Here is a 45,142-nt window from a genome sequence, read left to right on the forward strand (position 1 = left end):
CTTTTGCTTTGCGTGCGATTTCCTCCGGCGTTCTTTTTCTTCTTGGCATAGTAAAACCTCCAAACTCAGTATTTATTATATACCTGTTTGGAGGTTTACACAATCTTTGTAAAAGACTCTACCAAGTCGGGATTGGATTTCTCATATTATTATACCAACGAAGTACATCTTTTGCCTGATTTATCATTACTTCTACTTTTTCATCACCAAAAGGGATTGCCCAAGGAACAGATGAGAGTGTATTGCTGCTTATATATAAAGCGAGTAGATTCCAAAATTCCATTGGAACATTGTTGTCAAAATAACCATTTACCATACCTGTTGCAAATAATGGATCTGATTCTGCACACCATACGATACGATTAAATTCTTCCCACGGGTCGCCGAAATCATTTCGGTTAAAATCAATGATATATAGCTGCTTATCATTGCCTATCATCATATTTCCTATATGATAATCTCCGTGTTGATATGTGCGGGGGCGACCTTTAAGTAAATGTCGGTGATCATTGATGTAATCAATAAATGCTTGACCGTTTTCGTATTTAATTGGGCATTCATCATATTTTTTTATTTTATAATCTGCTTTACGATTGAAAAACATCTCCCAGTCCTCAATATCTTCAGGTGCTGGTATCGTATGAATCTTTTTTAATATCTTTCCCGATTTAAAACCATAGTCATACTGTTCTTTACTTGTGAGCAATGGAATATTTTCTTCTGCATCAACTCCATTAATCCAAGTTTGAATCGAATACACCCCTTCATCACAAGTGCCAAATTCCAATGGTTTGCACATAGGAACTTTGAGAGCCGAAACTTTACACATTAGGTCAAATTCGCTTTTCTTGCGGTCATATTGTTCTATCGGAGATACACGAAGCAGATATTTATTTCCGTCTTTATCGGCAACACAGTATTTCTTATCCCCGGACCAGCCTTTGTCAATGATATCTTTTGAAATAAAAGTTTTCATTTTTGCAGCTCCTTTTCAAAATTATATTGCCTATATGCTCTTCAAATTTTTTGCTTGCTGTTTGCTTTTGAATGCTATAATACGAATCTCAATTATGATTAATTTTATTATAAAAAGCAACAGATTGAGTGGGATTTTTGTGTCTGCACGGAAATAACTGATGTGAAGTATGCGAAAATAATGTCCGCAAGAGTAACGAGCATCGGATTTTGATACCAAAATCCAAATTTGCAAACTTTCACTTTGCAGCATAAAAAACGGTGCAACTTCTTTTCAAGGTAAAACCGTAACTTACCCTGCCACACCGCTTTTTATTGGTTCCATCCAATCAAACCTGTTTAATTATTGAAAAATTTATCATGAATCGCGGCGACTGCCTTTTCCGCATTCTTTTCGTCAATCAGAACCGACACCTTAATCTCGGAAGTCGCAATCATATGAATATTGATCTGCGCTTCATACAACGCTTCAAACATCTTTGCCGCAACCCCCGGATTGGAAGCCATACCGGCTCCCACGATCGAAACCTTGGATACATTATCCGCGTGTTTAATTTCCTTTGCTTCCAGATTTTCAATCTGCTCATTCAAAATCTGCAAAGCTTCCTCCACATGATCTCTCGGAACCGTGAAGGAAATATCCTTGGTTCCTTCCCGGCCGATAGACTGCAGAATAACGTCCACATTGATGTTATATTTCGCCATCAGATTGAACAGCATATATGCTTTTCCCGGTGTATCATTGATCCCCACCACCGATATCCGCGCTACATTGTTATCTCTGGTTACCCCTCTTACCAACATTTTCTCCACGTTGCCAACCTCCCTCACTTTGGTTCCTTCTATTTTCTCAAAGCTGGATTTAACCTCCAGCGCCACGTTATATTTTTTGGCCAGTTCAACCGAACGGTTGTGCAGAACATTTGCTCCCAGAGAAGCCAGTTCCAGCATCTCGTCATAGGAGATATCCTTCAGCTTTTTCGCATTCTTCACGATTCTGGGATCGGTGGTATAAACCCCGTCCACATCGGTATAGATCTCACACAAGTCCGCATTCAGTGCCGCTGCCAGAGCAACCGCCGTCGTGTCCGAGCCTCCCCGTCCGAGCGTTGTGATGTCATTGTATCGGTTAATGCCCTGAAAGCCTGCTACAATAACAATTTTTTTCTGATCCAGCTCGCTTTGCAGCCGCTGGGTGTCTATATGCTTGATTCTCGCATTCATGTTGTTCCGGTCGGTGTGCATGGCAACCTGCCATCCAGTCAATGAAATCACCGGATATCCCAGTTTTTCCAGAGCCATGGCCAAAAGTGAAATGGTGATCTGTTCGCCGACGGAGAGAAGCACATCCATCTCCCGCTTGGAATGATTGGGATTGATCTCGTTTGCCTTTTCAATCAGATCATCTGTCGTATCGCCCTGGGCGGATACCACGACGACCACCTGGTTCCCCGCATTGTATGCATCGGTGACTCTGCCGGCAACGTTGAAGATTTTCTCAGCGTCCGCAACCGAGCTGCCGCCGAATTTCTGAACAATTAAACCCATATTTACCTCCCTGGTTAATCAATAAACTTTATTTTTTTGATGGCAGAAACCTGTTTCATCTTTTCTTTCAAGTCAGCAACCGTCATTTCGCTGGTCATGATGCCGAACTCGCCCTCTTTGATTTGGAGGACTTCTGTCTCTCCAAACAAATTGCATATCCTATCCTTCTGCTCTTTATAGCTTCCCGCAATACGAACCAAAAATTTTGCCGTATTCTGATCATAGGGTACAACGAAGTCGGTGTCCACTTCCTCCCAGAAGTAATGGTTATTCCGATCCAGATTTCGGACGCAGTCGATCACGTCGGCCACAACCGCGCTGGCAGTCGGCAGTTTTCCGGCGCCGCGTCCGTAAAACATTACATCGCCGATGGCGTTTCCTTTGACTAAAATGCCGTTAAACACATCTTTGATCCCTGCAAGGGAATGGCTTGTTTTCAGCATTGTCGGTTCCACTGACGCAAACACTCTGTCGTTTTCTATCTTCGCCCGCCCAATCAGCTTGATCACGCTTCCATAGGCCTCTGCATACTTAACATCTGTCAGAGTGATGTCTGTGATACCATCCGTATTAATCTTTGTATAGTCCACCCGTTTTCCAAATACCAGGGACGACAGAATGGCAATCTTCCTGCACGCATCGTGCCCTTCCACATCAGCAGCGGGATTTTTTTCCGCATATCCCTTGTCCTGTGCATCCTTTAATGCAACCGAAAATTCTTTTCCGGACTCAAACATTTCCGTCAGAATATAGTTGGTAGTACCGTTTAAAATTCCTACAATCTCGGTGATTTCATTTGCGGCAAGGCAGCTGTTCAGCGGCCGGATAATCGGAATGCCGCCTCCCACGCTGGCCTCAAACATATAATTGATATCCTTTTCCCGGGCAATTTGAAGCAGTTCCGCTCCATAGGCCGCCACCAGCTCCTTGTTTGAGGTGACAACATGCTTTCCCTTTAAAAGAAGCCTTTTCGTAAAATCATAAGAAGGGTGCAGGCCACCCATGGTTTCCACAACCACGCTGACCTCTTCATCATTTAATATATCCTCAAAATTCTTTGTAAATAACTCATGATGTGGATCCTCTGAAAAATCCCGGATATCCAGGATATATTTTACCGTAATGGTATCCGAACATTTTTCCGCTATGGAAATTTTATTTGTCTCAAGAACTTCCAGCACGCCGGAACCGACTGTGCCGAAGCCCATAATTGCTATCTTCGCCATGTGTGTCTCCTTCCTTTAAACACCGTTTGATATGATGTCAATTTTGCTGACGCCCTCTACCTGCTGAAGCTTCTGAACCAGTTTCTCCACCGAGTATATCAATTCCTTTGTCTCGATCGTCACCGTGATGTTGGCAACGCCATTGACGGGAATATTCTGATTGATGGTCAGAATATTGGCTTTGGATTTGGCCATTACCTTCAGGATGTTGGACAGCACTCCGGACACGTCTTCCAACACCAGCAAAAATGTGATTTTCTTCCCAATCTGGGATTCATAAAACGGTTTAATCAGATCTTTATATTTATAGAATGCGCTTCTCGAAATGTCTGCAATCTTTACCGCTTCACTGATATTCTCCGCTTTTTCCGTCTCCAGGAGCCGTTTCGCGCGGATCGTTTTTAAAAGTACTTCCGGGAGCGCCGATTCCTCTACAAGATAGTAGGCTGACTTCTCTTTCATTCTGTCCACCTCACATATACAATTGTTTTTACCGAATCAGTGTATCACACTTATTTTATTACATCAAAAGCTGTTTTCCTGAAATAATCCTCATTTTCTTCTGTTTTCTTATAATTTCTCCGTTTTTCTTAATCCAGCATTCGTTTCGGCAAATTCATTTTTTTATGTAAATATAACAAAAAGTATCCGTACATTTATGGAATTTCGTTCAAATTAGCAATGTTCAAATTCCGTATTTGTGTTAATATAAATTGTGAGAGTGAAAAATACATTTGTCCATGTAGAAAGTATATTATTTTTTTGCAGAAAAGAGGAAAGACAATGAGATATGTAATTGTGCTGGGAGATGGTATGGCCGATCTGCCCTGTGACCGTCTTGGCGGAAAAACACCTTTGGAAGCTGCACAGAAACCGAATATTGACCGCGCCGCCAAATACGGCAAAATGGGCATGATGCGGACGGTCTATGAAGGTATGGCTCCCGGCAGCGACGTGGCCAACCTGTGCGTCATGGGTTACAATCCCAAAATCTATTATTCCGGCCGTTCCCCGCTGGAAGCCGCCAGTATCGGGGTTGCGCTGACCGACACGGATATCACCTACCGCGCCAATCTGGTTACCCTTTCCAGTGAATCTGTTTACGAAGAAAAGACCATGTTGGATTACAGCGCCGGTGAAATTACCACGCAGGAGGCCGCCGCACTGATCCAAACCCTGAAGCAGGAACTGGATTCTGAAACATTTCAGCTCTTCGCAGGGGTCAGCTACCGCCATCTGCTGATTCGCAAAGATAGGAAGAGAGCCGGCAGGCTGACGCCTCCTCATGATATCTCCGACCGTCCCGTCAAGGACTATCTGCCGGAGGACAGCGTGATTCTTTCCATCATGAAAAAAAGTCATGAAATATTAAAACAGCACCCTGTCAATCTGGACCGAATAAAAAGAGGGCTTCATCCAGCTGATTCTCTTTGGATTTGGGGCGAGGGAGTAAAACCGCGCCTGGACAGCTTTGAGGAAAAATATCACCTGACAGGCTCTGTGATCTCTGCGGTGGATCTGATCAAGGGAATCGGTGTTCTGACCGGTCTGAATGTGATTGAGGTTCCGGGAGCGACCGGTACCGTCCACACCAATTTTGACGGAAAGCGGAATGCCGCCATCAAGGCATTGCAGGACGGCGCCCAGTATCTTTATATTCATTTGGAGGCTGCCGACGAGAGCGGCCATCAGGGCAGTGCGGAAGACAAGGTTCGCTCCATCGAGCTGATTGATGAAAAAATTTACGGCCCCGTGCTCAGCTGTCTCAAAGAATTGAACGAGCCGTTCCGGCTGCTTGTTCTGCCGGATCATCCGACGCCGCTGAAGCTGAAAACACACACTGCCGACCCCGTTCCTTTCCTCCTTTTGAAGGATTCGGACAGCCAAATTCAGGATCCAGATGCCGTATATACGGAGACTTATGCGCAGAAAAGCGGCATTTTCCTGGACGAAGGGCATACTTTGCTCGAAAAAGTCATAAACAATGAATTGTAATAACGGATTAGACCTTTGAACATATTTGCAAAGAGGGTACACTATGAATTACGAAAAACATAAAAAATTTTTTACGGTATTCGCTTATGCCGTTATTTTCGGCGCCTTGGCCTATTTTATACTATTCCGGTACTTCAGTGTGATAGCGCCCTTTGTATTCGCCATTCTCTTTGCAATGATCATCAACCCGCTGGTAGACCTCTTTCATCAGCGGCTGAGAATAAACCGAAAATTTGCCGGAATTCTCGTCATTCTGCTGGTGTTTGGCGTGTTGGGTACCTTTTTAACAGCCTGCATCTCTGAAATTTACTCCCTCTGCAAAGGCTTCTTGACAGAATTTCTAAACAATCCCAACAGTTTTGACGCAACTGCCCAAGGACTCAACGTGATTTCAGAGCGGATCAGCAGGCTGCTGCATACGGACTTTGATTTGGTGGAAAGTGTGAAAAATATCATTATGCCTGCCGCACAGTGGGCAGTAAGCGCGGCAGGCAATATCGCCAAATCGGTGCCGCAGATTTTTGTGGCGGTTATCGTATTCATTTTGGCCTCCTTTTTCTTTGTGTCAGACCGAAAGCTGATTACGGATTTTTGTCTCAAATATTTAAAGCCAAAACATCTTCGCAGTATAGAAAGATTGAAAAAAATCGCGCGAGATTCCATTTTAGGCTATGTGAAGGCCCAGCTGGTACTAATGTCTATCACTTTCGTGGAGCTTCTGATCGGCTTTTCTATCATGAACCTGATGAAGATTGCTGATCTAAATTATATATTTCTGATTGCACTGGGAACGGCCGTCCTGGACGCGCTTCCGGTGTTTGGAACGGGGACTGTCCTGATCCCATGGACCGTCATAAAAGTGGTGGCGGGTGATTTCAATATGGCAATCGCTTTGCTGATTCAATATGTGGTGTGCATCTGTGTCCGGCAGTTCATGGAGCCGAAAATTGTCGGGGAAAGCCTTGGGCTTCATCCTCTGGTTACCCTATTTTCGATGTATATCGGCTTAAATGTAGTCGGCGTGGCAGGGATGATTCTATTCCCCATCATTGCGCTTTTTTTGGTTCGTTTGTATCAGACAGGCGCGTTTGACCATATTTTAAAAAGAGAAAAAAACAGCAAAATATAACTGCGGGCAAGATGTCCCCCGCATCTTAAGGCGGCGGGTTCCATATCCGCAATCAGCGGAAGTACAATCTCCCGCTGATCGCGGCACTGCTATGCAGTGCCCTTGTCCTCGTTGAATGACGGAGCAAGCCCTTATTGAACTTCTATATCCCCTGCATGCCCTGTTCGCCCGCCATTCCTTAAGCTTCGCCTTGCCGGCAAGCGGAAAGTTATTTTTGGGGTTGCTTCCAGGATATTTGGAGCGACCCTTTTTTCAAAAAAATAAACACCGTGATACAGCTTGCTCAGCAGCTGTGTCACGGTGTTTTATTTTTTATAATCTAAAATTCTTACTTTTTATTGTAAGAATAGTATCTTTTATTAAAGATAGCTGATTCTATTACTCTTTATCTCACTTTTTCTCTTGTATTAAATCACAAAATATCTTCTTTTGTCAAATTTATATATGATTATAAGATAATTTCTATACGATTAAATATGAATATAGATAGGTTCCATCGGAAAAATCAACATTATATAATTTATAATAAGGTACGATTTGGAGTGCATTATTATGAGTTATTTTGAGAATAAATATGGTCGGCGTGAAAAAGTTTATAGACGGAGCTATTATATTGACAATATACTACTTACTCAATTAGAAGATTTGAGTAAAATTTATCGTGCGAAAATTCCTGATTTCATTAATGATAGTGTAGAGGAGTTAATTAAAACAGAAAACATTGAATTATATGACAAGGCTGAAGGTGAGTTATCCATAAAATATACTTTATTAGTTCGGAAAAGCAATTTGAAAGGATTAGAGGATTTGAATAAGCGATATGGTATCAGTTTATCTAAACTTGTGAATATTGCAATACGTAATCTTTTAAATAGTCAAAAACATCTAATCACCAACTAATAACCCATAATTTTATATATTTGTGTATCTGTGTGGCATCACGCCAATAAAAACAAAGGAGAAAGAATATCCAATGAGAAAGCAAGGATCCCCCCTTATGCGCATAACCCAAAGAACACCGGACGGAAAAAAATATATCCCTGATGATCCTATAAAGTTTGATGTTGCCAAACATACAATCGACAAAATAAATCCCATCCCTTTTATACCAAATGAGACGGTCAACCAGAAGGTTATGGCCGCAGAATTTATTGTCACCGAGTTATATCTGGAGTGCCTTACCCATCTGATAAACAGCGGCAAAGTGTATGATATTGAGCAATTTCGGCAGGATTTTCTGTCATTGGTTGAAAAGGAGGGGATGAAATCCAAACTGGAAATACTTATAACAGAATTATTTTAGGCAGGGATAGGTGCGGGCATATCTTGAAAGTATCTGTGAATTTCAATTAATATCAATTTTCTTAAATGAAATATAAAAATACAGAAAATGGAGAAGAGCAATTATGGCGGCGAGCAGGAAAACCATAAAAAAATTACAAGAAGAATTAGACGCCTTGCTGGAGCATGGCGAGGACACTCTTTCGCCCGAGGTTCTGCGTATCGGTCAAAAATTAGACAAAGCTATTTTCACGTTTACGCAGTCCAGGGCAAATAAGAAAAAGAAAATGGAAATTTGAATCAAAAATGATAATTTTAGAAAAAGCGCATAAACTCTCCTGATTACGAAAATCAGAATTGCAGATAATAGCTATGGATTCTATTTCATTATCGTTTAAAACTTTGGAAAGTGAAATCCGATATGCCTCATTCCAAATCGGAAAAGACATATCGCATTCCACTCTGAAAGGGGTACTTTTAAATGAGCAGAAAAAGCAAAATGAGTGAAGCGTTAAAATATGAAATTGCAAAGGAATTGGGTGTTTTTGATACGGTTTCGCAGGATGGCGGATGGGGCAATGTCTCCTCCCGGGACTGCGGAAATATCGTGACCAAAGCCATTGAAATTGCGGAAAGAAGCCTTGGCTCTCAGCAAATGAAATAGGATCCTGCAAAACAAAAATGAGCTGTCCCGCCATTCGGTGAGACAGCTCATTGCTATATCTATCGGAAAGCTTATTTCTGATAAACGATTCTGCCTTCCACCATAGTCATTTTCACATCAATATCGGAATCAAAGAGCACCAGATCCGCATCCTTATGCATTGCGATACTGCCTTTTTTCTGATCCATTTTAATGATGCGCGCCGGCGTAAGGGTCATCATTTTGACCGCGTCGGTCAGCGGAACCTCCGCCAGATTGACCATTGTCCGGACAAGCCGGTCGGCGGTGCATACACTTCCCGCAAAAGCGCTGAAATCATTTAAGAAAGCCACGCCGTCTTTGACGGTTACCTTCTGCCCGTCTTTCAGGCTGCCGAGGATGCTTTCCCCTTCCGGCATACCGGCGCCGCGCATTGCGTCTGTGCACAATGCGGTGCGGTCGGCACCCTTGGATTTGTACACAAGCTGCAAAAGTCCTTTCGGCAAATGGCAGCCATCCGCGATAATCTCCACCGTCATCCCGTCGATCAGATAGGCGCTCTCAATCACCCCCAGAGAGCGGTAGCCGTTGTTGCGCACGATAGTGGACATGGCACAGTACATATGCGTGATATGGTTGAATCCATTCTCGTAAGCCAGAATACAATCATGCTCATTGGCGCCGGAATGCCCGATGGAAGCACAAATCCCCTTCTCCTTCAGGAAAGAACCAAATTCATCCGAGCCCGGCAGTTCCGGAGCCGCGCTCCAGCGGATGATGTTTCCCTTGGACCATTCATAGATCTCTTCATACTCTGCCCGGCTTGGGCTTTTGATATAGCGAGGATCCTGCGCGCCCGCATATTGCGGCGCAAAATACGGTCCCTCCAAATGAAGCCCCAGCATTTTGGCGCCGTCATTCTCCACATCCTTGACTTCCTCAAATACCCGAAAGGTATTCTTTAGCTCCTCATTTGTGCTGGTGAGGGTGGTTGGAAGAAGCGCGGTCGTTCCGAATTTCGCATGCATTTTTGCAGTCTGCAGATAGGCCTCTTTCGTTCCATCCATAAAATCATGGCCGCCGCCCCCGTGAACATGAATATCAATGAAGCCGGGCGCCAGATACGTTCCGCCTGCATTTATCATTTCTCCGTCAAAGCCGTCTTTGCGGAAACCGGTTCCCACCTCGGCGATTTTTCCGTTGTCCACCATCACATATCCGTTATGGAGAATACGCTCCGGCGTGATGACCTCAGCGTTATAAAATACTCTTTTCATGCGCCTTCCGCCTTTCTAATACGCAATCCCCAGTTTATCCAGCAATGCATTCCATTTGATCAGGCATTCTTCCGTCGCCTCGTAGCCGTACATGGAAAATGCCGATCCCTTCGGCAATGCCAATAATTCCTCGGAGATTTCATGCTTCGGACGGTAATGGGTTTCCATCACACAATAACCGTCATATCCCGCTTCTATCAAAGCCTTGAACTGCCCCTCAAAGTCGACCTGCCCTTCCCCAAAGGGCACGCCCTCAATGGTTCCGTCGGCTTTCTTCGCCGCGTCCTTGATGTGCATATGGACAAAATGATCTTTTATGATGTCATAGCCGTCCGGGAAGGGAATCTCGCCGTCCGGTTCATAGATATCATTTCCGGGATCCCACAGACCCTTTACCCTAGGGCTGTTGATCGCCTTGAGCACCCGTGTCAGCGTCCTGGCGTTGGTAGCAAATACGCTGGGATCGAACTCCAAAAGAATATAAATATCATTCTCCTCCGCAATCCGGATCGGTTCCTGATAGCGCTCTACAATCTTATCAATATAGTCGGAAAGCTCTCCTTTCTTCCAGAAGGTAAAACCACGGATATACTTTGTGCCGAGCTGTTTTGCGAGGTTGATACATTTGTACAGGATGTCAATGTTTGCGCGGACCTCTTCCTCGCTGTCTATATCACATTTGTAGAAAGGCGCTGATATTCCGCAGCACTCCAGTCCATACTCATTCATGGTTTCCTTGATTTTTTGAATGTCCGCTTCCTCCAGCTCATGGGGACCTTTTTCCCACACCGAACGAATTTCCAGACCAGTCAAACCGTATTTTTTCGCCAAGGATGCCGCTTCCACAATATCCTGAGAAATTTCGTCTGTGATGACACCTCTTTTAAACATTATTTTCCTCCTTTAAAGAAAGCCGCCGACTTTTGGCCGGCGGCCGATTCCTGTTCTCTTTTTATGGGTAAGCATTAGAGAGTCGAACCCTATTTCACCTCGTCCAGTGCAACCTCTTTCCCTTCATCCAATGATTTCTGGATTGCATTTAACATGTAAACCGGCTGAACCAGATCGTCAAAAGATAAAGGCATTTTCCCGGTATGCAGCATTTCAACCCATTTCTCAAAGCCCAGACGATAGATGATAGAAATGTCCAGTTCCATGGTGACGCTCTTCTCGGAACCGTAAGCGGTCAGGATGTAACTGTTGCTGTTTCCGTTGAAGTTTAAGGAAACCTGTTTGTCCGCATATTTTGCAATCACACAGATATTTTTCGGCTCAATTGCAGTGGCATAAACACTTTTTACATCATACCCAAAAACGGACAGACACATCTCGCACAGGTGGGAACCATAGAAGAACAATCCGCCGTACTCGCTTTCCAGATCGCCGGGGAAATTCATCGCGCCCCCGGTCACCTTGCCCAGGGAACCGCTCTGCACCTTGTTCTGCAGCGCCAGAATTTCATAGTTGTATTTCAGTGTGGAGCCGCCGGTGATCAACGTGTTATGCTTTTCGACTGCTGCACGGAGTTTATTGATGTCATCCACCGAGACTGCCACCGGTTTGTCAATCCAGACGGGATAGCCCGCTTCAATGAAGGGCAGAATAGCCGGCACATGGTATGCGCCTCTCCGGTAGACCACCATAACCGCGTCTACTTTTCCGATAAAATCCTCCGGTTTTTCCGCAATGAAATCAATTTTTCCCTGCTCTGCAACATCCTTTGTGTGCTGCGGAGCGTCATCGTTTCCGTATATCGCCGCAATCCTTACATCCGGATAGCGGTACTCCCCGTTCTCCATCGGCAGGTTGCACAACTTTGCAAACGCCAGTGCGTGGGAATTGTCAGAACCTAAAATACCAATACGAATCATATGTATATTCCTCCTAAAACATGATTTAAGGCCATGTGAAAAACACACAGCCCTATTTTATGTAATTTTTACAGTGTAATTTCTCTCTTCTCATCCGAAGACTGGTAAATGGCAAGAATCAGGTCAACCGCTTTTCTTGCTTCTCTCGGCGTAACAGCAGGCTTTCTGTCGTTGATGATTGCGTCCGCCATATCTCCTAATGGAACCACATGGGAAGTTCCCGGCAATTTGGTAGGATCGTCTTTCATTTTAAAGACAGGCGCTTGAATTTCGGGAGCCTGTTCGTCGCTACCTTCGATGGACCATTGCAGGATGCCCTTATCGCTGACGATCATAGAACCCTTTTCACAGTGAATTTCTATCCGGGTATCCTGTGCGGGATAAACGGACGTGGTTCCCTCAATGTTGCCCAATGCTCCGTTTTTGAATTTCAAGGATGCAATTGCAGTATCCTCCACCTCAATATCTCTGACCTGTGTTGCGCACCGTGCAAATACGCTCTCCACATCCCCAGCCATCCAGGTCAAAAGATCAATGCCGTGTACACCCTGGTTCATCAGCGCGCCGCCGCCGTCCAGTTCCCAGGTCGCACGCCAGTCGCCGCTGTTATAGTACTCCTGGCTTCTGAAATATTTTAAGTAAGCGTCCGCCAGAATCACTTTGCCAAATCTGCCGCTGTCGATGGCTTCCTTGACTGCTAAAAATTTGGGGTCGCAGCGTCTCTGGAACACACATCCCATTTTTACACCGCTCTTCTCCACAAATTCGATCACGTCATCCATTTTTTCTTTTGTGATCTCCATCGGCTTTTCACAGAGAATATGTTTCCCGGCCGCAGCCGCATCCTTACACATCTGCCCATGCATACCGGAAGGCGTACAGATGGAAACACATTCAATTTCAGGATCCTTGAGCATTTCCTTATAATCGGTATAAATCTTTTTCGCACCGTATTCTTCTGCTTTCGCCTTTGCCTTTTCCTCAATAATATCGCACACTGCATATAACTGCGCATTGTCTACAACGCCCAAAGCATCACAATGCAATTTGGAGATAACGCCGCAGCCGATAATCCCCCATTTTACTACTCTACCCACTTCATTCAACTTCCTTTCGTCTCAGTTTATTGATTAAATTCATCCAGTTTGATTTCTTTTCCTGTTCTTGCCGACTCATAAATAGCAAGAATGATATTCACACTTTTCATTGCCTCTTCGCCGGTTATCAGTGGATCGCGATCATCCAGCACAGCCCTCGCCATGTCCTCCACCTGAAGGATATGCCCCACGTTGTTGGTATTATACTGGCAATTCAGACCTCCCATGCTTCCGGAGACATCCGGCTGATCCACCTTGTTATCCTTGATCTTCCAATGGTAGAAGCCTTCGTCACCAAACATAATGCTGCCCTCAGATCCATTCACCTGAAAAATGGTGTCCAACCCGGGATAAGCCGTCGTCGCGCCTTCAATGACGCCCAACGCGCCGTTTTTAAACCGCACGCTGATAACTGCCGTGTCTTCCACCTTGATGTCCCAGACCAGTTTTTCACAGTGTGCGTAAACACTTTCAATGCCGCCCATCATCCAGTTGATCAGGTCAATACCGTGAATCCCCTGGTTCATGAGGGCACCTCCGCCGTCCAACTCCCAGGTTCCGCGCCAGTCCCCGCTGTCATAATACGCCTGATCGCGGTAATATTTTAGATAGGCGTCGCCCATTGTGACTCTGCCCAGAGTGCCGTTCTCGATGGCTTTTTTTGTCTCCTGCGCCGCCATAAAGGAACGCCGCTGAAAAATAGCCCCCAGCTTAACGCCGTTATCCTTACATGTCTGTATCATGGTTTTCATTTTTTCCTTGGTGACATCCAAAGGTTTTTCGCACAAGACATTGACCTTATGACCGGCAACCTTAATCGCTACCTCTGCATGTCTCCCGCTTGGCACCAGCACACAGCAGACATCCACCTTTTCGTTGTTCAGCATATCGTCAATATCGGTATACCATTTTTCAAGTCCTTGTTCCTCCGCAACCTTCTTCGCCTTTTCCTCGACGATATCGCAGACTGCCACCAGCTTCGCGGACGGTGCGTTCTTAATTGCGTCCAGATGGTTTACCGCTATCCTGCCGCAGCCGATTAGGGCAAACCTTGCCTGTTTCTCCATTTCTGTTTTCCCCCCGCCTTTCATTGCTTCCTGTAATCAAAACCGTTTCCGCATTTCACACGTTGTTTCCTGGTTTTGGTTCTATTATACTATAAATTTGAGAGAGTAGTTTTATTATCTTGCATTTTTTTTGGACTTTTCTATATTTTTATTTCATAAGAGCGTATAGTGCTGAGCAACTGTGCCATAATTTCATGCACAATTGCAAAGAATCTCCGGTAAAAACCATATTGTGTTCAACTCTTTAATGAGTATATCACATCTGCTGAAAAACATCAATTTCGATATTTGCATTTTCTTTTCAAAAAAATAAAATTTCATTTGTTTCGATCTTTTTTCTATCTCTCCGTTGTATGACTGATAAAAATTTGTTATAATTGAAATAATAAAGTTAATCGTTTTATTCCGGATAAAATGAATGAAGCAGGAGGGTTTTATGGCGAAAGTATTGAATTTCGGTTCCCTGAATCTGGATATTGTATACAGCCTTGACCATATCGTTCGGGAGGGGGAGACCATTTCTTCCTCCCATGTGGAGCGATACTGCGGCGGCAAGGGATTGAATCAGTCAGTGGCTCTGAAAAAAGCTGGTGCAGATCTCTATCATGCAGGTGCTATCGGAAAAGAGGATGGAATTATCCTAAAGAATACGCTGAGAGAACTGGGCGCAGATACCCGCTTTATTAAAGAATACAATCAAAAAAGCGGACATGCGGTTATCCAGGTTTCAAAGCGAGGGGAGAACTGTATCATCCTATATCCTGGCACAAATCATTCCATTCAAAGAAAGGATATGGATGAAACGCTCTCTTATTTTGAAGCGGGGGATTTTCTTGTCCTGCAAAACGAAATCAATGATATGCAATATTTGATGGAACAGGCGTATCAGAAAGGATTGCGCATGGTTCTCAATCCATCCCCCATGGATGAAAAGATTCCGACCTATCCCCTTGATTATGTTGAATTTTTTATTTTGAATGAAATTGAAGCTCGGGATATTCTGAAAAAAGAGTCTCAGTTATCCGAAGGACTGATTGCACGGTTTCCGGATTCCAAAATTGTTTTGACCTTAGGGAAAAAAGGCGTTGTTTACCGGGATAAGAACTGCTCTTACTCCAATTGTGCCTATCCGGTCGAAGCGGTGGATACGACTGCGGCAGGGGATACTTTTACCGGATATTTTATCGCGTCCATTGCCGCCGGGAAGGCTGTCCCTTCCGCCCTGAATCTTGCGTCGGTCGCAGCGTCCATCGCGGTTTCCCGAAAAGGTGCGGCTTCCTCTATCCCGTCTTTACAGGAAGTTCTGTCCTCGCCTTACCTGAAAGGAGAAAGGAGCCGCGATGAATATCTTTGATATGATCGGTCCTATTATGGTAGGCAGCTCCAGCTCCCATACGGCTGGAGCTGCACGAGCCGGCTATGTGGCCCGCATGCTGCTGGGAGAGGAGCCAGTCAAAGCGGTTGTCACTTTAAGCGGATCCTTTGCCCAAACTTATCAGGGGCACGGCACCGATCGTGCCATTATAGGCGGTATTCTTGGTTTTTCGCCAAGCGATCTCAGAATCCGGAACAGTTTTGAAGAAGCGAAAAGGAATCATCTTTCCTATACCTTTCAGATGGAAGAGTTGGAGAATACTGCCCCCAATACTGCCAAAATTGAATTGCAGGGAGTAAACGGCGCCGTGATCAGTACCATCATCTCCTCTGTGGGGGGCGGCGTCGTTCAAGTCGTCCGGATCAACGATGCAGATGTCAAATTTTCAGCAGAGTATCCAACCACCGTGGTCTTCAACGATGATAAACCGGGAATTGTTGCAAAAGTTTCAGAGTATTTTGCCTCCCATCACATCAATATCGCTTTTATGCGGCTGTTTCGCCGGGAAGAAGGCCAAGAGGCCATTATGGTGATCGAATCGGACCAAAAAGTAGGGAAAGAAATATTAGAATCATTAAGACAGAGTGAACACATCAACAAGGTCATCGCGATTGAACCGTTTTAAGGAGTAAGTATGAAAGAATTCAATTCTATCCGCGAACTGGTGACACAAGCAGAAGCCCATCATTGCCCAATCTCTCGCATTGTCATAGACAATCAAATGAACTATCTTAAAAAAACGGAGGACGAGCTTCACCTGCAAATGGATGAGCATTTGCAGGTAATGTGGGAGGCCTATCAAAACGGGTATCAGGAAATGAAATCTCCCAGCGGACTGTCCGGTGGCATGGCAAAAAAATATCATCAAAGCACTGTCAGCGGCAAGCTGTTATCTCCTCTGACCAAAGAGGCTATCACCATCGCCCTGTCCATATCGGAATACAACGCCTGTATGGGAAGGATTGTGGCGGCTCCGACTGCCGGCTCTTGCGGTATCCTTCCCGCTGTCCTTTTCTCGGTATCAAACACGTTTCAGTTGGAACGAAAAAAGACGTTAGACGCCCTGTTTCACAGTGCGGGTGTCTGTATGGTCATTGCAAAAAATGCAAGCATTTCCGGCGCGGAGGGCGGGTGTCAGGCTGAGTGCGGCAGCGCCGCTGCAGCCGCTGCTTCCGCCGCGGTTGAACTGATGGGCGGCACTCCTGAAATGAGCGCCCACGCCTGTGCCTTGGCATTAAAGTTTGTGATGGGGTTGGTCTGTGATCCGGTCGCCGGATTGGTGGAGGTGCCCTGCGTCAAACGAAACGCCTCCGGAGCTGTCAATGCACTGACGGCAGCGGAACTGGCTTTATCAGGAATCGAAAGTGCTATCCCGGTGGACGAGGTGATTGAGGCGATGAAAAACGTGGGAACAATGATGCCCTGTGCCCTAAAAGAAACAGCGCAGGGGGGCTTGGCGGCGACAAAAACCGCCAGGAAAATTTCGGAAAGAGTTCATGGAAGGTAAGCTTTTAAAAATTACATTGCAAAAGGCATGTCCATCGAAAAACCGGACGGACATGCCTTTTTCCTTTGACTATAACAAACCAAGTTTTACGGCACTTCTCATTTTATTTATTTGATTTTTTATCAATCTTCACCGAAACATAATTATATTTTAATTCTTCGACGATATCATTCAGCTCTCCGCCAAGCACAAGTAAAATTCCCACCAGATAGAGCCAGAGCATCAGCACGATAATCGCTCCCAAGGAGCCGTAAATCAGAGAGTAGCGCCCAAAATGATTGATGTAAAAGGAAAATCCCAAAGTCAGGATGATCCATCCCACCACGGAAAAGACGGTTCCCGGCAGAACATTTCTCCACTTCATTTTGCGGTTTGGAACAAAGTAGTACATAAATGCCAGCATAACAAACAAATCGAGCAGTACGATCACCCATCGCAGATTATCCAAAACGGCCAAAGGGATCAAAAGAAATTCAAAACGTGCGGACAACCAAACCATCATGTTCTTGCCGATCGTAAGCAGCAGAAGGGAAAGAATAATAGTAACCCCGATTCCAAATGTCAAAATAACCGATAGAAAAAAATCACCGATAAAGCCCCGCGGTTTATCAACACGATAAGCCTTGTTAATGGCGTAGTTTAAAGATCGGATCGCACGGGAGGCGGAAAACAGCGTGACGATAAGACCGATCGACAGCAGACTCACATGCTGATTCTCGGAAATATATTGGATATAGGTGTTAATCACACCGATGATCTCCTGCGGCAAAAAGGATGACAGTGTATCCACAATCTCGGCTTCCGAAAAATTAAATGAACCGACCAGAGCATTCAAAAAAATAGCAAACGGAAAGACGGACAGCAGGAAAAAGTAAGCCAGCTGCCCTCCGGTCTGTGAAATATTATGACAGAGAAACCGTCCGATTAGGCTTTTTATGACATATATAAGCTTATTGTCCGTTTCTTTGATCTCCAAAAAGCGCGAAAAATCCATTTACATCCCCATTTCTTCCTCATCTCCTCCTTAGGATACACCATTTTTGTGCATTTTACAAGGGAATTTGAAATTTGCAGCCTTTCCATTTATCTCACAAGAAAAAAACAAATTCCCTATGGAAAAATAGAATTCAGAGAAAGACTATTTAAAATGCAGTTTGCAATTTCGACTTTGGAGATTCCGTACAAAAAAGAAAAGCAGGACAGCTATACTGCCCTGCTTTTCTTTTTTGTACAACCAAATATGAATTCCAGCCTTAATAGAATTCTTTTGATAAGATTATTCTACCATAAAATTCTTACGCTTTTTGCATTATTAACCGCAAAAACTGTACGATTTTACAATTCTTTTTCAATAAAATACTTTGTCCGTTATCCCTTGACCGTGAGCCGTTTTTCTTCTTCTCTTTTGATTTCATCATAAAATTTTGCCAGCGCTGTCATATAGTACGGTCCCACATAGATAAGAGCCAAGCCCAAAGTGGCAACCACCAGCAGAAACCATCCAATAAAGGAAAGCTGCAGCTTAAACAGCCGAAACCGGTTTCCATTCATCAGGCGGAAGCTTTTGGATATTGCCGTCCATGGCTGCATATCCTCATCGTCCGAAAAAATAAAATTTGTCATGGCAGTGCTGTAAAAAAAGAAAATGCCGGGAATGATAAAAACCATGAGCCCAATCCCTATCATCATCGTCTTTAAAAAGAACAGAATCCAAACCCGGATAAAATTGAAAAAGCCGTCAAACAACACCGAAAAAGCTGGTCTCTGCATCCTCGCAAAAACAAGATATACTCTGTACACACCAAACAGCATCAGCGGAACAAACACAGCGTTAAAAATAGTGTATAGTACTTTGAATATATTCTGTGTCGGAGAAAGGGTCACTTCCACGCCTCTGGCGATGTCTGCCAGTGGAAGAAGGCCAACAGCAATCGCATTTACAGCCGCTGTCAGAAACAGAAATACAAGATAAGGCCATATTGCATGTCTGCCAAATGCTTTTCTTGTTTCCTTGGCATCTTTCATCAGTTCAAAGGATGTCATTTATTCAGCCTCCCGTTTTTTCTTTTTAAACGAGATTCCCTCCGTGATAGAGTACTTGATATATTTCGCCTTGGACAGCGCCAATAAGATAGGGGTTGCAACCGCAAAATCCAATGCGTGGTGAACGACCGTTCCAAAGAACACCAGCCATGTGCTGGCCTGAGCGGCTCCGCCGTTTGAAATCGTCCAATACATGAAACCGAGTGCCACGATCGACTCTGCAATGGCATGAATCAGCATCGTCGCGCCGATAACCACAAGATAATTCATCTTTTTACGAAGCATATAGGCCCCAATCAATCCAAAAATCAAATGGGTAGCCGCTCTCGCCATAACAACAGGCCCCAATGGTAAAAATCCGAAAATATTTCCGATAGTCGCCAAGACAACTGCATACGGACTGATAAACATAGCGATGAACACCGGAATATGAGCTCCCAGAGTCATGCTGAACGGCGGAATGACCACCTTGAAAGAATACATCGGAATAACAACTGCCATTGCAACCAGCAAAGCGACAATTGTATACTCCCTCACCTTCGCGCTTTTCATAAAAATTCCTCTCTTTCCTAAATAAATCGTGCTTTTTATTTCATAATTATTTGAAGTTGATATACCGCTTTTAACGATATCATCGGTCATAAATTTCGGTTGTCCGGACTTGTTCCGGATGGGAAACTTTTAAATAGCCGTATTTTATACCTTGTGCATATTATACCACAAAATAAAGGCTTGTCAATTGATTAACAATACAATTGACAAGCCTTTCCGAAGTTTTTTATAGAGATTTAATACAAATTCAGCGGAAGATATCATTCAGCAGGTTTTGAATTTCCTCCTTTTTTTTTCCTGTCTGTTCATGATCAATAAAAATCCGGACAATGTCCCCTTCCGCCACCGCAGCCGGAAGCAAAGCCAAATCCACCGTCAAAATAGTGCCATCCTCCGCCTCCAGAGAAGCCTTATTTTCTTCTATCCCGTCTACAATAAATTTTCTTTCCATTACCGAATTCCCCTCTTAAATGTTAGAAAGCTGTATATGGATTTCCTATTTTTCTGTTGCAACCGTCAGGTTTGTTCCATCCGTATGAATGATAATATCTCCGTTTTTATCTGTTCTATACACTTCAGCATTTTTCAGTGTCTCCAAGGTCTCCTGATGGGGATGTCCATACTCATTATCCTTTCCGCAGGAAATAACCGCAATGCGCGGATTCACTTTGGCGATAAACTTTTCGGAGGAGGAGGTTCTGCTTCCATGATGTCCGACCTTCAGTACATCCGAGCGGATTTCATAGTTCAGCATCTCATTTTCCGAAAGCTTTTCCGCATCTCCGGCAAACAAAAACGTTGTATTCCCATAAGCGATATGAAGTACCGCACTGTAATTATTCAGGCTTTCATACTTCTCATCCTTTTTCGGTGCGACCAGCTGTATCTTACAACGGTCGGTTTCGTGCAGGACAACACCTGACTCTGCTTTGACGGCTGGAATCTCTTTTTCTTTTATTTTTTTCAGCAAATTCTCATAGGTTTTCGATGTATGCACGACCGAGGGGAAAACCACTGTTCCGATCTCAGCGCTGTCAATAATGTCTTCCATTCCGCCGATATGATCCGCATGGGGATGCGTGGCAATCAAATAGTCAATTTTTCGGATTCCTTTTCTTTTCAGCGCCCTGATAATATTACCGCTCTGATCCTTCGTCCCCGCGTCAATAACAATATTTGTGCCGTCCTCCATGCGAATGATTTCACAGTCCGCATTTCCTACATCCAGATAGGTGATTTCCATCCCGGAAAGCGGTTCTGCCTTCTGTGTGGTAAACTGGCACCCTGTCAAAAGCAAAAGCATTGCTAGAAGCAATATAAAACATTTCTTCATTCCGCGTCTCCCTCAATTCTCAATAATAGGTTACTGTGACCCGTTTTCCTAATGCTTCCATTATAGACACCAACTCGTCCAGCAGACGAAGTTTGATGCTCAAATCCACTGGGAGATTTGGATTCTGATGGGCAGGATTGATTGCCTTTCCCACAAATAGATGTAGCATGGTGCAATCTTCAATCAGAAGCTTTGCCAAAAGCGCCGCACCGTTTTTCTGATCCAGTGTTTTCAGATATCCATAATCAATATCATGCTTCATGTATTCCTTTAATATCTCAACTGTCTTGGAGATGGTCAGCACGCCCTCCGTAACCAGATCAATTCCGTCAATATAAGCAATCGGCGGAATATCGGGGTCGACATATTCCAAACTGGTGGCAATCTGTTTGCCGGTAACCCGGCTGACGATATTGGCACTGGTTCCGCCGCATACCACTTTTTTTGCCTGTACATCCTCCAAAAAGTCACAGACGAGCCTTTGATCCTTGTCCGCTTCCTTCGGCGGGCCGGAAAAGAGGTTGACCACCTTATGTGCCAGAACCTTTGCTACCAGCACGGTGGTGTCATCCCCCGGCTGTCCCATATACAGGTTGTCACATACACTGGACAGGGATGCACAGATACGGGAAGCAGACATCTCCGGCTTTGCCTCCGCCTGCAGGAAATTAGCCGCATTCTGCCATTCCCATCCCAGATTCAGTGTTTGACCTACCCCTGCATGAATCACACCATCACTGAAAATGGCAAACACATCACCGGGAAGTACATCAAAATGGCATTCTCTCACCTGCTTGCCCCAGATTTCCTTTTCCTCTATCGGCAGCTCCAGCAGCTGCCCATCCCGGATAAATACACAAGAGGGGCTGTCGAACTCTACCAGATGCGCATGGCGCTCATTGTCGATCTCCAGAATACTGAAGGTGGAATAGGCCAGTTTGCGCACCTTGCACACCGGGAGAGTGTTGACGATGGTTTCCACTACCTCCTCCAGCTCCGCACCGTTTTTGAGCATTGTTCCGATAATCTTTGAGGTCAGAGTGGCCAAAATATTTGCCTTTACCCCACTGCCCAGCCCATCTGCCAAAACCAGAATAATGGATCGGTCGGTGCGGATAATTTCCACTTTATCCCCACATAGCTCCTCGTTTTTTTTATTTAAGCTTTTGTAATAGGCATCGACATGGATACTCATTTTTCTTCCTCTCCGTCATAAATGATGGTCTTCTTCAGTTTGGTAAGGGTTACCTTGGTTTCCGCAGTGGTTTCTCCGAGCAGGGATGCAATCTCCTGCGCCACCATCATCTGCTTGTCAATTACCTTTTGGGCCATCTCCATCGTGTCCATCTTCAGCTTGTAAGCCTTTTGCTCTCTGGCCTCCTCCTGGGTGATGTCCTGAAGAAATCCAATGATAACCTGGTGCTTCGGAACATAAATGATGTCCTGCGATGTTTTCAGTCCAAATTCCGGATAATCCGCTTTCAGATCGGTCACATCTTGTTTTGACAGCAGCACCTTTCTGAAGTTCTCATCGTCAATAATATCGGAAAGTTCCCGGTTCAGCGCATCCTTTCTGGTCAGATGAAAAGCAGATTCTGCCGCGTGATTGAACTCCACAATCTTCATGTCCTGATTCACGGCGATGATAATATTGGGCGTATAGGCCAGCACCACGTTGGAAAGGGATTGGGTCATCTCATTCATGTAGGGCATACACATGGAAAGCTGTGCCTTGTTCTGGAATACCGCTATCGCTTTATCCCGGCAGGAGGGGTACCCGCATGATCCGCAGTTCAGTTCCTGCTCCTCCGTCTCCTTTCCGATGCGCTTCAGAATGCCCCGGATCGTTGCCTCATCCGGAATCGGTTCCTTCGCTCTTCTGTCTACAAACTGTTTCTGCATGCCAACCTGATGACGAAATACCGGATATGCTGAGGTGTCAGCAGTGGAATACCTTTTAATCTTCTGCTGTGCACCGAAAAATTCATAGGGTTCCCCGTTGACAGCCGGTCCGTTGATACATCCCTCCGGGCAGGCGTTGATCTCGATGAATGTTTTGTGCAGTTTATTGTTTTTTAACGCTTCGAATACAAGCTTAACCTGTTCGATGCCGCTGATCGTTATCGTCTGGTATCCATTGAGTCCGCCTTTGCTCAGCAGGCTTTTGATAATCCCGGCAGAGATCGGATAGCGCCGCGCTACCTTCGGATCCGTACCTGAAAACGAATCCGCCTCAAGAGTTGAAGGAAAAATTCCTTTTTCCAGCATCCAGGAGGAAAGCTCCTCAAAGGTTAAAACCGCATCCACGGCATCGTCATGCCGAATATCAGCCGCCTCGGCTTTTTTTGAAATACACGGACCGATAAATACAACCTTGATTTCCCTGCCGTACTTCTCCTTTAACATCTTACCGTGGGCAATCATAGGGGAAACCACCGGCGCCATGTAGGGCAGAACCTCACAATAGTATTTTTCCGCAAGGGCATTGACAGTAGGGCAGCACGTTGTCACAATATTATCCATCTGCCCTTTAACAAGCAATTTGTAGTATTCATCGGTTACCATGACCGCGCCCTGCGCAGTCTCACAGACATCGTAAAATCCAAGCTTTTTCAGCGCGTTCACCATCTGTCCCGGCTCTTTGCATTCAAAGGAGCCCAGGAAGGACGGAGCAAGGGAAACAAAAACCTTTTTTTCCTCCCGCAAAAAGGATTTCACCAGTTCCAGATCGCTGTACAGGACCTTTGCATTCTGAGGACAGGCCTCCAGGCAGCGACCGCAGAGAATACACTCTTCCTCAATAATTTCCGCCTGCTCATTGTGTACCCGGATGGATTTCACCGGACAAACCCGGACGCATTTATAGCAATTCATGCAGTTGGCTTTCTTTAAACCAATGACGCTCATTTTTTCATTCCTCCTAAAATGTGCTCTGAAAAAAAGCGCTCCGCTTCCTCCGGCTGAAGGGAATAAAGCTGTTCGTCCAGCTTTACGCCGACACCGTTGACGCATTGTCCCATGCAGAAAGAGCCCCGGAGCTCAACCTTCCCGTCCAGAGCGTTTTCTCCGATTTTCTTTTGAAAGACATCAATGATTTGTTTTGAACCTTTCAGATGGCAGGAACTGCCCACACAAACCGTTACGACCATATCAATTCTCCTTCTTCCATCCCTCTTTTTTCTTCTTTTCAAAGATTTTTCTCTTTGGCTGCTATATTTTTATCATACAAGAAAACGCTTGAAATTTCAACTTATAAATATTGAAACAAAGCCTCTTTCGCACACAATTGAGCAAATTGGGATCAATTTTGCTTCTTTACTTTTTCCCCGATTATTAATATAATAAAATTGTCATTATCATAAAATAAGGAGGATTTCCGATGATGAAAAAAATCGTGGCTTTCACCGTGATTCTATGTCTCTGCATCTCATCTTTGACAGGAATATCAGCTGTGGCACAGAGCAACGAAAAAAACTATTTACCCCCTGTTGATCTGGGTGAATTTATCGAGACCTGCCAGCCGCTTGACTCAGTAGTGGAAGAGATAGACGGCGTGGACTATCTGTTCTCGTCCTCCACCGGTTCCCCTGCTGTCTTCAATATCTATAATCTAGATGCACAGCAGTATATCAAATCTTATGAGCTGACAGACTCCAGCTCTCCCTGGATCCATGTAAAGGATTCCAAAGGAAAAATATACATTGCGGCCGACGCCTATGTTTACAGCTACGATCCCTATTCCGATCAGTTTGAATCCCTCGGAAAATGTCTATCGACAGAATCCGCCACCTTTGTTATGACCATCGATGAAAACGACAATCTGTATATCGGCACCTATCCCAGCGCCAAGATCGTCAAATACGATTCCGTCCAAAAAGAATTTATCGATTTAGGGACTGTGGAGAAGGGAGCAAATTATGTTCGCTCTATCGCTTATCATAACGGTTACCTCTATTGCGGCACCTTCGGAAACGGCGCGCCGAAATTCATTCGTATGAATCCAAATAATCCGGAAGAAAAAAAAGAATTTCCCGTTCCGGCAAATGACAGTTACTATGACGTGAATGAGATGATATGGATTTACACCATGAACACGCTGGGAGATTACATTGTGATCTACGCATCGGCGGAAGGCATCACACCAATGCTGGTGTTTGACACAAATACGGAACGGTTCATTGATATTGATTTTGAAGAATATTACCGCGGTCTTTACACCACGCCTGAACTGAACGGCAAGGCATACTGCATCACCCTTGATAAGATGTATGAAATCGACATAACGAACGGATTCCAGATTACCGATTTTGATTTTCCCATTCCCTATAAAACCTCTTTCCGCGGAGGTGGATGGATTACCGTAGAAGACGATCCCGATTTTCCGGGCAAATCTTACTGCACCGTTGACACTGGAGACGGCAGTCCCACCATTTATAATATGCAGACAAAAAAATATAAAAAGCTTACGGATCACGGTCAAAAAGGCGGAAAAATCAACCTGCAAGCTATTGAAAAAGGTCCGGGAGACGAAATCTATCTTGGCGGATATATGGGACATCAGGGTGCGGCTTACAATGTGAAAACCGGGAGTACCGTCACTTTCCCGATCGGTCAAACTGAAGGAATGGTGGAGTATAACGGAAAAATGTATTTCGGTATCTATCCAAAGGCGTGGCTCTATGAATACGATCCGTCCCTGCCCGTGGATTCCAAAACCAATCCGAAAGCGTTGGCACAGATAGAGGAAAGCCAGGATCGCCCCTTTGCTCTGACAGCGGCCGACGGAAAAATATTTATAGGCACTGTTCCCGATTACGGACAGTTGGGAGGTGCTCTCAGCATTTATGATCTTGCTTCGGGAAAAATGACGACTGTGCGCAATCTCGTGCAAAATCAGAGCATCATAAGCCTGGCAGTGAAGGATGGCATGCTGTACGGATCCACCTCCGCATACGGCGGACTCGCCTCCACACCCAGTGAGAAGCAGGCAAAGCTGTTCGTCTATGACTATAAAACCAATGAGAAAGTGAAAGAGGTTACGGTTGACATTCCCGGCGTGTCAAATCCGCTGTGCATCGGCGGCATCTCTTTTGACGAAAGCGGTCTTTTGTGGTGCGTGTCGGGCAAAACCTTATTCGCCGTTGACCTCGACACACAAAAAGTTGTAAAAAGCAAAGTTTTTGAAGAGTTCAGCTATAATCCATCCTCACATCAATGGCGCCCAACTTATATCCGCTGGGCTTCGGACGGCCTGCTCTATACAAACATCAACGGCATAAAAGCGGTGGACACCGAAACCATGAATGCAATCGATCTGCAGTCTCTGACGGGGAATGCAGCTTTATTTACGATCGGTACCGACGGAAATCTGTATTATAATTCCGGTTCACACCTGAAAATGATTCCGGTTTCCTCTGTTGCAATGGACAACAGCAATCTGACGGAAATCCGCACTTATTTTACAGAAAATATCGGTCTGTTCGTGGATAATCCCCTGGCTATGGCGAAAGGAGAACCCCAGAGCATCGATCCGGCGAACAGTGATGTCAAACCAATTGTACAAAATGATAGAACCCTAGTTCCCGTTCGCTTTATCGCGGAGACCTTGGGCGCCGATGCAGCTTGGGATGATTCCACGCAGACAGCAACACTGACAAAGGGCGATTCTGTCGTGAATGTGACGCTAAATCAAAAGGAAATGCTGGTAAACGGCGAAAGAGTTTCTCTGGACGTTCCGGCGCAGACCGTGAACGATCGTACTCTCCTGCCACTGCGCGCTGTCTCGGATGCCTTTTCCAAGCAGGTCTACTGGGAGCCCTCCGGAAGCGGTCTAATCATTATCTCCGATGAACCGGTGACTATCGACAGAGATATGACGCAAAGAATGATCGCATACTTCCGTTTCTATATCAAATCTGACAAAAAAGAAACTGGTTTTTCGGCAAAATAATTAAATTGTTTAGCGGAAGAACACTAAAAGCACAGCAAAAATATTCCTTAACAGAAGCAATCGGTTCCGAAAGAACCTATTGTTCTGCCGGCTTAAGCAAAGAACTTTGGTTCTATGCGCAAGTATCTTGCTGAAAAAAGGAGTAAAAAATGGAATTGTCAATTCGATCATACCGAAAAGAAGATTTGAAACAGATGACAGATATCTGGAATGATATTGTGGAAGCGGCGGACAGCTTCCCGGGAGACACCCGTTTGTCCCTCAGAGAAGCGGAGGAAATGTTTGCGGCGCAGACCGCTTCCGTTTGTGCCTGTTTGGGCGAAGAAATCCTTGGTCTGTATATTCTCCATCCCAATAATATCGGTCGGTGCGCCCATGTTGCAAACGCATCCTACGGTGTCAAAAAAGGCTGCCGCGGTATGGGAGTCGGCCGTAAAATGGTGGAGCACTCCCTTGCAACAGCCAAAGAATATGGCTTCAAAGGTCTGCAGTTCAATGCGGTGGTTGCCAGCAACGAAGCTGCCATCCGGCTCTATCTGGACCTAGGCTTTCAGAAAATCGGCAGAATCCCAAATGGATACCGCTTAAAGGATGGAACCTTTATCGATATATTCATCTTTTATCATTCGATTTGACTTTTCAGGCGATAAGCAATCGTCATGGAATTTGAAACATTCCATGACGATTTTTACATTTCTTTGATCTTTAAAACGTTGTTTTTGCTTTATAAAAGTGTTTTGTTCAATAAGGCATGGACCCCAGAATGCACATCTCTGTGATGATACAATCCACCACAGAAAAATAAAGTGGAACCCGCCGCCTATGAGGCAAGGGACAGCTTCCTTTCGTTATAACCTCGCTAAGATTTTCCCCACCTTTTTCGATGTTGGGTACAGCATTATCGAAGCAAGCAGCGGGCATATATTCTCCGCTTCGCGAGATTGAAACGCCTATAAGGTAACTTTTGCAACATTTTGTTGTAAAAGTGATTTCATCTTGTTATAACTATTTCATTCTCTCTTACCCGCCAATTTTTGAAACATATCAGTAAACAGCGCATCCCTTTTTATATAATATACATATCTGAGGAATTTACCGTTTCCGGTATTTTCATATTTGCTGTCATATCCAGGCATCCTGCGCTCCTCCATTCGTGACAGCATAAATCGGTCATTCTCATTCAGCAGCCACGCGACAGCCGTCACATCCCATATCACCCTGGTCCAAGCTGTTCCGCTGGCATAGCTTTCCGCCTCACGCACCGTATGCGAGACGAGATAATCGCAAAGTTTGTTTTTCCCTTTCAGCCAATGCTCAAGCTCATGTCTTGATGTGGAAAAACTGCTAACCACCCCGTTGCAGGGCAGCAAAACCAACGGCGCGTTGCAGTTAAATACAACCCTTGCAGCCGCAATATCCTGCCGCATGTTAAACTCGTCAGTATCATGATATTCAAAGGAATGTCCGCCAAGCCAAACGATAACAATCCGTTGGGCTATTTGGGGATTGAGGAGCAGGGCAGAGGCAATGTTTGTTATTGCGCCGATCGCGACAATATAAAGAGGATTCTCAGCCGAATATTCCATGGCTGTTCTGCTGAGATTCTCGGCTGCCACAGAAAGAACAGGTGTTTTTTCATCCTTCATATAATTTATGGATCCTTTGTATACATTCGCCGTCATCTCCGTTTCCCCAGCTAGCTGAAGCAAATTTAGGATCTCCTCATAGCTTTTTTTCATTCCGTCCTCCGGAGAGAAGGCATTCTTGTTAAAAAACGGTGCAGCATATATGGCTTTCACTCTCAGCTTATCCTGTGAACAGAGCATATAGGACAGTGCGAACTGATCGTCAATTTCATTATAAGCGTCAGTATCCAATACCACGTCAAACTTTCCTTCCGGCGTACTGCATTTTCTTTTCATATTCTTTCCTTCTCCTTTTCGATTAAAAATTTTCTATGCTTCTGTATGATACAATCCGGAGAGAATTCTTTCTATATTTTATTGGTTTTTTGTATGATCTGGTTTCTTTTTTTCGATTTTCATGATAAAATGCAGGGAGTAATACCGACAAATAGGGAGGAATTTCATATGAATGATATCCGCCTCAGTTTCATATTCAAAAATAAGCATACAACGGGAAGCATTGTAAAAGATCACTCACATTCCTCTACGGAAATCGTATATTACATCAGCGGAAACGGACAGAGCATCATAAATGGCAGAAGCTTTGAAATACGTAAAAACAGTCTCGCTGTGATAAAGCCTGGAAGCATTCACAGCGAAAAGCATTGTGCCGAAAGCAGCGTGCTGTTTTTTGGATTTTACGGCGATATTCTGTTCGAGGAAATAGAGGAAGGTGTTTTTTATCCGAAACAACACACTCTTATCCTGCAAATAATTCATCAGATATTAAGCGAGGCGATTCACCGCAGCAAAAACCATACGCTTTTGATCGCCGCAAAAATCTGCGAACTTTCCGTTCTTTTATCGCGAGAATACAGCAATGCAAGTCCTGATGCAAGGAATCTGTCGTACTGTGCAAACTATCTTTGTGAAAACTGCAGTGAACCGGTGGACATGCATTTACTGGCTGAAAACTTTGGCTACAGCTATGATTATTTCCGCCATATGTTTAAAAAAGAATTTGGCATGTCTCCCCAAAACTTTGTGATAGCCCAGCGGCTTAACAATGCATATAAAATGCTCACTACACAAAATATAAGCTGTACGGAAACGGCATATTACTGTGGTTTTTCTGACAGCTCACAGTTTTCCAAAATGTTTAAGAGAAATTTTGGGATTTCTCCGAAAAAAGCCCAGTTGAAATCAAAAGAGTAATCCTGGAAATCCAGGGGTACAATTTCATCAACGCTATAAATTTTTCGTACCCCTTTGCTTGTCTCAAATCAATTTTTCGCCATTTTTTGTTATTTTATTTTTTCCATTCCTGTGAATACTAGAAAAAGATATGACATGAGGAAAGGAATGAATCAAATGAAATATTTTAAAAATACCGGAACAGTGAAACATTTTATATCAGTCTTCCTGATCATTGGTTTACTTTGCTCTCTGGCAGCATGCAGCGGGAAAAACAGTGAGGGAGATAAAAGCGGAGGGAACACTTCCGATCCAACGCAAACCGCATTGCCAAGTGTAGACGGTGCCCCAGCCTCTGTAAATGAAAACGCGGGGAATGAGGAAATTGCCGGCGCCGTGCCAGCCAATGTATACACTGCGCTGGATAATAAGGTCTGTGGTTTTGGTTTTGCCAAAGCTCCGAAAGGAAAAGTGCCTGATATCGGCTCTTACGCGAAACTAATAGACAACTCAAAAGCTCTGTATGTCGGGGACACCAGCCAGAAAAATCTCTACCTCACGTTTGACGAGGGATACGAGAATGGCTTTTCCGGACAGATATTGGATACTTTAAAAGAGAAAAAGTGTCCGGCAGCTTTCTTTGTCACAGGAGATTATCTGAAACGGGAACCGGAATTGATTGATCGAATGATCAACGAAGGACATATCGTGGGAAACCACACGTGGAGTCATCCCACCCTGCCAAAAATCGAAGATGAGACAAAGTTCAAGGAGGAGTTGACCAAGCTGGATGACTATCTTGCGGAAAAGCATGGGGTGAAAACTACTTATTTCCGATATCCCAACGGCGAATTCAGTGAACGAAGTCTCAAAATAGTGGATGACATGGGCTATAAAACGGTGTTCTGGAGCACCACCTATAAGGATTGGGAACGAGATGTATCCAGGGGAGCCGATTACGCTTATGATAATATTGTCAACCACGTTCACGACGGTGCTATCCTCCTTATGCATGCGGTCTCCAAAGATAACGCCGAAGCCTTGGGACGGATTATTGATACCCTGCGTGCGGAGGGTTATACCTTCTGCTCGCTGGATGAGCTGAATTTTGAAAAATAGGCATTTTACTGTACCTGTGTGGAGATAGCTCTTTATGTCTGCTGGATCAAACAAAAGGCTGCAGCCGGATAGTATCCGCTTGCAGCCCTTTTTTCTTTTCCATAGATTTTGATTACAGCACCAATGACGGCGCGGAATAAACCCTTGCTCCCAGTTCTGCATCCAACATATATAGTCCCTTCGCATCGCTTCCGAACAGCTGGAATTTTTTCACTAAATCGTCGGTATTTTTCTCTTCTTCTCCCTGCTCTTTGACGAACCAATCTAAAAATTGCATGGTACGAAAATCTTTGCAGTTATAAGCCGCTTCATAGACTGTGTGAATGGACTCGGTCACGAATTTTTCATGTGCAAGGGCAGCTTCCAGCGGTTCCAGGAAAGAATGGAATTCCTTGTCCGGCTCCGCGATTTCCTTCAGCACCACCTTCTCGCTGTTGTTCAGCAGATAGGTACGGATCAGCATTGCATGATCCCGTTCCTCCTGGGTCTGAATGTAGAACCAGTTTTCAAAACCATTCAACCCTTCCTCGGCATAATAGTTTGCCATTTTCAGATACAGGTATGCGGAATAAAGCTCTTTGTTCAGCTGTTCATTTAATAAATCAGAAACCCTTTTGTCCAGCATATAAATTCCTCCTATATTTTTACTTTTAAGTTTATTATAACAAGTTGAAAACGTTTTTGCAAGGCAAAAGTTGCCGTACAAGTAAGGTCATAAATCAATTTTATCCAGAATTCCAGTCATCTTTGCAAGAAAAACACCGTAATTTGTGATTGGCACCCTTTGCCGCTTTGCCTGCGTGATTCGGGACAGGACATAGCGGCGGTTGAACATACAGGCGCCGCAGTGGATAACCAGATCATAAGGGGTTAAATCCTTTGGAAAGTCAGATCCATTGACGATATCAATGGAAATGCTATCCCCGTATTTTTTTCGAAGCAGCCGCGGGATTTTCACCCTGCCGATATCCTCGTCAAGCGGTTTGTGCGTACAGGCCTCTGCAATCAAAATCCGGGAGTTTCCGCTGAGCGTTTCCACCGCACCAGATCCCCGCACATATTCCTGAATATCGCCCTTGTATCTGGCAAACAGCACAGAAAAAGAGGTCAGCATAGCCTCCGGCGGCTTTTTCTCATAGACCTCGCCAAACACCTGTGAATCCGTCACAATCAGCTTTGGCGGTCTCTTCAGACTGTCCAGCGCAAACGCAAGCTTATCGGTTGTGACACTCATCACAATACATTTATTGTCCAGTAAATCCCGAATGGTCTGCACCTGCGGCAGGATCAGCCTGCCCTTAGGCGCCTGAATATCCTGCGGCATAACCAAAAGAACAACGTCGTCCTCTTTGACCAGATGAGAGGTGATACTGCTTGCGGCGAATTCTTCCGGCATCATCCTCACCAAAGCCTCCATCAGCAGAGATATGTTTTCCCTTTTTTGGGCGCTGACGCTGATTGCCTCCATTCCAAAATTCTCTTTCACTGCGCGCTTTACGTTTTCCGCATCCGGCAGAATATCTATTTTGTTGACAACGGCAACAACCGGTATGTCTCTCTCCCGAAGCGCCGCGATCCATCCCTCCTCCTCGGTGGTTTCCGTGTCAGCGAATACCATAACGGCGATATCTGTCCTTTCAATCACCCCACGGGTTTTTTCGATTCGCAGCTTTCCCAGTTCTCCCTGATCGTCAAATCCCGCCGTGTCGATAAACACACAGGGCCCCAAAGGCAGAACCTCCATGGATTTGTAAACCGGATCGGTGGTCGTTCCCAGCACATCGGATACCAGCGCGGTCTCCTGATTGGTCACCGCGTTGATCAGGGAAGATTTCCCGCTGTTCCGTTTTCCAAAGAAGGCGATGTGCAACCGTTCTGAACGAGGCGTGTTGTTTAAATTCATCTCCACTCCTCCTTAGAACCGGAAGTCCCGTTTCCCTTCGTGTAATTCCTCCAGATGCTCCCTCACGATCTGTCTGACCTTCTCATTGGAAATATGGGGAATTTCCTTCTGAATAACCGTTTCCCCTTTCCTCCGGGTATCCTCGGAGGCATAGTCCTCCAAATACTCCTTCAATGTCATAAGCGCGTTGGGCTGACAGACATTCGCAATCTGTCCGCTCTTGACCAGCTGCATAAAGCGGTCGCCGGTTCTGCCCTCCCGATAACAAGCGGTACAGAAGCTTGGGATATAGCCCAGCTCTAACAGCCAATTCACCACCTCATCCAGGGTTCTGGTATCATTCACCTCAAACTGGGCGGAGTTTTCCTCCTCCCGCTCCGCATAACCACCTACGCTGGTGGAGGATGCGCCGCTGATCTGGGAAACCCCTAATTTCAGAACCTTTTCCCTGGTCTTCTGGGATTCCCGTGTAGAGATAATTAAGCCGGTATAGGGCACTGCAATTCGCAGGATCGCGACGATCTTTTCGAAGATTTCATCTGGAATCGCATTGGAATAGTCATTCATGTCCACATCGTCCGCCGGACGGATTCTCGGAACGCTGATGGTGTGAGGCCCCACGCCGAAGGTATCCTCCAAATGATGGGCATGCATCAGAAGCCCCACAAAATCATATTTATACAAATTCAGTCCGAACAGAACACCGATGCCCACATCGTCGATGCCGCCCTCCATCGCCCTGTCCATCGCCTCCGTATGATAACTGTAGTTATGCTTCGGTCCCGTCGGATGGAGGTACTCATAGTTTTCCTTGTGATAGGTTTCCTGGAACAGGATATAAGTGCCGATGCCCGCCTCCTTCAGCTTTCGGTAATTCTCCACCGTCGTGGCGGCTATGTTCACATTCACCCGTCGGATCGCGCCGTTTTTGTGCTTGATGCTGTAGATGGTTTTAATGCTCTCCAGCACATATTCAATGGGACATTTCTCCGGATCCTCACCGGTTTCCAATGCCAGCCGCTTATGTCCCATATCCTGCAAGGCAGTGACCTCCCGCACAATGTCCTCCTGGGACAGCTGCTTTCTGGCAATATGCTTGTTTGAGCCGTGATAGGGGCAGTAACGGCAACCGTTAATGCAGTAATTGGACAGATACAGCGGCGCGAACATGACAATCCGGTTGCCGTAAAATTTCAGCTTGATCTCCTGCGCCAGCTTTGCGATCTTCTCCATGATATCAGGGAGCTCACATTCCAGAAGCACTGCCGCTTCCTGATAACTCAGCCCTTTGCAGTCCTTCGCGCGTTCAAGAATGTCTTCAATCAGAGGACGGTTTTCCTTGTTTTTTTCGGCGTACTCCAAGGTCTTCAAGATCTCTTCATGATCGATAAATTCCGTTGCGATTTTTGATTTACTGTTATACAATGACAAAACTTCCTTTCCTAGTTACCCTTTAAACCGGAATTCTTCCCAGCCTGTGTATCATTTCTTCCAGTTCTCTGCGTTCTTTATAGATATCTGTCTCTCCCAGATCCGCAGGATATATTTCATATAATTTTTTATAGGCGTCCGGCGTGACTTTCCGCATGACAACATTTGCTCCACAGGAAAACACACTGTTTTTTTCTTCCGCATCCAACACACCCAAAGCGGTTGTTGCCGGCAGATTGATTTCCGGCATTAAAATGCGAGTCAGCGCTACCGCCCGCTTTGTCAGCTCTGTGCTGCCGTGAGGTGAATTTTTCAGCGGCGTGTCCGGATGAGGAATAAACGGGCCTATCCCTGCCATGTCACAACCGATTTCATAAATCAGCAGAATATCCGCAGCGATGGTTTCAAGGGACTGTCCGGGTAGTCCGATCATAAAACCGCTCCCCGTCTCATAACCCAGTTTTTTTAAGTTTTTCAGACAGGAAATCCGTTCCTCCAGCTGCGAATCCGGATGAAGGGCGCGGTAAATCTCCGGATCTGCCGTCTCCTGCTTCAAAAGATAGCGGTCCGCGCCGCATTCTTTTAAATAGGAATAGTCTTCAAAGGACATCTCTCCGCAGCTCAGGGTTATTTTGATGCCTGTTTTTTTGATCTCCCTGACAATCTCTCCTAAAAGCTGCGGTGTATAAAAGGGATCCTCTCCCGACTGCAGGACAACTGTCTTGTATCCCGCATCCCACGCCTGCCGGGCGGTAGATACAATTTCCTCCGGTTTCATCCGGAACCGCTTTGCTTTCCGGTTTGTGCAGTTTAGACCGCAATAGCGGCACTGCCGCCGGCAGTGGTTGGAAAATTCCAGAATCGACCGGATGTAAACCACATCAGATACATTGACTTTCCGAACCCTGTCGGCCTCCGCATAGACCGACGAAAAGTCCTCCATTTTCAAAAGGGAAGCAAGCTCCCGCCTGCCGGGCGCCCTATCCATGCTTTTGCCCCGCTTTGGAATACACTGTTTTGATGCGGATTCCCTTCAGCATTCCCAGCTTTCCCGACAGAGAGCTAATCACATCGTTGGGCGCATCCACCACCACGCTGATGATGCAGATATTTTTCTCACGGTAGGGAACCCCCATTCTTCCAATGATATAACTGCCATATTCATGAAGAATGCTATTGATTTTTTCCGTTGCCTCGGTATCCTCCACAATAATTCCGATCAGTGCAATTCTGGTTTCCATAAAGCCTCCTTTTAAGTATTAGGGAGTCGAACTCAATATGGTTTTACAGGCAAATTTTCCGCAATTCCGTGTCAAAATGCTCGCCAATCCGTCAGGATTGCCTGCACTTTTTCCTTGCCTTACGAAAAAATTTGCTCTGTAAAAACTCTGCGACCCTGCACGCAGAGAAATTTTCGTTTTTTTCGATGCGTAAGGGGGAAGCAAGGCTGGCGCCTTACAAGACCGACAATTCGAAAAGGCGGAAATTTATCAAGTGCAGGGCATATTGCGTTCGACTCTCTAATGCTTATTCAAAAAATCCCCGCGCGAAAAATGCGCAGGGATAGCGTAAACTCTCTGTATGGTCCGCCTTCCTGCTCAGGGTTTCCCTTCGCGCATCAGTGCGTTTTCTTTTCATTGCTCTTTGTCCTAGGCATACCGCCTCGGACTTAGATTTGATTCCATTGTAACATTCTTTTGAGGATTACTCAAGTATATAAACAATTTTCGAATCTTTAAAACCACTTTTTCCTTTTAAAATAGATGATAACGCCCGCGACTACCGCCGCACTTATACCGATAATTACCGGGTATCCAAACCGCCATCCGTACTCCGGCATTTGCAGATTCATGCCGTACCATCCCACAATCAAAGTGAGCGGCAAGAAGATTGCCGTGATGACAGTGAACAGTTTCATAATATTGTTCAGATTAATATCCACCTGAGCCTGATAAGCCTCACGCACCTGAGTGATATAGTCCCTCAGATTCAAAACCTCTTGATAAAGGCGATCCACCCGGCTTTGAAAGATTCTGAAAAACTTCATTGTCTTTTCGCGGATCAGCTCATTCTCGTTTTCACAGATATCTTCGGCGATATCCGAAAGCTGTTCATAATATCGTTTCAGAGCCATCAGCCGCCTTCTCAGCCCAATAATCTCTCTGATATAATTGACTTTTTTGCCGGTGATCAAAAATTCCTCCAGCCGGGAGATTTCCGACTCCATCTGCTGAAGTTTCCGGGCATCATCTTTTGTCAGCCGGTCAAAAAAATGAAATAAAACCTGTTCCAGACTCAAACTTTCTTCTGTTTCCGTCTGTATCTCCCGGCTGATTCTTTCGGCAATTTCCCTGCTGTCACAGATGAATAATAAAAGGGAACGGCAGAAATAAATGCACACCCTTGCCTTTGGCCCGCATCCCGAGGATGGACACAGCACGATAAAATCAAAGCCGTTATGGCTTTCAAATTTACAGTTTCGTTCCTCCCTGCACTCTTCATAGACCCGCTGTGGAATAAAAAATTTTTCTTTCGCTACATCCAATTCATCAAATGAGATAATGCAGAGTTGAAACGCCTCCCGATCCCACTTATCTGTTAAACCAATCTGCTCCAGCACGTCACGCACCTTCCTTTCAACCTAATGGTATCATCCCCAAAAGCGAAAAACAAGAGACAAATTATATTCTTTTCACGAATCGTGCGGTTTTCCATTGGATTTTTTTATGATTCACAAGATTTTTCTGCGGAAAATGAGGATTTTGCTTTACGCCGCCGGAAAAAAGTGATAGAATAGAAAAGGCGCAGTATGCGCAAAACGATTTCGTTAACCCACATATGATATAAGGAGGCTAATTTCCAATGGGAAGAAAAATGAAGACAATGGACGGCAACAGTGCCGCCGCTTGGGCGTCCTATGCGTTTACCGACGTTGCGGGCATCTACCCAATCACCCCTTCTTCTCCAATGGCAGAAGTTTCGGATGAATGGGCAACTGCTGGCAAAGAGAATATTTTCGGCCAGCCGGTTAAAATTGTGGAAATGCAGTCAGAAGCCGGTGCTGCCGGTACCGTACACGGTTCTTTGACCGCTGGCGCTTTGACCACAACCTACACTGCATCTCAGGGCTTACTCTTGATGATTCCGAATATGTACAAGATCGCAGGTGAACTGCTTCCGGGCGTTATCCACTGCAGTGCGCGCTGTGTCGCTACACACGCGTTAAACATTTTCGGCGATCATTCCGACGTTATGGCTTGCCGCCAGACCGGTTTTGCAATGCTGTGTTCCAACAGCGTACAGGAAGTTATGGACTTAGGCGCAGTCGCTCATCTGTCCGCTATCAAGGGAAGGGTTCCTTTCCTGCATTTCTTTGACGGTTTCCGGACCTCCCACGAAATCAACAAAATTGAAGTCTGGGATTACGAAGACTTAAAAGAAATGGTGGATATGGACGCGGTAAAAGCATTCCGCAACAATGCGCTGAATCCGGAACATCCGGTTCTCCGCGGAAGCGCGCAGAATCCTGATATCTTCTTCCAGGCGAGAGAGGCATGCAATCCCTTCTATGATAACATTCCTGCTGTTGTGGAAGAGTACATGAACAAAGTCAACGCCAAAATCGGCACCGACTACAGCCTGGTGAACTATTACGGCGCACCGGATGCGGATAAAGTTATCGTTGCAATGGGCAGCATTTGCGAAACCATTGAAGAAACCATTGATCATCTGAATGCAAACGGCGAAAAAGTCGGTATGATCAAAGTTCATCTGTATCGGCCTTTCCCGGTTGAACATTTCTTAAAAGCAGTTCCTTCCACCGTGAAGAAAATCGCTGTTCTGGACAGGACAAAAGAACCTGGCTCCATCGGCGAACCGCTGTATCTGGATGTATGTGCCTGCTATAATGATCAGGCAAGCAAGCCGGAGATCATCGGCGGAAGATTCGGTCTGGGTTCCAAAGACACGGTTCCTGCCGATATCATTGCTGTTTACCGGAATCTGGATAAGGAAACTCCTCAGCATCCGTTCACTCTGGCTATCGAGGATGATGTAACAAACCTGTCCCTGCCGAGAACGGAAAATCCGGACACCTCCGCGGAAGGCAACACCGCATGTAAATTCTGGGGTCTGGGCTCCGACGGTACCGTTGGCGCAAACAAGAACTCCATCAAAATCATCGGTGACCATACTGATTTATATGCACAGGCTTACTTTGCATATGATTCCAAAAAATCCGGCGGTATCACCGTATCGCATCTGCGGTTCGGTAAAAAGCCAATCAAATCCACTTACCTTATCAACAAGGCAAACTTTGTTGCATGTCATAACCCGTCTTATGTTGACAAATATAAGATGGTACAGGATCTGGTTCCCGGCGGCAAGTTCCTTTTGAACTGCGCTTGGGATGTGGACGAGCTGTCCGAACGGCTTCCCGCTGACATGAAAAAATATATCGCAGAGAATAACATCTCCCTGTACACCATCGATGCAATCGGTATTGCAAAAGAACTGGGGCTGGGCAATAAAACCAGCATTGTTCTGCAGTCCGCATTCTTCAAACTGGCGAACGTTATCCCGTTTGACGATGCAGTGAAATACATGAGAGAAGCTGTTGTCAAATCCTTCGGCGCCAAAGGCGAAAAGATTGTCAGCATGAACCATGCCGCAATCGTGGAAGGCGAAAAGAATATCAAAGAAATCAAAGTTCCGGAAGAATGGAAAAATGCGGTTGATGCTCCGAAACAGGAAGAGACCGAAGTTCCCGCTTTCGTGAAAGATATTCTGATTCCGTGCAATGCGCAGAGAGGCGATGAACTGCCGGTATCTACCTTTAAGGGCAGAGAAGACGGTACGCTGGATCAGGGTTCCGCTAAGTATGAAAAACGCGGTATCGCTGTCGATGTTCCGGAATGGATTCCCGAAAACTGTATCCAGTGTAATCAGTGCTCTTACGTTTGTCCGCACGCCGCTATCCGTCCTGTTGTTCTGACAGAGGAGGAAGCAAAGAATGCTCCTGCGGCTATGAAGTTAAAGAAAATGACTGGCAAGGGCTGCGAAAACTATCAGTTTGGCGTTGCAGTTACAGTGCTTGACTGTACTGGCTGCGGAAACTGTGCAAATGTCTGCCCTGCAAAAAATAAAGCTTTGGTTATGAAGCCGATCGATACACAAAGAGAACAGCAGGCTTGCTTCGATTACGGTACCAGTGTATCGGTAAAAGAGGATCTGCCGTTTGCACCGACAACCGTAAAAGGTTCTCAGTTCAAACAGCCTCTTCTCGAGTTCTCCGGCGCTTGCGCAGGATGTGGCGAAACACCTTATGCAAAACTGATTACCCAGCTGTTTGGTGATAGGATGTACATTGCCAATGCAACCGGATGTTCTTCTATCTGGGGCGGCAGCGCACCTTCCACCCCTTACACAACCAACCACAAAGGTCACGGTCCTGCATGGGCGAACTCCCTGTTCGAGGACAATGCTGAATTTGGTCTGGGTATTGCTCTGGGTTCCAGCCAGATCAGAGACAGACTGGCTGCAAAAGTCAAAGAAATTGACGATGCCGGCGTAAAGGCTGCGGCGGAAGAATGGACAGCTACTTATACGGACGGAGAGGCAAATACTCCTGCGACCGAAAAGCTGGTTGCAGCGTTGGAAGCTTGCGGTAACGCGGCTTGCAAAGAAGTGCTTGACTTCAAAGAATATCTGTCCAAGAAATCTGTCTGGATCTTCGGCGGTGACGGATGGGCCTATGATATCGGCTTCGGCGGTTTGGATCATGTGATTGCAACCGGCCAGGATGTAAACATTATGGTATTTGATACGGAAGTTTACTCCAACACCGGCGGTCAGGCCTCCAAAGCGACACAAACGGGTGCTGTTGCACAGTTCGCAGCAGGCGGCAAACCGATCAAGAAAAAAGACCTGGCTCAGATTGCAATGTCCTACGGCTATGTCTATGTTGCTCAGATTGCTCTGGGTGCTGATATGAACCAGGCTATCAAAGCAATTAAGGAAGCGGAAAGCTATCATGGTCCGTCCCTTATCATTGGTTATGCACCCTGTATCAACCATGGTATCAAAGGCGGCATGACAAATACGCAGAAAATCATTAAAAATGCGGTGGAAGCTGGTTACTGGCATACCTTCCGCTTCGATCCGAGAGCTACGGCAGAAGGCAACAATCCGTTCCATCTGGATTCCAAAGAACCTACTGGTTCTTACAGAGACTTCATCATGAACGAGGTTCGTTATACCTCTCTGGCACGTTCCTTCCCGGAAAAAGCAGAAAGACTGTTCGAAGAAGCGGAAAAGAATGCAAAAGCAAAATATCAGCATCTGCTCAACTACGGAAAACTGTTTGATTAATTGGCCAAGAGGGATTCACGGAGCTATCTTCGTGAATCCCTTATTTTTAACAGAGAAAGAAGGGAGTTCTATATGAACAAAAAAATGAAAACTTGCGCTTTTGCCGTTGCTGCTGCGCTCACTTTTTCCTGCGGTGTTTTCGCGGACGATATCGTGAAAAATATTACCGCAGAACTAAGAGGGGATGTAAAAGTGGTGGTAGATGGCAAGGTTCAATCCTTCCAGGATGCAAACGGAAAGACGGTATATCCGGTTATGTATGAAGGAACCACCTATCTGCCGGTGCGTGCCATCAGCAATCTGATGAGAAAAGCGGTCAACTGGGACGATGCGACACAAACCGTTCAGCTGGGTGCTTTGGATGCTTATACCGATGTAGTTGATATGACGGACAAAGGAACCGGATATGCCGGCAGCAAGGTCATTGATGCAAATGAGCTGACCTTTAAACACGGGGATACTCAGGAGAATAAAACGTATCGGAATGCCATCCGTCTGGTTGAAGTAAACAGCGCGAGAAAAGATTTTGCCTTGAAGCTGGACAATAACTATTCCATGATAAGCGTAACACTTCACAATCCGAAAACCAACAGCAGTCAAGTGGTCTTTGAGATTTCCGACGCGGACACTGGGATCGTGCTAGTTACAAAAAACTTGGAGCCGGGTCAGTTCTTTGACTATAAGGACGCCAACCTGAACAATGCAAAAGGCCTTACCTTTAGCGCAACAGGAAAAGCCGGAGAAAATGCAACCGCATATTTTCTGGATCCGCGGATAAGATAAAAAATTTTTGAATTTATAAGGAGAATAGCTTCAAATGAATGCTGTTCTCTTTTTTCATTTACCGTGTATGGCTTTCTGAAGCCTTCCCTCCTACAATATTTAGTATATCAACACGATATCGATATCTCATCTCAAAGAAAAATGTAGAGTATTGCTCCACAATACATAGAGAATGGGTTTAATCTATCTAATCTAATGCAAAATCAAAAGAAATCATTTTATAATAGTTTTAACGGAAAACTATCTGTTTCGGTTTACGTTGCTATTCCAATATGAGACGAGGTTGTAACATTGCTCAATGAACGAATCAAAACATTAAGAGATGCTTACCGCATAAATCAAAAAGATCTTGTGGATGCTCTTCACGTTTCAAAACAAACTGTTTCTAACTGGGAGAATGATAACGTTGTTCCATCGATTGAAATGCTGGTAAAAATGACTGAATTTTTTCATGTTTCGGCTGATTATTTACTGGGTTTAGATAATAGAATTTACTTAGAGATCACTGGTCTTTCTTTGGAAAAAACATCTCTCATCCAACAAATTGTTGACAATCTCAAAAAAGCCGGAAAATCATCTTAATATTTTACATATATATGCCCTTTTCTGTTGACTTTTTGGCCAAAATGTGTTATATTATTTTAAGCTTTGAGGGAGTAGATAGCGTCAATGACGTGGCAAGTCAACATGCTGATTATTGATAATCTGGCTTGTCTTGAATAACGAGACTCAAGTATGGCATTGCCGTACCTGTGTCTTTTTTTATTTTGTTCAGGTACTGTAATGTATCTGATTTTTTATTTTTGGGGGAAGATTATGGGAATTATCGAATTGTTTTTGATTGCCTTTGGCCTATCCATGGATGCGTTTGCCGTATCGGTCTGCAAAGGCTTATCCACGCGGAAACTGGAGCCAAAACATTACTTATTGATTGGTGTATGGTTTGGCGGATTCCAGGCTTTTATGCCCACTGTCGGCTACATACTCGGTTCTGCCTTTGAACAGTATATCACTGTCTTTGATCACTGGGCGGCATTCATCCTGCTTCTGCTGATCGGTGGAAACATGATAAAAGAAGGCTTCTCAAAAAATGATGAGCAGCCAAACGATTCCTTCAGCGCAAAAACCATGAGCATTCTAGCGATTGCTACCAGCATTGACGCGCTGGCTGTCGGTATTACTTTCGCATTATTGCCGGACGTCGATATCGGCATAGCTGTTTGCTTTATTGGAATCACTACCTTCCTTTTGTCAGGGGCCGGATTAAAAATTGGAAATATCTTTGGTCTGAAATACAAATCGAAAGCAGAGATTGCCGGCGGTGTGATTCTTATCCTGATGGGTGCGAAAATCTTACTTGAACATCTGGGTATCATCTGCCTTTAACCTTTTCAACTTTTCAAAATGGATAAAAAAATCCTCTGTCTTGAACAAAAACACAAGACAGAGGATTTTTTGTTTCATTTTTAATAGTCAATCTGAGCGTCAAATTGATCCAAACTATTGCGGATATTTGCATTTCTTGTTTCAACATCAACATACCCGTCATCTGTATATGCGCTGGTTGCTTTCAGGCAGATCTCATATGCCCAATGGGTAGTATCTTTCATGTCACTGAAATAATAAGTGTCGGCAGTTACCTGATATTCTTTTCCGTCTTTATCCAATGCTGTCAGTCCCATTTCATTGCGGCCGATAATGTTGTTGAACAGAGAACAGAACTCCGCCCTTGTCATAATTTTATCAGGTTCAAAGGTTGTATCACTGGTTCCCTTCATATAACCGTATGCCGCCATCATTTTGATATACGGAGCATACTGATTGCCTTCGATATCCGTATAGGAAGTGTCTGTGGTTCTCGACAGGTTTAACCCGCAGGCGACCAGCTTGGCGACTTCGCCTCTGGTTACCGGCCCTACGTCAACCTTCTCCGTTCCGTCAAAAGCGCCCTTGAATGCCACATAAGCCAAACCGCGGGCATACCAGGTACCCTCGTATGCAGCTATGTTGTCGGTCATGGGGTATTTCACGTTCTGCGTCTGATAAGCCTGATCGATCATTCTCATCAGCATCGCGCTGACCTGCTCTCTTGTGACAGCATCATCCATCGCCATATTCAGAATGACTTCACGGGAGACCGCATTGCCGTCCTCGTCTGTCACGGTATTGATAATCGGTTCATGACCGAAAATATAAGCGTATTTGGCACCCTTTAAATTGATTGATTCGTCCGGTTTTTCACCGTAATAAACTACAGACACGTAAAGCGTCTCGGTCGGTGACAAAGTGCCCAAAACGCCGTCGGCATCCCCGGTCGTGATCGTCCCGTTCTGATATTCCTTGCCTTTATACGTGATATTGGTCTCAATATCATCCTTCTTGATAATATCTCCTACATCACCCAGCGTAACAACCTGCGTGATAACCTTCCATTCAGATTCCGGTGTATCCTTGGTTTCCGCATACCAATAGGTTACAGTATAAGACGGCTTCGGAATGAAAATCACGCGCACGATATCCGTGTCATCATCGGTGACAATCGTCGCCGTTGCGTTGGGATCGGTCTTAGGCTGGAAATTGTCATCCACAACAAATCCGCCGTAATAGGTATCATTGGTTGCCAAGGCATGAGTAGCATCATTGATATCTATCATGATATCAGAAACTTTAACTTCGTCGCCTGCATAAACAGACTCGCCGTTTAAAGTATTTACAACCGTGGAAGCAATCAAACCGGTATCATCATTCGTTGTTCCGTCATACAAAGCGCCGTCATAATATTTTACCATATAGTTTGTGGGCTGAATGACATTCAAAGATATTTTACAGTTTGCTTTGCCGGCACCTCTTTCAAGATAAAAAATCTTCAAAGTATGATTCTCCGAAGAGAAATCAAAGCCCAAATCAGCTAAACTGGAATAGCGCTCCGTATTATCTTTATCCCCGGAATTGATTATACCGGTTGTCGTGATAACTCCCGTATGGAAATTGATCGAGCCGCTTACCGCATTGTGAATTCCGCCAAGATCAAGCGCAAGCTTTCCGTCCACGAAAATCCATACGTCATCATCCCCGGAAAATTTGAATTCCATATCACTGCCATTGTTCACGACCCCATTGTTTTTATATACGAAAGGCAGTGTCGTCTCCAGACCAAACCAGAAGTTTCCTTCCCCCAGCGGAAAGAAACCGTCCGCTGTCTTTGGTGCGTATTCCATTACCCCTGTCATGCTGTTGGCAATCAGATTGTTCTTTGCGCTGTCGTACTCATAAAGCTGTGTTTCGCTGTTGTATTTAAATGGCATCTGGTATATCCCCTTGGACTCCTCGCTCTGAAAGAGCTTCCCGCTTTTTGCACTCGGTGTCGAGCGATTTCTTGCCAGTACAACATCTTCGTTTTTATCCAGATTGTTCTCAACAAGTCCCTGCTGAATTTTGTAGTCATTTTCTTTTGTCCAATAGTTATATTCTCCGAAACGTCCTACTTCGCTGGAGGATGCCCCGGAAAAGATAAGATAGCTGTCCTTTGTTTTGTTGCTGTATTTGGGAACTACCTGTTCATAGTCAAAGACTTCCGTTTTCGCCATGATGGTGTCAGGGACCGTGCTCTCAGCCGCAAGAACCGGCATTTGAATCATCATGCAAGACAAAAGCATTGCTGTGATTACAAAAAACAAAGTACATTTTTTAACAATCTTTTTCATAATAGAAACCTCCCTATCTGTTTTTACGTTCTGTAAAGTTAAATGAAAGTTGAAAACCCGCCAGCCTTTCTGGTACAATGGTTTCACCACAAATCCAAGTACCTCCCGAAAGGAGACGAGTTTTCATGGCTAAAGTATACCAGAT

Annotated in this window: 42 protein-coding genes; 17 read left to right on the plus strand and 25 right to left on the minus strand. The window is 45.0% G+C overall.

Annotated elements, in window-relative coordinates:
• Nucleotides 1-118: 118 nt before the first annotated feature.
• The 4 genes from KQI32_RS08375 to KQI32_RS08390 all read right to left on the minus strand — a co-directional run bounded on the left by KQI32_RS08375 (nucleotide 119) and on the right by KQI32_RS08390 (nucleotide 4,211).
• Nucleotides 119-976: an aminoglycoside phosphotransferase family protein gene (locus tag KQI32_RS08375; protein WP_216424675.1), complete on the minus strand. Its 858-nt coding sequence runs from the start codon at nucleotides 974-976 to the stop codon at nucleotides 119-121.
• Between the two features lie 338 nt (nucleotides 977-1,314).
• Complete coding sequence (locus KQI32_RS08380; protein ID WP_216424676.1) at nucleotides 1,315-2,523, minus strand: aspartate kinase; 1,209 nt, start codon at nucleotides 2,521-2,523, stop codon at nucleotides 1,315-1,317.
• 14 nt (nucleotides 2,524-2,537) lie between these two features.
• Nucleotides 2,538-3,749, minus strand: coding sequence for a homoserine dehydrogenase (locus tag KQI32_RS08385; protein ID WP_216424677.1), 1,212 nt, complete (start codon nucleotides 3,747-3,749; stop codon nucleotides 2,538-2,540).
• Between the two features lie 15 nt (nucleotides 3,750-3,764).
• Entirely contained in the window at nucleotides 3,765-4,211 is a 447-nt protein-coding gene (locus tag KQI32_RS08390; RefSeq protein WP_177690205.1) for an ACT domain-containing protein, read from the minus strand.
• Between the two features lie 321 nt (nucleotides 4,212-4,532).
• On the opposite strand from KQI32_RS08390, the gene KQI32_RS08395 reads away from it, so the two are divergent.
• From KQI32_RS08395 to KQI32_RS08420, 6 genes are all read left to right on the plus strand, one after another.
• Nucleotides 4,533-5,744 (plus strand): cofactor-independent phosphoglycerate mutase, encoded by a 1,212-nt coding sequence (locus KQI32_RS08395; protein WP_216424678.1) that lies wholly within the window; start codon nucleotides 4,533-4,535, stop codon nucleotides 5,742-5,744.
• 43 nt (nucleotides 5,745-5,787) lie between these two features.
• A complete protein-coding gene (gene ytvI / locus KQI32_RS08400; protein WP_177690209.1) occupies nucleotides 5,788-6,873 on the plus strand; it encodes a sporulation integral membrane protein YtvI in 1,086 nt (361 codons plus the stop codon).
• A gap of 552 nt (nucleotides 6,874-7,425) precedes the next feature.
• Nucleotides 7,426-7,773 carry a hypothetical protein gene (locus KQI32_RS08405; protein ID WP_177690211.1) on the plus strand — a complete coding sequence of 116 codons (348 nt, stop codon included), beginning with the start codon at nucleotides 7,426-7,428 and terminating at the stop codon, nucleotides 7,771-7,773.
• A gap of 73 nt (nucleotides 7,774-7,846) precedes the next feature.
• Nucleotides 7,847-8,176, plus strand: coding sequence for a hypothetical protein (locus KQI32_RS08410; protein WP_177690214.1), 330 nt, complete (start codon nucleotides 7,847-7,849; stop codon nucleotides 8,174-8,176).
• 103 nt (nucleotides 8,177-8,279) lie between these two features.
• On the plus strand, nucleotides 8,280-8,453 hold the full coding sequence (locus KQI32_RS08415) for a Spo0E family sporulation regulatory protein-aspartic acid phosphatase (protein ID WP_177690216.1): 174 nt from the start codon (nucleotides 8,280-8,282) through the stop codon (nucleotides 8,451-8,453).
• A 182-nt stretch (nucleotides 8,454-8,635) separates the two neighbouring features.
• Entirely contained in the window at nucleotides 8,636-8,818 is a 183-nt protein-coding gene (locus KQI32_RS08420) for an alpha/beta-type small acid-soluble spore protein (protein ID WP_177690218.1), read from the plus strand.
• Nucleotides 8,819-8,889: 71 nt separating this feature from the next.
• On the opposite strand, the gene nagA is transcribed toward KQI32_RS08420, so the two are convergent.
• From nagA to KQI32_RS08445, 5 genes are all read right to left on the minus strand, one after another.
• Entirely contained in the window at nucleotides 8,890-10,074 is a 1,185-nt protein-coding gene (nagA, locus tag KQI32_RS08425; protein ID WP_216424679.1) for an N-acetylglucosamine-6-phosphate deacetylase, read from the minus strand.
• A 15-nt stretch (nucleotides 10,075-10,089) separates the two neighbouring features.
• Entirely contained in the window at nucleotides 10,090-10,965 is an 876-nt protein-coding gene (locus KQI32_RS08430) for a sugar phosphate isomerase/epimerase (RefSeq protein WP_216424680.1), read from the minus strand.
• Nucleotides 10,966-11,054: 89 nt separating this feature from the next.
• Complete coding sequence (locus tag KQI32_RS08435) at nucleotides 11,055-11,945, minus strand: Gfo/Idh/MocA family protein (protein ID WP_216424681.1); 891 nt, start codon at nucleotides 11,943-11,945, stop codon at nucleotides 11,055-11,057.
• A 68-nt stretch (nucleotides 11,946-12,013) separates the two neighbouring features.
• A complete protein-coding gene (locus KQI32_RS08440; protein ID WP_216424682.1) occupies nucleotides 12,014-13,042 on the minus strand; it encodes a Gfo/Idh/MocA family protein in 1,029 nt (342 codons plus the stop codon).
• 26 nt (nucleotides 13,043-13,068) lie between these two features.
• Nucleotides 13,069-14,109 (minus strand): Gfo/Idh/MocA family protein, encoded by a 1,041-nt coding sequence (locus tag KQI32_RS08445; RefSeq protein ID WP_216424683.1) that lies wholly within the window; start codon nucleotides 14,107-14,109, stop codon nucleotides 13,069-13,071.
• A 436-nt stretch (nucleotides 14,110-14,545) separates the two neighbouring features.
• Here KQI32_RS08445 and KQI32_RS08450 point away from each other — a divergent pair, with 436 nt between their 5' ends.
• From KQI32_RS08450 to sdaAA, 3 genes are read left to right on the plus strand one after another with little or no spacing between them, the layout of a single operon-like run.
• Nucleotides 14,546-15,463: a ribokinase gene (locus KQI32_RS08450; RefSeq protein ID WP_253291126.1), complete on the plus strand. Its 918-nt coding sequence runs from the start codon at nucleotides 14,546-14,548 to the stop codon at nucleotides 15,461-15,463.
• Nucleotides 15,450-16,109 (plus strand): L-serine ammonia-lyase, iron-sulfur-dependent subunit beta, encoded by a 660-nt coding sequence (sdaAB, locus tag KQI32_RS08455; RefSeq protein WP_216424685.1) that lies wholly within the window; start codon nucleotides 15,450-15,452, stop codon nucleotides 16,107-16,109. Before KQI32_RS08450 ends, sdaAB begins: the two co-directional genes overlap by 14 nt.
• Nucleotides 16,110-16,118: 9 nt before the next feature.
• Nucleotides 16,119-16,991 (plus strand): L-serine ammonia-lyase, iron-sulfur-dependent, subunit alpha, encoded by an 873-nt coding sequence (gene sdaAA / locus KQI32_RS08460; RefSeq protein ID WP_216424686.1) that lies wholly within the window; start codon nucleotides 16,119-16,121, stop codon nucleotides 16,989-16,991.
• Nucleotides 16,992-17,094: 103 nt separating this feature from the next.
• Here the strand turns inward: sdaAA and KQI32_RS08465 are convergent, their stop codons facing one another.
• The 8 genes from KQI32_RS08465 to KQI32_RS08500 all read right to left on the minus strand — a co-directional run bounded on the left by KQI32_RS08465 (nucleotide 17,095) and on the right by KQI32_RS08500 (nucleotide 24,110).
• A complete protein-coding gene (locus tag KQI32_RS08465) occupies nucleotides 17,095-17,985 on the minus strand; it encodes a YihY/virulence factor BrkB family protein (protein ID WP_177689941.1) in 891 nt (296 codons plus the stop codon).
• Between the two features lie 374 nt (nucleotides 17,986-18,359).
• Nucleotides 18,360-19,034, minus strand: coding sequence for a DUF975 family protein (locus KQI32_RS08470; RefSeq protein ID WP_216424687.1), 675 nt, complete (start codon nucleotides 19,032-19,034; stop codon nucleotides 18,360-18,362).
• Nucleotides 19,035-19,586, minus strand: a complete 552-nt coding sequence (locus KQI32_RS08475) for an ECF transporter S component (protein ID WP_216424688.1) — start codon at nucleotides 19,584-19,586, stop codon at nucleotides 19,035-19,037.
• A gap of 247 nt (nucleotides 19,587-19,833) precedes the next feature.
• The gene (locus tag KQI32_RS08480) at nucleotides 19,834-20,037 is read right to left on the minus strand and encodes a DUF3006 domain-containing protein (protein WP_177689935.1); all 204 of its coding nucleotides are present in this window, start codon (nucleotides 20,035-20,037) and stop codon (nucleotides 19,834-19,836) included.
• 45 nt (nucleotides 20,038-20,082) lie between these two features.
• Entirely contained in the window at nucleotides 20,083-20,919 is an 837-nt protein-coding gene (locus KQI32_RS08485; protein ID WP_216424689.1) for a ComEC/Rec2 family competence protein, read from the minus strand.
• 19 nt (nucleotides 20,920-20,938) lie between these two features.
• A complete protein-coding gene (locus tag KQI32_RS08490; RefSeq protein WP_177689931.1) occupies nucleotides 20,939-22,114 on the minus strand; it encodes a PP2C family protein-serine/threonine phosphatase in 1,176 nt (391 codons plus the stop codon).
• Nucleotides 22,111-23,826: a [Fe-Fe] hydrogenase large subunit C-terminal domain-containing protein gene (locus tag KQI32_RS08495; RefSeq protein ID WP_216424690.1), complete on the minus strand. Its 1,716-nt coding sequence runs from the start codon at nucleotides 23,824-23,826 to the stop codon at nucleotides 22,111-22,113. The genes KQI32_RS08490 and KQI32_RS08495 overlap by 4 nt, the downstream gene beginning before the upstream one ends.
• Nucleotides 23,823-24,110, minus strand: coding sequence for a (2Fe-2S) ferredoxin domain-containing protein (locus KQI32_RS08500; protein ID WP_374197068.1), 288 nt, complete (start codon nucleotides 24,108-24,110; stop codon nucleotides 23,823-23,825). Before KQI32_RS08500 ends, KQI32_RS08495 begins: the two co-directional genes overlap by 4 nt.
• A gap of 188 nt (nucleotides 24,111-24,298) precedes the next feature.
• On the opposite strand from KQI32_RS08500, the gene KQI32_RS08505 reads away from it, so the two are divergent.
• Nucleotides 24,299-26,869 (plus strand): copper amine oxidase N-terminal domain-containing protein, encoded by a 2,571-nt coding sequence (locus KQI32_RS08505; RefSeq protein ID WP_216424691.1) that lies wholly within the window; start codon nucleotides 24,299-24,301, stop codon nucleotides 26,867-26,869.
• A gap of 149 nt (nucleotides 26,870-27,018) precedes the next feature.
• Nucleotides 27,019-27,504, plus strand: coding sequence for a GNAT family N-acetyltransferase (locus KQI32_RS08510; RefSeq protein WP_177689925.1), 486 nt, complete (start codon nucleotides 27,019-27,021; stop codon nucleotides 27,502-27,504).
• A gap of 375 nt (nucleotides 27,505-27,879) precedes the next feature.
• Here the strand turns inward: KQI32_RS08510 and KQI32_RS08515 are convergent, their stop codons facing one another.
• Nucleotides 27,880-28,791 (minus strand): nucleoside hydrolase, encoded by a 912-nt coding sequence (locus tag KQI32_RS08515; RefSeq protein ID WP_216424692.1) that lies wholly within the window; start codon nucleotides 28,789-28,791, stop codon nucleotides 27,880-27,882.
• 168 nt (nucleotides 28,792-28,959) lie between these two features.
• On the opposite strand from KQI32_RS08515, the gene KQI32_RS08520 reads away from it, so the two are divergent.
• Both KQI32_RS08520 and KQI32_RS08525 read left to right on the plus strand, forming a co-directional pair.
• On the plus strand, nucleotides 28,960-29,709 hold the full coding sequence (locus KQI32_RS08520; protein ID WP_216424693.1) for an AraC family transcriptional regulator: 750 nt from the start codon (nucleotides 28,960-28,962) through the stop codon (nucleotides 29,707-29,709).
• 156 nt (nucleotides 29,710-29,865) lie between these two features.
• Nucleotides 29,866-30,807 carry a polysaccharide deacetylase family protein gene (locus KQI32_RS08525; RefSeq protein ID WP_216424694.1) on the plus strand — a complete coding sequence of 314 codons (942 nt, stop codon included), beginning with the start codon at nucleotides 29,866-29,868 and terminating at the stop codon, nucleotides 30,805-30,807.
• A 112-nt stretch (nucleotides 30,808-30,919) separates the two neighbouring features.
• Here KQI32_RS08525 and KQI32_RS08530 read toward each other — a convergent pair whose 3' ends face one another.
• The 6 genes from KQI32_RS08530 to KQI32_RS13425 form a co-directional block, all read right to left on the minus strand.
• Entirely contained in the window at nucleotides 30,920-31,432 is a 513-nt protein-coding gene (locus KQI32_RS08530) for a ferritin (RefSeq protein WP_216424695.1), read from the minus strand.
• 87 nt (nucleotides 31,433-31,519) lie between these two features.
• Nucleotides 31,520-32,710 carry a [FeFe] hydrogenase H-cluster maturation GTPase HydF gene (gene hydF / locus KQI32_RS08535; protein WP_216424696.1) on the minus strand — a complete coding sequence of 397 codons (1,191 nt, stop codon included), beginning with the start codon at nucleotides 32,708-32,710 and terminating at the stop codon, nucleotides 31,520-31,522.
• 12 nt (nucleotides 32,711-32,722) lie between these two features.
• The gene (gene hydG, locus KQI32_RS08540) at nucleotides 32,723-34,135 is read right to left on the minus strand and encodes a [FeFe] hydrogenase H-cluster radical SAM maturase HydG (protein ID WP_216424697.1); all 1,413 of its coding nucleotides are present in this window, start codon (nucleotides 34,133-34,135) and stop codon (nucleotides 32,723-32,725) included.
• 28 nt (nucleotides 34,136-34,163) lie between these two features.
• On the minus strand, nucleotides 34,164-35,129 hold the full coding sequence (hydE, locus tag KQI32_RS08545; RefSeq protein ID WP_216424698.1) for a [FeFe] hydrogenase H-cluster radical SAM maturase HydE: 966 nt from the start codon (nucleotides 35,127-35,129) through the stop codon (nucleotides 34,164-34,166).
• Nucleotides 35,122-35,382, minus strand: coding sequence for a TM1266 family iron-only hydrogenase system putative regulator (locus tag KQI32_RS08550; RefSeq protein WP_177689912.1), 261 nt, complete (start codon nucleotides 35,380-35,382; stop codon nucleotides 35,122-35,124). The genes hydE and KQI32_RS08550 overlap by 8 nt, the downstream gene beginning before the upstream one ends.
• Before the next feature lie 494 nt (nucleotides 35,383-35,876).
• Nucleotides 35,877-36,770 carry a CorA family divalent cation transporter gene (locus tag KQI32_RS13425; protein WP_216424699.1) on the minus strand — a complete coding sequence of 298 codons (894 nt, stop codon included), beginning with the start codon at nucleotides 36,768-36,770 and terminating at the stop codon, nucleotides 35,877-35,879.
• Between the two features lie 233 nt (nucleotides 36,771-37,003).
• Between KQI32_RS13425 and nifJ the strand changes: the two genes are divergently transcribed.
• From nifJ to KQI32_RS08575, 4 genes are all read left to right on the plus strand, one after another.
• Nucleotides 37,004-40,510 (plus strand): pyruvate:ferredoxin (flavodoxin) oxidoreductase, encoded by a 3,507-nt coding sequence (nifJ, locus tag KQI32_RS08560; RefSeq protein ID WP_216424700.1) that lies wholly within the window; start codon nucleotides 37,004-37,006, stop codon nucleotides 40,508-40,510.
• Nucleotides 40,511-40,582: 72 nt separating this feature from the next.
• Nucleotides 40,583-41,293 carry a stalk domain-containing protein gene (locus tag KQI32_RS08565; RefSeq protein WP_216424701.1) on the plus strand — a complete coding sequence of 237 codons (711 nt, stop codon included), beginning with the start codon at nucleotides 40,583-40,585 and terminating at the stop codon, nucleotides 41,291-41,293.
• Between the two features lie 291 nt (nucleotides 41,294-41,584).
• Nucleotides 41,585-41,875, plus strand: a complete 291-nt coding sequence (locus tag KQI32_RS08570) for a helix-turn-helix domain-containing protein (protein WP_216424702.1) — start codon at nucleotides 41,585-41,587, stop codon at nucleotides 41,873-41,875.
• Nucleotides 41,876-42,109: 234 nt separating this feature from the next.
• Nucleotides 42,110-42,679, plus strand: coding sequence for a manganese efflux pump MntP family protein (locus tag KQI32_RS08575; protein WP_216424703.1), 570 nt, complete (start codon nucleotides 42,110-42,112; stop codon nucleotides 42,677-42,679).
• 80 nt (nucleotides 42,680-42,759) lie between these two features.
• Here KQI32_RS08575 and KQI32_RS08580 read toward each other — a convergent pair whose 3' ends face one another.
• Entirely contained in the window at nucleotides 42,760-44,997 is a 2,238-nt protein-coding gene (locus KQI32_RS08580; protein ID WP_216424704.1) for a fibro-slime domain-containing protein, read from the minus strand.
• Between the last annotated feature and the right edge of the window lie 145 nt (nucleotides 44,998-45,142).

Source organism: Acetivibrio sp. MSJd-27, assembly GCF_018918095.1.
Classification (GTDB): Bacteria; Bacillota; Clostridia; order UMGS1840; family HGM11507; genus HGM11507.

Excerpts from the sequence above, each read along its gene's own strand:
- KQI32_RS08420 (WP_177690218.1), top strand. The coding sequence starts at position 8,636 with ATGAGCAGAAAAAGCAAAATGAGTGAAGCGTTAAAATATGAAATTGCA.
- KQI32_RS08450 (WP_253291126.1), top strand. The coding sequence starts at position 14,546 with ATGGCGAAAGTATTGAATTTCGGTTCCCTGAATCTGGATATTGTATAC.
- ytvI (WP_177690209.1), top strand. The coding sequence starts at position 5,788 with ATGAATTACGAAAAACATAAAAAATTTTTTACGGTATTCGCTTATGCC.
- KQI32_RS08510 (WP_177689925.1), top strand. The coding sequence starts at position 27,019 with ATGGAATTGTCAATTCGATCATACCGAAAAGAAGATTTGAAACAGATG.
- KQI32_RS08505 (WP_216424691.1), top strand. The coding sequence starts at position 24,299 with ATGATGAAAAAAATCGTGGCTTTCACCGTGATTCTATGTCTCTGCATC.
- KQI32_RS08405 (WP_177690211.1), top strand. The coding sequence starts at position 7,426 with ATGAGTTATTTTGAGAATAAATATGGTCGGCGTGAAAAAGTTTATAGA.
- nagA (WP_216424679.1), bottom strand. The coding sequence starts at position 10,074 with ATGAAAAGAGTATTTTATAACGCTGAGGTCATCACGCCGGAGCGTATT.
- KQI32_RS08520 (WP_216424693.1), top strand. The coding sequence starts at position 28,960 with ATGAATGATATCCGCCTCAGTTTCATATTCAAAAATAAGCATACAACG.
- hydE (WP_216424698.1), bottom strand. The coding sequence starts at position 35,129 with ATGGATAGGGCGCCCGGCAGGCGGGAGCTTGCTTCCCTTTTGAAAATG.
- KQI32_RS08480 (WP_177689935.1), bottom strand. The coding sequence starts at position 20,037 with ATGGAAAGAAAATTTATTGTAGACGGGATAGAAGAAAATAAGGCTTCT.
- sdaAA (WP_216424686.1), top strand. The coding sequence starts at position 16,119 with ATGAAAGAATTCAATTCTATCCGCGAACTGGTGACACAAGCAGAAGCC.
- KQI32_RS08380 (WP_216424676.1), bottom strand. The coding sequence starts at position 2,523 with ATGGGTTTAATTGTTCAGAAATTCGGCGGCAGCTCGGTTGCGGACGCT.
- KQI32_RS08410 (WP_177690214.1), top strand. The coding sequence starts at position 7,847 with ATGAGAAAGCAAGGATCCCCCCTTATGCGCATAACCCAAAGAACACCG.
- KQI32_RS08470 (WP_216424687.1), bottom strand. The coding sequence starts at position 19,034 with ATGACATCCTTTGAACTGATGAAAGATGCCAAGGAAACAAGAAAAGCA.
- KQI32_RS08375 (WP_216424675.1), bottom strand. The coding sequence starts at position 976 with ATGAAAACTTTTATTTCAAAAGATATCATTGACAAAGGCTGGTCCGGG.
- KQI32_RS08530 (WP_216424695.1), bottom strand. The coding sequence starts at position 31,432 with ATGCTGGACAAAAGGGTTTCTGATTTATTAAATGAACAGCTGAACAAA.
- KQI32_RS08525 (WP_216424694.1), top strand. The coding sequence starts at position 29,866 with ATGAAATATTTTAAAAATACCGGAACAGTGAAACATTTTATATCAGTC.
- KQI32_RS08490 (WP_177689931.1), bottom strand. The coding sequence starts at position 22,114 with ATGAGTATCCATGTCGATGCCTATTACAAAAGCTTAAATAAAAAAAAC.
- KQI32_RS08575 (WP_216424703.1), top strand. The coding sequence starts at position 42,110 with ATGGGAATTATCGAATTGTTTTTGATTGCCTTTGGCCTATCCATGGAT.
- KQI32_RS08565 (WP_216424701.1), top strand. The coding sequence starts at position 40,583 with ATGAACAAAAAAATGAAAACTTGCGCTTTTGCCGTTGCTGCTGCGCTC.
- KQI32_RS08485 (WP_216424689.1), bottom strand. The coding sequence starts at position 20,919 with ATGAAGAAATGTTTTATATTGCTTCTAGCAATGCTTTTGCTTTTGACA.
- KQI32_RS08475 (WP_216424688.1), bottom strand. The coding sequence starts at position 19,586 with ATGAAAAGCGCGAAGGTGAGGGAGTATACAATTGTCGCTTTGCTGGTT.
- KQI32_RS08395 (WP_216424678.1), top strand. The coding sequence starts at position 4,533 with ATGAGATATGTAATTGTGCTGGGAGATGGTATGGCCGATCTGCCCTGT.
- KQI32_RS08385 (WP_216424677.1), bottom strand. The coding sequence starts at position 3,749 with ATGGCGAAGATAGCAATTATGGGCTTCGGCACAGTCGGTTCCGGCGTG.
- KQI32_RS08435 (WP_216424681.1), bottom strand. The coding sequence starts at position 11,945 with ATGATTCGTATTGGTATTTTAGGTTCTGACAATTCCCACGCACTGGCG.
- KQI32_RS08390 (WP_177690205.1), bottom strand. The coding sequence starts at position 4,211 with ATGAAAGAGAAGTCAGCCTACTATCTTGTAGAGGAATCGGCGCTCCCG.
- KQI32_RS08550 (WP_177689912.1), bottom strand. The coding sequence starts at position 35,382 with ATGGAAACCAGAATTGCACTGATCGGAATTATTGTGGAGGATACCGAG.
- KQI32_RS08445 (WP_216424683.1), bottom strand. The coding sequence starts at position 14,109 with ATGGAGAAACAGGCAAGGTTTGCCCTAATCGGCTGCGGCAGGATAGCG.
- hydF (WP_216424696.1), bottom strand. The coding sequence starts at position 32,710 with ATGAATTTAAACAACACGCCTCGTTCAGAACGGTTGCACATCGCCTTC.
- KQI32_RS08430 (WP_216424680.1), bottom strand. The coding sequence starts at position 10,965 with ATGTTTAAAAGAGGTGTCATCACAGACGAAATTTCTCAGGATATTGTG.
- KQI32_RS08580 (WP_216424704.1), bottom strand. The coding sequence starts at position 44,997 with ATGAAAAAGATTGTTAAAAAATGTACTTTGTTTTTTGTAATCACAGCA.
- KQI32_RS08415 (WP_177690216.1), top strand. The coding sequence starts at position 8,280 with ATGGCGGCGAGCAGGAAAACCATAAAAAAATTACAAGAAGAATTAGAC.
- KQI32_RS08465 (WP_177689941.1), bottom strand. The coding sequence starts at position 17,985 with ATGGATTTTTCGCGCTTTTTGGAGATCAAAGAAACGGACAATAAGCTT.
- KQI32_RS08515 (WP_216424692.1), bottom strand. The coding sequence starts at position 28,791 with ATGAAAAGAAAATGCAGTACGCCGGAAGGAAAGTTTGACGTGGTATTG.
- sdaAB (WP_216424685.1), top strand. The coding sequence starts at position 15,450 with ATGAATATCTTTGATATGATCGGTCCTATTATGGTAGGCAGCTCCAGC.
- nifJ (WP_216424700.1), top strand. The coding sequence starts at position 37,004 with ATGGGAAGAAAAATGAAGACAATGGACGGCAACAGTGCCGCCGCTTGG.
- KQI32_RS08495 (WP_216424690.1), bottom strand. The coding sequence starts at position 23,826 with ATGAGCGTCATTGGTTTAAAGAAAGCCAACTGCATGAATTGCTATAAA.